The organism is Streptomyces sp. NPDC059909, from assembly GCF_042730885.1.
Lineage (GTDB): Bacteria > Actinomycetota > Actinomycetes > Streptomycetales > Streptomycetaceae > Streptomyces.
In genome coordinates, this window is the sequence record NZ_JBHWKX010000057.1 from 1 (window position 1) to 49,459 (window position 49,459).

General features: G+C 69.0%; 41 protein-coding genes and 1 pseudogene. 21 read left to right on the forward strand and 21 right to left on the reverse strand.

Going from position 1 to position 49,459, the window contains the following annotated elements:
• Positions 1–32: 32 nt before the first annotated feature.
• Complete coding sequence (locus ACFV9O_RS29570; protein ID WP_385423120.1) at positions 33–611, reverse strand: TetR/AcrR family transcriptional regulator; 579 nt, start codon at positions 609–611, stop codon at positions 33–35.
• A gap of 300 nt (positions 612–911) precedes the next feature.
• Here ACFV9O_RS29570 and ACFV9O_RS29575 point away from each other — a divergent pair, with 300 nt between their 5' ends.
• Together ACFV9O_RS29575 and ACFV9O_RS29580 are read left to right on the forward strand one after the other, a co-directional pair.
• Entirely contained in the window at positions 912–2,363 is a 1,452-nt protein-coding gene (locus tag ACFV9O_RS29575) for an MFS transporter (RefSeq protein ID WP_385423122.1), read from the forward strand.
• 893 nt (positions 2,364–3,256) lie between these two features.
• The gene (locus tag ACFV9O_RS29580) at positions 3,257–4,615 is read left to right on the forward strand and encodes a tetratricopeptide repeat protein (RefSeq protein WP_385423124.1); all 1,359 of its coding nucleotides are present in this window, start codon (positions 3,257–3,259) and stop codon (positions 4,613–4,615) included.
• Positions 4,616–5,009: 394 nt separating this feature from the next.
• Here the strand turns inward: ACFV9O_RS29580 and ACFV9O_RS29585 are convergent, their stop codons facing one another.
• Positions 5,010–5,768 (reverse strand): dienelactone hydrolase family protein, encoded by a 759-nt coding sequence (locus tag ACFV9O_RS29585; RefSeq protein ID WP_385423126.1) that lies wholly within the window; start codon positions 5,766–5,768, stop codon positions 5,010–5,012.
• A gap of 208 nt (positions 5,769–5,976) precedes the next feature.
• Positions 5,977–7,737 carry a protein kinase gene (locus ACFV9O_RS29590; RefSeq protein WP_385423128.1) on the reverse strand — a complete coding sequence of 587 codons (1,761 nt, stop codon included), beginning with the start codon at positions 7,735–7,737 and terminating at the stop codon, positions 5,977–5,979.
• A gap of 737 nt (positions 7,738–8,474) precedes the next feature.
• Between ACFV9O_RS29590 and ACFV9O_RS29595 the strand changes: the two genes are divergently transcribed.
• Entirely contained in the window at positions 8,475–9,005 is a 531-nt protein-coding gene (locus tag ACFV9O_RS29595) for a peptidoglycan-binding protein (RefSeq protein ID WP_385423130.1), read from the forward strand.
• A 282-nt stretch (positions 9,006–9,287) separates the two neighbouring features.
• Here ACFV9O_RS29595 and ACFV9O_RS29600 read toward each other — a convergent pair whose 3' ends face one another.
• Complete coding sequence (locus ACFV9O_RS29600) at positions 9,288–10,115, reverse strand: hypothetical protein (RefSeq protein ID WP_385423132.1); 828 nt, start codon at positions 10,113–10,115, stop codon at positions 9,288–9,290.
• 630 nt (positions 10,116–10,745) lie between these two features.
• Here ACFV9O_RS29600 and ACFV9O_RS29605 point away from each other — a divergent pair.
• Genes ACFV9O_RS29605 through ACFV9O_RS29615 form a run of 3 tightly spaced genes read left to right on the forward strand, consistent with a single transcriptional unit; the run spans position 10,746 to position 13,804 of the window.
• On the forward strand, positions 10,746–12,470 hold the full coding sequence (locus ACFV9O_RS29605) for a family 20 glycosylhydrolase (RefSeq protein WP_385423134.1): 1,725 nt from the start codon (positions 10,746–10,748) through the stop codon (positions 12,468–12,470).
• Positions 12,358–13,593, forward strand: coding sequence for an NPCBM/NEW2 domain-containing protein (locus ACFV9O_RS29610; protein ID WP_385423136.1), 1,236 nt, complete (start codon positions 12,358–12,360; stop codon positions 13,591–13,593). The genes ACFV9O_RS29605 and ACFV9O_RS29610 overlap by 113 nt, the downstream gene beginning before the upstream one ends.
• Complete coding sequence (locus ACFV9O_RS29615) at positions 13,559–13,804, forward strand: NPCBM/NEW2 domain-containing protein (protein WP_385423138.1); 246 nt, start codon at positions 13,559–13,561, stop codon at positions 13,802–13,804. Before ACFV9O_RS29610 ends, ACFV9O_RS29615 begins: the two co-directional genes overlap by 35 nt.
• A 164-nt stretch (positions 13,805–13,968) precedes the next feature.
• On the opposite strand, the gene ACFV9O_RS29620 is transcribed toward ACFV9O_RS29615, so the two are convergent.
• Together ACFV9O_RS29620 and ACFV9O_RS29625 are read right to left on the reverse strand one after the other, a co-directional pair.
• Positions 13,969–14,625, reverse strand: coding sequence for a TetR/AcrR family transcriptional regulator (locus ACFV9O_RS29620; protein ID WP_385423140.1), 657 nt, complete (start codon positions 14,623–14,625; stop codon positions 13,969–13,971).
• Positions 14,625–15,068: pseudogene (locus ACFV9O_RS29625) on the reverse strand (ATP-binding protein); the annotation flags it as partial. The gene ACFV9O_RS29620 and the pseudogene ACFV9O_RS29625, both read right to left, overlap by 1 nt.
• A gap of 132 nt (positions 15,069–15,200) precedes the next feature.
• Between ACFV9O_RS29625 and ACFV9O_RS29630 the strand changes: the two are divergent.
• Positions 15,201–15,647 carry a PAS domain S-box protein gene (locus tag ACFV9O_RS29630; RefSeq protein ID WP_385423142.1) on the forward strand — a complete coding sequence of 149 codons (447 nt, stop codon included), beginning with the start codon at positions 15,201–15,203 and terminating at the stop codon, positions 15,645–15,647.
• Between the two features lie 126 nt (positions 15,648–15,773).
• Here the strand turns inward: ACFV9O_RS29630 and frc (ACFV9O_RS29635) are convergent, their stop codons facing one another.
• Entirely contained in the window at positions 15,774–17,030 is a 1,257-nt protein-coding gene (gene frc, locus ACFV9O_RS29635; RefSeq protein ID WP_385423144.1) for a formyl-CoA transferase, read from the reverse strand.
• A 77-nt stretch (positions 17,031–17,107) separates the two neighbouring features.
• Positions 17,108–18,859, reverse strand: coding sequence for an oxalyl-CoA decarboxylase (gene oxc, locus ACFV9O_RS29640; protein WP_385423146.1), 1,752 nt, complete (start codon positions 18,857–18,859; stop codon positions 17,108–17,110).
• Between the two features lie 257 nt (positions 18,860–19,116).
• Here oxc and ACFV9O_RS29645 point away from each other — a divergent pair, with 257 nt between their 5' ends.
• The gene (locus ACFV9O_RS29645) at positions 19,117–20,709 is read left to right on the forward strand and encodes a FadD7 family fatty acid--CoA ligase (RefSeq protein ID WP_385423148.1); all 1,593 of its coding nucleotides are present in this window, start codon (positions 19,117–19,119) and stop codon (positions 20,707–20,709) included.
• Between the two features lie 30 nt (positions 20,710–20,739).
• Here the strand turns inward: ACFV9O_RS29645 and ACFV9O_RS29650 are convergent, their stop codons facing one another.
• Together ACFV9O_RS29650 and ACFV9O_RS29655 are read right to left on the reverse strand one after the other, a co-directional pair.
• Positions 20,740–21,672, reverse strand: a complete 933-nt coding sequence (locus tag ACFV9O_RS29650; protein ID WP_385423150.1) for a LysR family transcriptional regulator — start codon at positions 21,670–21,672, stop codon at positions 20,740–20,742.
• Between the two features lie 374 nt (positions 21,673–22,046).
• Positions 22,047–23,060 carry a 2-dehydropantoate 2-reductase gene (locus ACFV9O_RS29655; protein WP_385423152.1) on the reverse strand — a complete coding sequence of 338 codons (1,014 nt, stop codon included), beginning with the start codon at positions 23,058–23,060 and terminating at the stop codon, positions 22,047–22,049.
• Between the two features lie 164 nt (positions 23,061–23,224).
• Between ACFV9O_RS29655 and ACFV9O_RS29660 the strand changes: the two genes are divergently transcribed.
• From ACFV9O_RS29660 to ACFV9O_RS29675, 4 genes are all read left to right on the forward strand, one after another.
• Complete coding sequence (locus ACFV9O_RS29660) at positions 23,225–24,766, forward strand: Re/Si-specific NAD(P)(+) transhydrogenase subunit alpha (protein WP_385423154.1); 1,542 nt, start codon at positions 23,225–23,227, stop codon at positions 24,764–24,766.
• A gap of 6 nt (positions 24,767–24,772) precedes the next feature.
• Entirely contained in the window at positions 24,773–26,248 is a 1,476-nt protein-coding gene (gene pntB / locus ACFV9O_RS29665) for a Re/Si-specific NAD(P)(+) transhydrogenase subunit beta (RefSeq protein WP_385423156.1), read from the forward strand.
• A 120-nt stretch (positions 26,249–26,368) separates the two neighbouring features.
• On the forward strand, positions 26,369–27,358 hold the full coding sequence (gene moaA, locus ACFV9O_RS29670; protein ID WP_385423158.1) for a GTP 3',8-cyclase MoaA: 990 nt from the start codon (positions 26,369–26,371) through the stop codon (positions 27,356–27,358).
• 103 nt (positions 27,359–27,461) lie between these two features.
• Positions 27,462–28,157: a GntR family transcriptional regulator gene (locus ACFV9O_RS29675; protein WP_385423161.1), complete on the forward strand. Its 696-nt coding sequence runs from the start codon at positions 27,462–27,464 to the stop codon at positions 28,155–28,157.
• A 217-nt stretch (positions 28,158–28,374) separates the two neighbouring features.
• Here ACFV9O_RS29675 and ACFV9O_RS29680 read toward each other — a convergent pair whose 3' ends face one another.
• From ACFV9O_RS29680 to ACFV9O_RS29730, 11 genes are all read right to left on the reverse strand, one after another.
• Complete coding sequence (locus ACFV9O_RS29680; protein WP_385423163.1) at positions 28,375–29,676, reverse strand: OFA family MFS transporter; 1,302 nt, start codon at positions 29,674–29,676, stop codon at positions 28,375–28,377.
• Positions 29,677–30,540: 864 nt separating this feature from the next.
• Positions 30,541–30,753 carry a formate dehydrogenase subunit delta gene (locus tag ACFV9O_RS29685; RefSeq protein WP_385423165.1) on the reverse strand — a complete coding sequence of 71 codons (213 nt, stop codon included), beginning with the start codon at positions 30,751–30,753 and terminating at the stop codon, positions 30,541–30,543.
• Position 30,754: 1 nt separating this feature from the next.
• Positions 30,755–33,571, reverse strand: a complete 2,817-nt coding sequence (gene fdhF, locus ACFV9O_RS29690) for a formate dehydrogenase subunit alpha (RefSeq protein ID WP_385423167.1) — start codon at positions 33,569–33,571, stop codon at positions 30,755–30,757.
• A complete protein-coding gene (locus ACFV9O_RS29695) occupies positions 33,568–35,181 on the reverse strand; it encodes a formate dehydrogenase beta subunit (RefSeq protein WP_385423169.1) in 1,614 nt (537 codons plus the stop codon). The genes fdhF and ACFV9O_RS29695 overlap by 4 nt, the downstream gene beginning before the upstream one ends.
• Positions 35,178–35,657, reverse strand: a complete 480-nt coding sequence (locus ACFV9O_RS29700) for a formate dehydrogenase subunit gamma (RefSeq protein WP_385423171.1) — start codon at positions 35,655–35,657, stop codon at positions 35,178–35,180. The genes ACFV9O_RS29695 and ACFV9O_RS29700 overlap by 4 nt, the downstream gene beginning before the upstream one ends.
• A 267-nt stretch (positions 35,658–35,924) precedes the next feature.
• Positions 35,925–36,731: an acyl-CoA dehydrogenase family protein gene (locus ACFV9O_RS29705; protein ID WP_385423173.1), complete on the reverse strand. Its 807-nt coding sequence runs from the start codon at positions 36,729–36,731 to the stop codon at positions 35,925–35,927.
• 279 nt (positions 36,732–37,010) lie between these two features.
• Positions 37,011–37,562 carry a beta-class carbonic anhydrase gene (locus ACFV9O_RS29710; RefSeq protein ID WP_385423175.1) on the reverse strand — a complete coding sequence of 184 codons (552 nt, stop codon included), beginning with the start codon at positions 37,560–37,562 and terminating at the stop codon, positions 37,011–37,013.
• A gap of 188 nt (positions 37,563–37,750) precedes the next feature.
• A complete protein-coding gene (locus tag ACFV9O_RS29715) occupies positions 37,751–39,136 on the reverse strand; it encodes an OFA family MFS transporter (RefSeq protein WP_385423177.1) in 1,386 nt (461 codons plus the stop codon).
• A 283-nt stretch (positions 39,137–39,419) separates the two neighbouring features.
• Positions 39,420–41,714, reverse strand: coding sequence for an FdhF/YdeP family oxidoreductase (locus ACFV9O_RS29720; RefSeq protein WP_385423179.1), 2,295 nt, complete (start codon positions 41,712–41,714; stop codon positions 39,420–39,422).
• A gap of 384 nt (positions 41,715–42,098) precedes the next feature.
• Entirely contained in the window at positions 42,099–43,328 is a 1,230-nt protein-coding gene (gene frc / locus ACFV9O_RS29725) for a formyl-CoA transferase (RefSeq protein WP_385423181.1), read from the reverse strand.
• A 381-nt stretch (positions 43,329–43,709) separates the two neighbouring features.
• Entirely contained in the window at positions 43,710–43,934 is a 225-nt protein-coding gene (locus ACFV9O_RS29730) for a hypothetical protein (protein ID WP_385423183.1), read from the reverse strand.
• A 555-nt stretch (positions 43,935–44,489) separates the two neighbouring features.
• On the opposite strand from ACFV9O_RS29730, the gene ACFV9O_RS29735 reads away from it, so the two are divergent.
• The 9 genes from ACFV9O_RS29735 to ACFV9O_RS29775 all read left to right on the forward strand — a co-directional run bounded on the left by ACFV9O_RS29735 (position 44,490) and on the right by ACFV9O_RS29775 (position 49,389).
• A complete protein-coding gene (locus tag ACFV9O_RS29735) occupies positions 44,490–44,765 on the forward strand; it encodes a hypothetical protein (protein ID WP_385423185.1) in 276 nt (91 codons plus the stop codon).
• A gap of 74 nt (positions 44,766–44,839) precedes the next feature.
• Positions 44,840–45,070, forward strand: a complete 231-nt coding sequence (locus ACFV9O_RS29740; protein WP_385423187.1) for a hypothetical protein — start codon at positions 44,840–44,842, stop codon at positions 45,068–45,070.
• A 116-nt stretch (positions 45,071–45,186) separates the two neighbouring features.
• The gene (locus ACFV9O_RS29745; RefSeq protein ID WP_385423189.1) at positions 45,187–45,423 is read left to right on the forward strand and encodes a hypothetical protein; all 237 of its coding nucleotides are present in this window, start codon (positions 45,187–45,189) and stop codon (positions 45,421–45,423) included.
• Between the two features lie 5 nt (positions 45,424–45,428).
• Positions 45,429–45,710: a DUF6879 family protein gene (locus tag ACFV9O_RS29750; protein ID WP_385423191.1), complete on the forward strand. Its 282-nt coding sequence runs from the start codon at positions 45,429–45,431 to the stop codon at positions 45,708–45,710.
• Between the two features lie 340 nt (positions 45,711–46,050).
• A complete protein-coding gene (locus ACFV9O_RS29755) occupies positions 46,051–47,208 on the forward strand; it encodes a radical SAM protein (protein WP_385423193.1) in 1,158 nt (385 codons plus the stop codon).
• Complete coding sequence (locus ACFV9O_RS29760; RefSeq protein ID WP_385423195.1) at positions 47,201–47,776, forward strand: exonuclease domain-containing protein; 576 nt, start codon at positions 47,201–47,203, stop codon at positions 47,774–47,776. Before ACFV9O_RS29755 ends, ACFV9O_RS29760 begins: the two co-directional genes overlap by 8 nt.
• Entirely contained in the window at positions 47,763–48,626 is an 864-nt protein-coding gene (locus tag ACFV9O_RS29765; protein WP_385423197.1) for an aldo/keto reductase, read from the forward strand. Before ACFV9O_RS29760 ends, ACFV9O_RS29765 begins: the two co-directional genes overlap by 14 nt.
• The gene (tmk, locus tag ACFV9O_RS29770) at positions 48,604–49,245 is read left to right on the forward strand and encodes a dTMP kinase (protein ID WP_161559587.1); all 642 of its coding nucleotides are present in this window, start codon (positions 48,604–48,606) and stop codon (positions 49,243–49,245) included. Before ACFV9O_RS29765 ends, tmk begins: the two co-directional genes overlap by 23 nt.
• A gap of 6 nt (positions 49,246–49,251) precedes the next feature.
• The gene (locus ACFV9O_RS29775) at positions 49,252–49,389 is read left to right on the forward strand and encodes a hypothetical protein (RefSeq protein WP_385423200.1); all 138 of its coding nucleotides are present in this window, start codon (positions 49,252–49,254) and stop codon (positions 49,387–49,389) included.
• Positions 49,390–49,459 lie beyond the last annotated feature (70 nt).

Below are 49,459 nucleotides of genomic sequence, written 5' to 3' on the forward strand. Positions count from 1 at the left end.
CAGCGACCTGCCCGACAAGCCGCATGCGCACGTCAGCGCCCCGCGCGCACCCCGTCCAGAGCAATCGCCAGGACGCGGTCGCGCTGTGCGTCGTCGGGGAAGTTCGTCGCCGTGATCCCGGCAACCATCCGCAGCAGGTCGTCGAAGCCCATGTCCGCGCGCGCCTCACCGGCCTGCTGAGCGCGGGCGAAGAGCGGGCCCCCCGCCTGGTACATCGATTCACGGCAGGCCAGGAAGATCTCCGACTCGTCGTTGAGCGCCTCGCGGATGGCGCGCTTGGTCACGGTGTAGTCCACGAACCGGCGCAGCCAGGAGGTCAGCGCCTCCCACGGCTCCAGCTCCGCGACGTCCTGCGCCACCTGGCACAGGGCGTTCACCTCGTCCGCGTAGACGCTCTCGAAGAGGTGCCGGCGGGTGGGGAAATTCCGGTAGAGCGTGCCGATGCCGACGCCCGCACGACGGGCGATGTCCTCCAGTGACGCCTCCGCGCCGCTCTCCGCGAAGGCCTCGCGCGCGGCGGCGAGCAGGGCGTCGTAGTTGCGTGCGGCGTCCCTGCGGTGCGGGCGCCGGGACGCGGCGATCTCGCTGACGGGGAGCGGCTGGGCCGTCACTGGTGCCTCCCTGGCCGGACGAAGTTGAAACGGAGGTATGCCTCCGCTACAGTGGAGGCATACCTCCACTTTACCGGTGGGGTGCACTCCCGTCGATCGGCGTCCACGCACGCACTGTCACGGAGCGCGCCCCGACCTGGCCGAACAGTGGCCGTGCGCTGTCCCGCACCGCCGCTCCACCTGCTTCCCCGGCGACCGCTCCGCGCGACCGCCGGCATCCCCGGCGCTGCCCCGCAGCCCGCCCAGACCGTACGACCACGGCCGGACGACATCGGCTGTGTCCTGTTCGGAAGGCTTTTCATGCCCAGGAACTCCCCCCGCCTCACCTTCGTCGTGCTCGCCACCGGTGCCGGCGTGTTCTCCATGCTCCAGTCGCTGATCGCGCCGGCCCTGCCGACCGTCCAGCATGCCCTGCACACCTCGCAGTCCACCGCGACCTGGGTGATGACGGCGTACCTCCTGTCCGCCTCGATCTTCACGCCGATCCTCGGCCGGGTCGGCGACGTGATCGGCAAGAAGCGCACCCTCGTCGCCGTGCTGGTGGCCCTGACGATCGGCTGCCTGCTCGCCGCGCTCGCGCCGACCATCGGCGTCCTGATCGTCGCCCGGGTCGTCCAGGGCATCGGAGGGGCGCTCTTCCCCCTGTCCTTCGGCATCATCCGGGACGAGTTCGCCCCCGCCGAGGTGAGCTCCAGCATCAGCAACCTCTCCGCCGTCATCGCCGCCGGAGGCGGCGTCGGCATCGTGGCGGCCGGTCCCATCGTGTCCGCGCTCGATTACCGGTGGCTGTTCTGGCTCCCGGTCGGCGTCGTCGCGGTCACCGCGCTGATCGCCCTCCGCTTCATCCCCGAGTCGCCCCGCCGGGCCGAGGGACGCGTCAACTGGCTCGGTGCCGTACTGCTGTCGGGATGGCTGGTGGCCCTGCTGCTGCCGCTCAGCCAGGCAACCGGCTGGGGCTGGACGTCGACCCGGGTGATCGGCCTGTTCGCCACCGCCGTGGTGCTCTTCGCCCTGTGGCTGCTCGCCGAGTCGCGCTCCCGCAGCCCGCTGATCGACATGCGCATCATGCGGCTGCCCGCGGTGTGGACCACCAATGCCGCAGCGTTGCTGTTCGGCGCCGGCATGTACGGGATCTGGTCCTTCCTCCCCGGCTTCGTGCAGACCCCTCGCTCCGCTGGTTACGGATTCGGCGCGAGCGTCACCACGGCCGGGCTGCTGATGCTGCCGATGCTGGTCGCGATGTTCGGCTCGGGTGTGCTGAGCGGCCGCCTGGAGCCCGTGCTGGGAGCCAAGAAGCTGCTCACGGCCGGTGCCGCGCTCGGGGCGGTGGCCTGCGGATTCCTGACGGTCTGGCACGACAGACCGTGGCAGGTCGCCTTCGCAGCGGGCATCTTCGGCCTCGGCATCGGACTGGCCTTCGCCTCCATGGCCAACCTGATCGTGGGCAGCGTCCCGGCCGAACAGACCGGGGCCGCGACCGGCATGAACGCCAACATCCGAACCATCGGCGGGTCCATAGGCGCCGCGCTCACCAGCGTCCTGGTAACCAGCCGCCTGCAGCCCTCGGGCCTTCCCTACGCCTCTGGCTACACCCACGGGTTCAGTCTGCTGGCCCTGCTCCTCCTCGGCGCGGCGCTGGCCGCCCTCCTGGTGCCGGTCACGCGCGCCGTGCGAACACCCGGCATGGCCATCACCTTCGACGAGGCGTCGCGTGTGGAGCGTCGGGCCGTCACGCCGAGCGCCCGTAGCTGACGACTGTCCGCGCTTGGGCCGGCGCGCTGCGCTCGGGCGGTTCCAGCCGGGCGCGCGAACTGCTGTCGGGTACCGATCTGGGAACGCCACCGCGGCCCGGACGGTCGGTACGGCGGAGGACCCGGCCTGCTTCAGGCCGGGTCCTCCGCCACCGCATCGGTACTCCCCCGCGCCGGTCCGGAACCGGCAAGCCCAAATCAGTAGGCCCTCGCCTGCGTTGCCACGCTACCGTGCGCCACCGACCTGCGAGACGGGAGCTGTTCCGAGCTGCTGACCGAGCCCTGTACCGCCAGGGGAACGACCCGCGGAGTTGCCTGTGGGAGAACGAACTGGCGGACGAGCTGTCTGGGCTCGAGGCGCGATGCTCGCCGAGGAGGTGGGAGAGCCGGTCGACGACTTTTCGCCCATCAGCCGCCCATTCGGCTCCGGATCGCGGGGTGCAAGTGCCGGGCGCGGTGGCGGCCTTCTGGTCGGCGACTCGTCCGCGTGGCATGCCCGGTGCGCCCGCCGGTCACCACAGCCGCAGGTTGGAGCGCCGCAGCCGAGACAGGGCGCGCGCGTCACCGGGGGCGGCGCTGCCGATGAGATCCTGTCGCGGGCGGGGCAGACGGGGCTGTCCTGCTGCAGTCGGCGGCGTGATGCAGCCTCAAGTCGGTCGCGCTGCGCGCGCAGCTTCTCTTCTTCTCCAGCGAAGACGGGGAATCCAGGCAGGTGGTGAGCGGTTCCTCGCCGATCTGGGTTGTTCCGCAGACTCGTTGCTGAACCTGAGCGGCATCACCGCCACGCGACCAGGAGGTCGAGGCCCCGCTCTTCGCAGGGATGACGCGGCGGGTCATCCGAGTCGTAACACCCTCGGCCTGCGGGGCGGGCGTCGCGGTCTAGGGTGCGTCCTTGTGGACGCTGCCGAACTCGACCGCCGGGCCCTTACCTACGACGGCTGGATTCCTCCCGATCTGGTCTCCTGGCTACTCGAACACGGCCATCACGATGAGGTACAGCTCCAGGCGCGTGGCGGCGACTGGTCCTGCGCTCAGGCGTGGGCACCGTTTCTCGCCGAGCAGGACCGGCGGAACGAGGCCCTGGAGGTTCTCTCCCCCTACGCGGAAACGGGCTGGTGGAAGGCGGCCCGCAGTGTTGCCGAGCTGCTCGAAACATGGGGGCGGACGGACGAGGCGATCGGGCTGGTCCGCCCGTACGCGGAGCGCGAGGAGCGGCCGGCACTGAAGTACTGCGCGCTACTGCTGGCCCGGCACGGCCGGGCCGACGAGGCATACAGCCTGCTGCGACCGCACATCGAGGACTGGCTGCTCGCCGACGCGCTGGTCGAGGTGACCGCCGGTTCGGGCCGGGACGAGGAGGTCGCCACGCTGCTGGCCGTCCGCATCGAGGCAGGGCGCCCATGCGGCGGGCCACCGTGCGGCAGCCGGACTCCCGAACCCTGGAACGCCGTCGGCCTGCTGGCGACCATACGCGAGCGGCAGGGGCGGATCGACGAGGCGATCGCCCTGCTGCGCACGCGTGATGTCACGTCGGTCAACGGCCGTGACCAGCTGGCCGAGCTGCTGGCCCGGCACGACCGGATCGGGGAGCTGCGGGAGTACGCGGCGATCGAGGTCCTCGGGGACGCTGCCCGTTGTCTCGCCGAGTCCCTGGAGGAACGCGGAGACCTGGCGGGTGCGATCGAGGTATACCGGCCGCGTGTGGCGGACGGATCGCCGCACGCGGCGGTGGAGCTCGCGCAGCTGCTGGCCCGGCACGGTAGGGGGCGTGAAGCGATCGAGGTACTGTCTTCCCTGCCCTGCTCGAGCGGCGGTTGGGAAGACTGGGTCGTCGACGCCTTGTGCACGCTGTACATCGACCGGGACCGCGCCGAGGACGGCCTGGCGTACCTCGACCACCTCAGCGCCCAGTCAAGCCCGGTGGAGTTGGAGTTCGTGCTCCGGCTGCGGACCCGACTTCTGGTCTCCTGCGGCCGCACAGAGCAGGCGATCGAGGAGGCCCGAACCCACCTCGATGCGCATACCTGGCCCGCGGCGCAAAACCTCGCGAGGCTGCTTGCCGACGCCGGACGGCCGGAGGAGGCCGTCGCAGTTCTGGACCCGGCCATCGCAGCCAACCGCAGAGTCCTCGCCGCGCAGCTCATGGAGCTCGGGCGCGTCAAGGACGCCGTGGCCGTACTCCACCGGCCGAAGCGTGTTGAGGCTCTCCCCTGGAGCAACCCTCCTTGGAGCAGCGCCTGTCCCCCCTTTTAGCCGACAGACCCCGACGCCAGCTGTGCCCCCAGCAACTGCCAGTAGGCGTTCTCCCCTCCGGCCAGACGGTGTGAGGTGCCTGCGAGCAGTCGGAGCAGGGTTCGGCCATCACTGCCCGTCACCGCTGGAAGACGCCGTATGCGGATGACCGCTGACCTGCGGAGGGGCTGACCTGCGGGGGCGGTGTTGCGTCGCCCTGGTTCCCCGCGGTTCCCCGCTCGTCTCCGACCGGTCGGGCACCCAAACGGCACGCCTGGAAGGGTGCCGGGATGGCTACTGCCATCAGTCGTGATCAATGCAGGCGTCCCCGCCGAAGTGGGCGAAGCGGAGGCGGCGGGCCATCGCGTTGACGGCGCGCTGTGACAGCGTCGCTTCTGGGGGGTCGTTGGTGCCGTCACAGGTTGCGGCCGAACAGGTCCAGCAATGCGCTCCAGTGGCGTTCGGCGGCCTGCTGGTCGTACGCCTCGGTGTCGGCCATGGTGAAGCCGTGGCCGGCGCCGGTGTACACCTCGGCGTGGTGGCGGACTCCGGCCCGGGTGAGGGCCTGGTCGAGGCGGGCCTGCTGTTCGGGCGGGTTGCCGGCGTCCTGGTCGGCGTGACCGAAGTACAACTCTGCGGTGATCTTGTCGGCGAGCAGGTGCGGGCTGTCGGGGGCGTCGGTGGCCAGGCCGGCGCCATGGAAGCCGGCCGCGGCGGTGACCTGGTCAGGGTGGCTGCCCGCGGTGAGCAGGGCAAGGCGGGCGCCCATGCAGTAACCGGTCACGCCGACCGGGTCGCCGTCGGTCTCAGGCCGCGATCGCAGCCAGGTCAGATACGCGTCCGCGTCGGAGGCCACCACATCGGGGGTCAGCTCGCCCATCATCGGGAAGATCTGCTCGAACAAGCCCGCACGGTTGTCGCTGCCGATGAAGTCTGGCAGCGGCACCACCGGGGCCCGGCCATGGCGGTAGAAGACGTTGGGCACGAGCACCGTGTAGCCGGCCGCGGCGAGGCGGTCGGCCATCGCACGCAGCCGGGGACGCGGCCCGAACGCGTCCATGTACAACAGGACGGCGGGGCGGGCGGCGGCAGGGTCGCCGGGGTGGACGAAGTAGGCGTCGGCGGTGCCGTCCGCAGTGGGGATGTCGACGGTCGATCCCTGTACATCGGTCATGGTGTTGTTCCTCTTTCACGTCGGCCCCGGCAGGGCCTTGTTCCTCTTGCCGGGATGGCAGGCAGGCCAGTGGGAGACGGTGGGTCACCGCTGTTCGCAGCAGGACGAGGCTAGGGGCTGCGGGCCCGCTTCGTATCAGCAGCTCACCATGGCCCCGGGGCCTGGGCGGCGTTCGTCGACCACCCGCCGGGCCCAGCCGACAGGCCGCTCAGTCCTGGGCCGGCATGACCCGGGTCACCTTGCCCTTCAGGTCGGCATCCAGATAGCCGGTGACGTGGTCGTCGGCGAGATAGACGGCCAGTCCCAGCGGGGTGTCGAACGTGTCGTCGGCAGGGCGGATCAGGACGTAGCGCATGGTCGGTCGCTTCACGTTCAGGTCCTTCTCCGCCCGCTTCAGCAGGGCGGGAAGGACGTCCCAGTCGAAGTCGTCCAGGCTGAACGGACCTTCGCCGCCGATCAGGGCGCTGCTGATGATGCCCTTCTGGACGCCCTGCCCCGGTCGGTAGGTGTAGCTGTCGTACTTGGTGTCGCTGCCCTTGACCATGATTTCCGCGGACACGTAGTCCGGATAGACGGTGAAGTCGCACGCGCGGTCCGTGCCGGTCGCGGCCTTGATCTCCTTCACCGCCGTCCGGATGCCGTCCGGGGTGAGCAGATCGGTCTTCGCGTCGGCCTGGGGCGCCGACGCCGAACGGGACGCTGTGGGCGGTGCGGGAGTCGGGGCCTTCGTCCTGGTCGAGGACGAGGCGGGTGAAGTGGCCGTCGTCTCGCGGTCCTTGTCGTCTCCGTCCGGCAGCAGGGTCCACACCAGGACTCCTGCCAGCACGGTCCCGACGACGGACGAGGCGATCGCGACCCGGCTCTTCGCACGGCCGCCGGGTCGCGGCAGTGTCGGCCGTGTGGGGCCCACCGGGTAGGGGGTCGGCGGCCCGACCGGACCGGGTACGGCGTCGTGCGGAGCCGACGGTCCGAAGCCGATCGGCGGCCCGAAGCCCGCAGGCGGTCCGAACCCGGGCGGTGCGACCGGCGCGGAGGGTGCGTTCGTCGGCCCCGGCGGAGGTGCCGGCCGGTACGAGGTGGCCCCGTGGGCCCCGTCCGGAGCACTCGGAGCACTCGGAGCCGTGTCCCGGCCCTCGGCCGCTTCCGCGAGCATCCGGTCCGCGGTCTCCGCGTCCGCCCGGCCGGCCGGGTCCTTGACGAGCACGGCGTTCAGGAAGCCGGTCAGCGGTCCGGCCTGGAGGGGCGGCGGAAGCTCCTCGCTCAGGAGGGCCGCCAGCGTCGCGAGGGTGGTGCCCCTGCGCAGCGGGTGATGCCCCTCGACGGCGACGTACAGCATCATCGCCAGCGACCACAGGTCGGAGCCCGGGCCGCCGTCGTCGCCGGAGATGCGCTCGGGCGCCATGTAGTCGGGCGTGCCGATGACGGACCCGGTCGCGGTCAGGGCGGTCGACTCCCTGATGGCCGCGATGCCGAAGTCGGTGAGGACGGGACGTCCGTCGGGCCTCATCAGGACGTTGGCGGGCTTCACGTCCCGGTGCTGGATGCCGACGTCGTGCGCGGCGCGCAGCGCGGCCAGCACCTCGCGGCCGAGCCGGGCGGCCTCGACGGGCGCCAGCGGCCCCTTCCCAAGCCGGTCCTGGAGCGATCCGCCGGTCACCAACTCCATGACGAGCCACGGGTAGGTGTGCTCCCCGCCGTCCACCACATGGTGGATGGTCACCACATTGGGGTGGTCGACACGGGCGAGCGCCCGTGCCTCGCGCAGCACCCGGGCCCGGAGCATCGACGCGCCCTGCGGGTCGTATTCGGCAAGCCCCGGATCGGGCGGCCGTACCTCCTTGAGCGCCACGGCCCGGTCCAGGACCAGATCGCGCGCCCGCCACACCATGCCCATGCCGCCGCCACCGAGCCGCGCCTCCAGCTCGAAGCGCCCGTCTATGACCCGTCTGCCGGATTCCCCGTCGCTCATGGCCGGGAGCCTACGAGATGCCGGTGACACGGCCCCGCGCAGGTGGCTCCAACGCCTCCGGGCCGGGGCGTCGTTCCCTGCTCGGCCTTCGCGCCGGACCAGTCTGAGCCGGCTGGCCGGTGTGGTACTGCAACCGATACCGGGTGGCCGCACGTACGTCCAACTCCCCCGACGCCACCAGCGGGAACGTCGGATTCCGGGTCGTGCACGGGGCCTCGGCCCCGCACCGAGCACCAAGAAGTGGGTCGTGACCTCGGAGTCCCCACCCGCTCGACCGTGCGTCTACGAAGAGTGCCCCGAGGGGCGATTCGGCGACCGCCCATACGGCGTGATCACGCCAGGGCTGTCTGCCTCCTATGGCGGCGACGCCAATCGGCGGATGGGGCGCGGGGCAACCTGCCGCTCTCCAGCCACCGGCCGCTCCGGGCTCCCCCTAGGCGTTCTCCCCCTTGCGGCGTTCTCAACCAACTTGCAGGACCGCAGGTCAGGCAACTTCCGCTCCCCCGCAAGACGCCTCAGATCCGCATCAACACATCTGCAGGACTGCAGGCCAGAGACATGCGCCTACCTCAACATCGGTGAAACCTCACAACCCCGTGATCTCGCTCTATCGACGCAGCGGAATCTGGCGTGAACATGACCCGTCTATGGCGTGAACTTGCCGTCTCGATTCGGCCTCGGAGGCTGTCTAATGGCGCGAACCGGCTCCAAGGGGGGGCCTGAATCCGGGAGTCTTCATGAACTGGCACAGAAAGCGAATCAAGCTGGGCGCGTGCACGGTGGGGGCGCTGACCGCCGCCCTCCTCGCCGTGAGCACCACTCCCGCCGCGGCGAGCGGAACCTACAGCGGCCGCGCCTACGTGTACGGGGCCGGCGTGTTCGAGGGCGACTGGGACGACGAAGGCGTCGTGTCGAGGAGCACACACACGTCGTCCAACGCCACGTGCTTGTGGCAGAAGATCCTGTGGGCAGACGGCTTCCTGGATTCCACCTCGGACATCGACGGGGTCTTCGGCACCGACACCTACAACGCGACCAGGGCCTGGCAGGAATACGAGAACCAGTACGGGGCCGGTCTGGTCGTCGACGGGTCGGCCGGCAAGGCGACCTTCGGCCGGGCGCACGAATACTTCGACACGGCGAACGGGAAATTCCTCGGCCTGCTCCGCAACTTCGACATGAAGCGCGACGCGGACGGCAACTACCAGTTCGTCGACGGTGACGGCGCCTGGCGGAAGGCCGGTTACGACTACCGGTCCTGCAGCTGACACCTGCCGGATCAGGGGCAACGAGGGCCGGCCACCCGGAGGGGAGGCCGACCCTCGGCGCGCCGAAGCCCCCGCCTGGGGCCTCCGGCGTGTCCGGTGGGTGACGGGCTGAGGCGGGGAAGCACGTGCGGCGGCCGGCCGAGGCGCAGGGGTCTGCGGCCCGTGCTGAGCCGGCGGTCGCAGCCGACGCCGAGGCGGCGGCGCAGGGGTGGTCATTGCGGTGCCGGTCCACGCCGGGTGGGGCAATTGACCGCCGGCGCCGCGTGACAGCTCGCCACGCGGTCAGTTGGTGCGTACCGCCGTGATGGTGAAGCGTTCGACCTCGGCGACGTGCCCGCCGGTGGATGCGACGATCGTGAGCACCGGATCACTGGCGCCGGAGAAGGACACCGTGACGTTCCAGGGCTGGTCGTTGCCGCCCGCAGGAGTGCAGCAGGGGGAGGTGCCCAACGGCGCCTTTGACGACGGCTGGTGTACCTGGACGCGGATGCTCTCATCCACTCCGGAGATCCGACCGCCGGTGACCAGCGGGGAACGTACGAGCGACCCGTAGGCGGGCTTGGTCAGGGAGAACGTCGTGTCGTCGGTACCCACGACCTCCCACGGAGCATCCGGGCCTGTGCCGAACCGCACGAGGTGGATCACTGCTGCGGTGCCGCTCTCGGGCCCGGTCGGTGCGACGCCGACGCGGGCGTGCCGACCGCTGACCGTGCGCGAGGAGACCCGGTCGATCTCCTTGAAGCCCAGGTAGTCACGGGTGAAGGACAGCGCGGTCCGATCGGGGTCGAGGTGCCAGGGCTGGTGGCCACCGGCGCGGTAGGCGCGCTCCCACGCCTGCGCCTGGGCGAGCGTGGCGAACGGCCACACCGGCTGGAGGCTCCAGGACCCGAGCGGTGGTGCGCCCTCGGGCGTGGGCGTGGGCGTAGCCGTGGCTTTGGTGGCTGCCGGGGAGGCCGTCGGCGGCGCCGTACGCGACGGCGCGGGCGTCCCCGGTGCGCCGGGCGTCGATCCCGAGGCGCTCGGGGACCCGCCGGAGCCGGCGCACGCAGTGAGCATCAGGCCGGCCACGGTCGCTGCGGCGAAGAGTCGGAACGGGAGCCAGAGGTTCATGGGTGCCCCAGGAGAGGTGGAACCGGCCGCCGATCGGCCTGTCCGGCTATCGTGCCACCAGCCCCGTCCTCGTCACAGGGGATGCGTACGCAGAGAAGCCCCATGTCGTCACCCGGTCTGGTCCTCGTCCAGCCACTGTCAGGCACGGGCCGCAGGGCGTGACCCGTCATTCGTCCAGTCTCCGTCGAAAAGAGCGGCCACCGGACGCTCCTGATCGGTGTCGAACTGCCAGGTCCGGTGCCTGGTGCGGGTCTTGGCGAGCCATGGGCCGATCCGGACGTTCCCGCGAACGCGCCGCCCGCGAGCACGGCTTCGCTACCTGAAGAACAGGCGGATCCTCACCAGGATGCGGCTGCACCCCCGCCACGCGGCCCCGCTGCTGCGGGCCCTGCTCGTCCTGACCAACAGCGAAGTCTCCCGGCGGCAGACGATCACGGCGAAGCAATCAAGGACCTGACCGGCAGCAGACGCTCCCCCCGGGCCAGCCCCCGTCTGCACCCTGTGCGCGAATCAGCTTGAAACTCGCCTGTTTCAAGCCATTGCAAGCAACGAAGTGCGCTCATACGCTCATCGGCCATCACCATGCCGCCGGTTTCGAACTCTGGAGCCTCACCTGGAATAGGGAGCCTGATGCCCCGTTCGTCCACCTGGGGGGCGCGGTCCGGTACCGCGCTGCTCGCGGCCTTGGCCGTCCTGTTGAGTACGGCGCCGACAGTCTCGGCGACCGGGGAGTCGGGGAATCCGGCCCCGGATGTTGTTCCGAGTCTTCGTGAGTGGTCTGGCGGAGAGGGGGCGATGAAGCTCGGCCAGGGCTCACGAATTGTCATCGACAGCCACGACGAGAAAGCGCTGACGAGTGAGGCGCAGACCCTGAGTGGTGATGTCGCCGAGGTCACGGGTCTGACGATGCCGGTCGCGGTGGCGCCTCGTCCGAAGGACGGGGATGTGTTCCTCTCGCTGCAGGACGCGGATCCTGCGCTGGGGTCGCAGGGGTACGCCCTGAAGGTCGGGGACGCGGCGGCGATCCGCGGTAACGGCGACATCGGTGTGTTCCATGGCACCCAGACCCTGCTGCAGATCCTGAAGACCACGTCGGGGCACCGTTCGCTGCCGCGGGGTGAGGCGCGTGACTGGCCGCAGCAGCAGGAGCGCGGGTACCTGCTGGATGCGGGGCGCAGGTACTACTCGCCCGACTTCATCGTGCAGACGATCCGGGAGATGTCGTATCTGCGACTGAACACGCTGCAGTTGCATCTGAGTGATCACAACGCGTTCCGTCTGGTCAGTGAGCGTCATCCTTGGCTGGCCGCGCCGCAGGCGTACACGAGGGCGGACATCCGGCGGTTCGAGGCGGCGGCGCGCAAGTACCACGTGACGATCATTCCCGAGATCGAGATGCCCTCGCATGCGTCGGCAATCCTCAAGGGCCGGCCCGATCTCGCGTTCAAGTGCCCCGAACTGGGTGGCACGGTGGACGTGACCAACCCGGAGGCGCGGAAGTTCACCGCGAGCTTGATCGAGGAGTTCGCCCCGCTGTTCTCAGGACCCGAGTTCCACATCGCCACAGACGAATACGCGCGCCAGGCCGAGCAAGAACGCTGCCCTGAGCTCGTTCGGTACGCGAAGGAGCACGGATTCGCTTCCACCCCGGATGTGTTCGTCGACTACATCAATGAGATGAACAAGCTCGTGCGTGCGCAGGGCAAGCACACGGTGATCTGGAACTGGTGGGACGTCGACCAGAACCCGACGATCCACCCGGACAAGAACATCAAGGTCGAGGCATGGACCACCGCTGCCGAGTCGGGTGCGGACCACAGCGCGCAGAAGTACCTCGATATGGGCTACGAGGTCGTCGCCTCGCCGAGCGACCTGCTCTACGTCACCCCGGGATTCCCTCTGCTGCCCGACGCCAAGTCGTTGTACGAGGAGTGGGAGCCGATGGAGCACCCACGTCTGGCCGGATATCAGATCTCGGTGTGGTCGGACAACGCGATCTCGCGTCCCGACAGCTACTTCGACGCCCATCTGCGCCGGCCGCGGGAGGTCCTGGCCGACCGGACCTGGGGCCGGCCCCCGACGCGGCACGGTGGAGGACTTCTTCGCCCGCGCCGACGCCATCGGCACGCCACCCGGCATCCCCGACTACACGCTGCCCGGCCGGCTGTCGGGCAGGACGTATGGCACCAGCCCGGCTTGGGACAACTCGTCCAGCACCTTCGACAAGGCCTTCGACGGCGATGTGGACACCAACTTCCTGTACGCGGAACCGAACGGCGGCTACACCGGCATCGACCTCGGTGCCGAGCACGCCTCCACCATTTCGATGGTCCGGTTCTTCCCCGGAGCCAATGACAAGGAGCTCGACCGGATGCAGGGTGGCCGGTTCGAGGGCTGCACCGACGGTCCGACCAGCGGCTGCCGGACGATCGCCACGGTCGAGGACAAGCCGGAGTTCGGCTGGAACCAGATCGCGGTCGACGACGCTTCCCGATTCCGGTGGCTGCGCTATGTCAGCCCGGATGACGGCTACACCAGCGTTGCCGAGATCGAGTTCCTCGCGCCGCCCAAGGGCAGCCGGCAGGTCACCGTTGACGGTCCGAAGGGGCTGCGGCACCTGGGCGACAACCAGGTCGTGACCAGTTACCGCAACACCAGCGACCAGCCGGTGTACGACGTCCGCCTCGGCCTCAGCCCGCAGTCGACTCAGGATCTGGCCACACGGCAGGTGCGGGCCCTGGATGACAGCACGTTCGGCACGGTCAAGCCGGGCCAGACCGTCTCCACCCGCTGGCAGGTCGACGTTCCGCTGAGCGCGGCGAGTGGCACGTACCACCTGGTCGGCAACGCCGCCTACCAGCAGCAGCCCGGCCAGGGAGAACCCTTGCAGCACAGCTCCGGATTCACCAGCACGACGCTGGGCCAGTCGCTCACCACACGCCTCGCCCCCAGTGTCGTCGCTCTCGACCCAGGTGATTCCGCCGGCACGCAGCTGCAGATCACCAACCACGCGGCGCGTGCTGTGGAGGTCACCTGGGACGAGGTGCGATCCCCGACGGCCAACCCGGGTTACACGATCCGGCCGGCCACGGGCACGGTCAAGATCCCCGCAGGTGAGACGCGGTCCACCGGCCTCACCGCGTCGGCGTCCGCCGGCGCCGGTGAGACCACACCGCCGCTGCGGCTGAATCTCACGGCCGGCGCCGCAGGTCGGCCCGAGATGCGGGCAGGCTCGGAAGAGCTGCGCGTACGCAGCCGTCTCCACCCCTACCTGTCCGATCTCGAATGGACCGAGGCAACGAGCGAGTGGGACGTCGTGACGCGGGACACCTACGTCGGCAGCAGTGAACCGATGACACTGAACGGCGTGCGATACCAGAAGGGTCTTGGTGCGGCGGGCAATTCGAGGAGACTCGTTCGATCTGGCGAAGCAATGCTCGCGGATGACGGCGACGATCGGGATCGACGACGCCGCTGACAGCACCACGGAGGGTGGGACGTCGCACTTCTTCGTCTACGCGGACGGCAAGAAGGTCTACGAGAGTGGCCTCGTCACTCGCGAGACCGTGGACCGGGTGGATGTCGACATCTCCGGGGTCGACACTCTCAGCCTGGTGACCGACAACGCCGGGGATGGTTTCTATCACGACGCCGTCGACTGGGCGGATGCCCGCGTGGACTGCGCCTGACCGCCGCACCCTGGCGGCGTGCCGGCGACGGACTGACCGTCGACTCGGATCGCCTCGACATCGAAGCGGTCCGAGTCGACGGATACCTCCACCAGCAGCGCGACGTCCCTCTGCGACTCCGCGCATGCCGTGGCCGCGCTCGGGCACGTGCAGGGGATGCCATGTCAGTCCGGCGGGGCGGTGACGCCCGCCGCGCCGCTCCCCGAGCCCGCGCCGTGGAGCACAAGATCGGCCGTCTTCTCGAGGAAGTCGTCGCCGAGCGGGCGGCCGAGCATGAGCCAGCGGAAGTACAGCGGGCCGGAGAGCGCTTCCAGCAGGAAGTCCGGATCGGCATCGGCCGGCAGGTCGCCCCGCTCCATGGCGCGGACGAAGATCGTGCGGGAGAGCCGGAAGCGCTCCGGCCAGATCTTGTCGAGCACCTCGCGGACGTCGTTCTTCTCCGAGGTGCGCGGCCCGACCTCCCGGACGAGCGCGGTGATCCACGGAGTGTAGAGCACCTCGCGGATCTCCCCGAGGTGCAACAGGAGGTCCTCGCGCAGGTCTCCGGCGTCCGGCGGCGGCGCGATCTCACTCTGCCGCTCGATGAACGCCGTGGCCACCAGGCCGGCCTTGTCGCCCCATCGCCGGTAGATCGTCGTCTTGTTCACGCCTGCGCGCTCGGCCACCGAGTCGATCCGCAGCGCCGCATAGCCGACCTCACCCAGTTCGGCGATGGTCGCATCCATGACCGCCTGGCCCACACGCGCCGTCCGGCCGCCGGGCCGGGCCGTCGCGGCATCGGCATGCAGATGCCTGACCTGCCGCTGCACAGAGTTCGTCATCACTCTCCGACGATACGCGACGAGACATCCTTGATGCCACACCTAGGTGCATTTACCGGCCGTGGATCTCCGGCCTTCCCGGCCGTGTGCGGCATGGCGCCCCACTGCCTGGCCAGCTGGTCCACCAGCAGTACCCCGGGTCCGCCCTCATCGGTGTCCCGTGCGCGCACGTGTTGCGGCAGCCGCGGGGAGCTGTCGCCGACTTCGCAACGCAGAGAGTCGGGGGTGTGCAGCAGGCGCAGGGTCACCGGCCCGTTCGCGTACCGCACGGCGTTGGTGACCATCTCGCTGACCAGCAGTTCCACCGAGTCGGTGTGGTCCTCCAGGCCCCATTGCGCCAGTGTCCGCCGGGTGGTGCGGCGGGCGCGGCCGGCGGCTTGGGCTTCCGGCTCCAGCAGCCAGCAGGCCATGCGGGTCGGCGCTGCGGTGCCGGATCGGGCGGCCGGTTCTGTGCGGTGAGGGTGCCCCTGGCATCTCACATCGTGCCGGCTCGACCCCCTAGCGAAACTGTATTCTGTATACTATCGTGTCGCGCTCACCAATGGATTGCCCTGTTGCCCCAACTCGGAGGAGACATGGAAGATCTGGATCCCACGGTGGTTCTGGGCATGACGGCCCAGGCACCCGACGGCGTAGTGATCATCGACCGGGAAGGACTCATCCGTTACTGGAACCACGGTGCGGAGCGGATCTTCGGGTTCTCGGCGGCCGAGGTCGCCGGCCGCAGCCTGGACGTGATCATCCCCGAACGGCACCAGCAGCGTCACTGGGACGGTTTCGAGAAGTCCATGGCCAGCGGGACCACCAAGTACGGGGACGACGATCTGCTGAACGTGCCCGCAGTGGGCGCCGGCGGCAGGAAACTGTCGATCGAGTTCAGCGTGGTTCTGCTCAACGACGCGGACAGCCGTCCGGGTTACGTCGGGGCGGTCATCCGGGACGTGACCGCGCGGCGTGCCCGGGAGCGCGAGTTGTACCAGAAGGTGGCGGCCGCCAAGGCGGAGCAGGCGGCGACGGCCTGACCTCCGCAGCCCAAGGCGATGAAGCCCCCGTGCCGGTCTCCGGCACGGGGGCTTCGCCCTACGGGGTCCCGCACCCCCGCGTGCCCCGCGCACGAGGATCGCGCGCGGGGCACCCGTAGGGCCGTCTCAGACGATGATCTGACTGTCGCGCAGCTTGGCGATCGCGTCTGCGTCGTACCCCAGGTCGGAGAGGACCTCGTCACCGTGCTCGCCGAGCAGCGGCGCACCCTTGATCTCGGGCTTGAAGTCCGAGAACTTGATGGGGCTGCCCACGGTCAGGTAGGTGCCGCGGCCCTTCTGCTCGACCTCGACGATGGTGCCGCTCTTGCGCATGTCGGGGTCCTCGGCGAGCTCCTTCATGCTGAGCACGGGCGCGCAGGGCACCTCCCACTTGCGCAGGATGTCGACCGCCTCGTACTTGGTCTTGTCCGCCAGCCACTTCTCGATCTCCTCGAAGATCTCGAAGATGTGCGACTGACGCGCCTTGGCGGTCGTGTACTCCGGGTCGTCGACCCACTCGGGCCGGCCGATGGCCTCGGCGGTGCGCTTCCAGTTCTGCTCCTGGATCGTGAAGTAGATGTAGGCGTTCGGGTCGGTCTCCCAGCCCTTGCACTTCAGGATCCAGCCCGGCTGGCCACCGCCGCCGGCGTTGCCGCCGCGGGGCACCGCGTCGCCGAACTCGCCGTTCGGGTACTGCGGGTACTCCTCCAGGTAGCCGACCTTCTCCAGGCGCTGCTGGTCGCGGAGCTTGACACGGGTCAGGTTGAGGACGGCGTCCTGCATGGACACCGACACCTTCTGACCCACGCCGGTCTCGTTCCGGTGGATGATCGCGGTCAGCAGGCCGATCATCAGGTGCATGCCGGTGTTGCTGTCGCCGAGGGCCGAGCCGCTGATGGTCGGCGGGCCGTCCCAGAAGCCCGTGGTGGACGCGGCACCGCCGGCGGCCTGGGCCACGTTCTCGTAGACCTTGAGGTCGTTCCAGGACGAGTCGTCGTTGAAGCCCTTGACCGAGCCGAAGATCAGGCGCGGGTTCAGTTCGTGGATGTGGTCCCAGCCGAGGCCCATGCGGTCCATGGCACCCGGCGCGAAGTTCTCGACCAGGATGTCCGCCTCGCGGATCAGCTTCTCCATGACCTCCTTGCCCTCGGGGGTCTTGGTGTTGATGGCCAGCGAGCGCTTGTTGCTGTTCAGCATGGTGAAGTACAGCGCGTCGAGGTCGGGGATGTCCCGGAGCTGGCTGCGGGTCACGTCGCCGCCCTGGGGACGCTCGACCTTGATCACGTCGGCGCCGAACCAGGCGAGCATCTGGGTGCACGCGGGACCGGCCTGGACCCCGGTGAAGTCGATCACCTTGATTCCGGCGAGCGGCTTGTCACTCATGGTGGCTTCCTTCTTGTGAATGTTCGCGGTGCGCGGGTGGGCAGTGCTGGGGAACGGGACTTCGGGGGTACGGGCTGTCACCTCTGCGTCGGCACGATGTTGCCGACGGTGATGCCCTTGGGGTTGAGGTGCGAGATGTGACCGCTCTCGGTGCCGGCCGAAGGGTCGATCGCACAGTCGATGAGCGCCGGTCCGCCCGATGCCAGCGCCTCGGTGAGAGCGGCGGTGACCTCGGCGGGCGTGGTCGCGCGGTAGCCCTTGCCGCCGAACGCCTCGATCATCCGGTCGTGCCGTGCCGTGAGCATCAGCGTCGTCGGGGACGGGGCGTCGTCGAGCGGGTTGACGTCGTCGCCGCGGTAGACGCCGCCGTTGTTCATGATGACGGTGACGACGGGCAGCTCGTAGCGGCAGATCGTCTCCAACTCCATGCCGCTGAAGCCGAAGGCACTGTCGCCCTCGACGGCCACGACGGGCTGGCCGGTCTCGACGGCGGCGGCGATCGCGTAGCCCATGCCGATGCCCATGACGCCCCAGGTACCGCTGTCGAGACGGTGGCGCGGCACGTGCATGTCGATCACGTTGCGGGCGATGTCCAGTGCGTTGGCACCCTCGTTGACGAGGTACGTCTCGGGGCGCTCGTGCATGACGTCACGTACCGCCTTCAGGGCACCCATGAACTGCATCGGGTGCGGGTCGGCCTTGAGGCGCTCCGCCATCTTGGCGACGTTCTGCGCGGAGCGTGCCGCCAGCTCCTCCCGCCAGGCGGTGGGGGTCGCGATCCGGCCGGGCTTGGTCCGCTCGGCGAGCGCTTCGAGCACCGACTCGATGTCCCCGACGAGCGGTGCGGCGATGGGCTGGTTGCTGTCCATCTCCCTGGGCTCGATGTCCACCTGGATGAACTTCGCGTCCGGGTTCCACTGCGGTGCCTCGCCGTGGTTGAGGAGCCAGTTCAGGCGGGCGCCGATGAGCATCACGACATCGGCCTTGCGCAGCGCCAGGGAACGGGCGGTGGCCGCCGACTGCGGGTGGTCGTCCGGCAGCAGGCCCTTCGCCATCGACATCGGCACATAGGGAATGCCGGTGGACTCGACGAACTCCCTGATCCGGTCGTCGGCCTGCGCGTACGCGGCGCCCTTCCCGAGCACCACCAGCGGCCGCTGAGCACCCGCCAGGAGCTCGATCGCGCGGTCCACCGCCTCGGGTGCGGGCAGCTGGCGCGGCGCCGGGTCGACGAGACGGCTCAGCGTCCTGTCGCCTTCCTCCTTGGGGAGGATGGAGCCGAGCACCGCGGCCGGGATGTCGAGGTACACACCGCCGGGCCGGCCGGAGATCGCCGTGCGCAGGGCCCGTGCGATGCCGCGGCCGATGTCCTCCACCCGGCTCACGCGGTACGCAGCCTTGCAGAACGGCTGCGCGGCGGCGAGCTGGTCCATCTCCTCGTAGTCGCCCTGCTTGAGGTCGACGAGGTGACGCTCGCTGGATCCGGATATCTGCACCATCGGGAAGCAGTTCGTGGTGGCGTTCGCCAGGGCGACCAGCCCGTTGAGGAAGCCCGGAGCGGACACCGTCAGGCAGATGCCCGGCTTCTTGGTGAGGTAGCCGGCAGCCGCCGCCGCGTGGCCCGCGTTGCTCTCGTGACGGAAGCCGATGTAGCGGATGCCCTGCGCCTGCGCGAGGCGGGCCAGGTCGGTGATCGGGATGCCGACCACCCCGTAGATGGTGTCGACATCGTTCATCTTCAGAGCGTCGACGACCAGGTGGTACCCGTCGGTGAGCTCGGCCGGAACGTCGGCGGTTGCCGCGGTCTCCAGTGGTGAGGGGGCGGTCATGGTCCGAGGTCCTCCTTGGGCAAGTCATGCCGGAGCGGCTACTCATCTCACCTTCGGCAGCGCGGATCCCCGCGTCCAAGACCTATCGGCGACCAGCCGATAAGCAGCATCTATCGAGGCATGCCACGCCGCCCCGCAGCTCGCTTGATAGCCGCCTGCTATCGAGCGTTCGCCGGTGCGTATTGGACGCGCGTCCGGCAGCCCGCGCAGGCTCGCAGTCGACCGCTTCATCACACCTGGCGCGAGGAGGTGCGGTCATGGCCGTCCCGGCCGCAGCATCCGTGCGCGATCCGAACCGATACCGGCCGCCGGCGATCACGGGCCTCACCGATCTCCTCGACCGGCATGTGCGTGAACGTCCCTGCGCCCGGGCGCTGGTCGTCAACGGGGACCGGGGGGAGCTGTCCTACGGCGCCCTCGCCGCGCTGGCCGACGACGTGGCCGGCCGGCTGGGCGGCGCGGGGCTGCGCCGCGGCGACGCGGTCGGCCTCGTCTGCGCCAACACCGCCGAGTTCGTCGTCGCTCTCCTGGGCGGGGCACGAGCGGGGCTGGTGATCGCGCCGATGGACCCGGCACTGCCCGTGTCACAGATGTCCGCCCGGCTCGAGGCGCTGGGGGCGCAGGCGATCCTCGTCGGTCCACCGGGGGCCGGCGCCCCGCCGGTCGCCCAGTTCCCCGTCCCGACATGGACCCTCCGCGTGGACGTCCCCCGTGGCGGGACGGCGACGGCCGCGCTCGAAACCGGCGCGCCTGCGGTACGACGCGTCCGGGGAGCGGCCGATGAGCTCTCGAGCGATGACGCCCTCGTCCTGTTCACCGCGGGAACCACCGACCAGGCCAAGATGGTCCCGCTGACGCACGCCAACGTGGCCGCCTCCGTGCGGGGCATCTGCGCCACCTACGAGTTGGGCCCCGGCGATGCGACGGTCGCCGTGATGCCGTTCTTCCACGGTCACGGGCTGTTCGCGGCGCTCCTGTCCTCCCTGGCCAGCGGGGGATGTGTACTGCTTCCCGAGCGGGGGAGGTTCTCGGCGCACACGTTCTGGGACGACATGCGAGCCGCGGCCGCCACGTGGTTCACCGCGGTCCCGACGATCCACGAGATCCTGCTGGACCGGTCGGCGGCCGATCACCCAGGCCCGCAGGTCCCGCCCCTGAAGTTCGTGCGCAGCTGCAGTGCCCCCCTCAACACGGCCACGCAGCGGGCGCTGGAGCGCACACTCGGTGCGCCGCTGCTGTCCGCCTACGGGATGACCGAGTCCACGCATCAGGCGAGCAGCGAGCCGCTGCCGCAGCAGGGACCCCTGAAGCACGGGTCGGTCGGCCGGTCGACCGGAGTGGACCTTCGTGTAGTCGACCGGAACGGGCACACGTGCCCGGCCGGCACGGAGGGCGAGGTGTGGGTGCACGGTCCCACCGTCGCCCGCGGCTACCTCGGCAACCCGGCCGAGACGGCGCGCAGTTTCGTCGACGGGTGGTTCCGCACCGGCGACCTGGGCTCACTGGACGACGACGGGAACCTGTTCCTCACCGGGCGCATCAAGAACCTCATCAACCGCGGAGGCGAGAAGATCTCGCCGGAGCACGTCGAGGACATCCTCGCCGGGTGTCCCGGTGTCGCCGAGGCGGCCGTGTTCGCCGTACCCGACCCGACGTACGGGCAACGAGTCGGCGCCGCTGTGGTCGTACACGAAGGCGAGAGCATCGGGCCCGAGGAGATCCTGCGGTACTGCCGCAGCCGACTGGCCGACTTCGAGATACCCGACCGGCTCGAAGTCGTCGTCGCTCTGCCTCACACCGCCAAGGGAGGGCTCGACCGGCGTGCTGTGGAGGCCCGGTACGCGCACTGACACACACGCTGACGCCGCGGGGGGCCAGTCTCACCTGACGAGGTGATCGGACGGCAGCGGCTGATCGAAGAACTCGTCCAGCGACAGGCCCGCTGCCGCGGTCATGAACGCCCGGGCCGCGACCGAACCGGGGGTCGCGGCGTGGATCGCAACCGACACCTGCGCCCTGGCCTCCGGCTCCACCAGACGGACCGCTCTCATCCTGGCCGTCACCGGCATGGCCCGCAGCCATGTGTGCGGCACGATGCTCGCACACGCACCGATGCCCACGTTGGCGTAGAGGGTGGCGACCGAGTCCGTCTCCACCTGCGGGGTCACCACGACCCCGCTGTCCGCGAACGCGCTGTCGATGACCTGGCGGATCCTCATGTCGGGCGTCAGCAACGCAAGCGGCAATTGCGCCGCCTCAGCCCACGTCATGGTGTCGGTCCCGGACAGTAGCTGGTCACTGGACGCGAGCAGCATGTATCTCTCCTCGTACAGCGGCACCACCTGCAAGCTCTCCCGGTCGTCGGGGGCGAAGTGGGCAATCGCGGCGTCCAGTTCGAACGCGCGCAGCTGCCGGGTCAGCTCGGTCGTCGACAGACGGGAGCGGACCTGCACCTTGGCCAGCGGGTGTGCGGCGCAGAACGCGGCCACAGGAAGGACCACGGTCGTCGATGCCGTCGGTTCCGCGCCCAGCCGCAGCGTCCCGGTGATGCCCGACTGGACGGCGGCCACCTCGGCCTTGAACGCCTCCTGCTCGGCGAGGATCCGCTTGGCCCACACGACGAGCCGCTCGCCCTCCGGGGTCAGGCCCTGGTACTTGTGCCCACGGTTGATCAATGTGACGTTCAGCTCCCGCTCAAGCTTGGCGATGGCCGCCGAGAGCGCGGGCTGGGACACGAAGCAGGCTTCCGCCGCGCGGGCGAAGTGCCTCTCCCTGGCCACCGCCACGAAGTACTCCAGCTGACGGAACAGCATGAACGGCTCCTTTCCGCCTCGGGCCGCGGCTGCGCGGGCACTTCCTGGTGGAGTCAAGACCGCCCGTTCCCGCTGGTCAACTCCCCGGACGTGGAGAACGTCCCCGGACGTGGAGAACGTCCCCGGCGGCCGGAGAACGGACGAACGGGATGCGGTGTGGCGGCCGCTTCGTTCCGGGCGGTCTGCGAGGTGCCCGTGCCGGCGTTGTCGTACCAGGTACACCGCCGGCCCGCTACCTTGGCGGTGCCGGCCCCGGCCCGGACGCAGCCGGGACGGGGCCGGATGCCGCGACGTCGTAAGGGGTGGTCAGTGGTCGTCCGGACGGCGAGCCGGTGATCTTTCGGTGGTCCGTTCCGTGTACCGGAGGTCCCGCGCTAGGCGGGAACCGGCTCCGGGGTCCTGCCGCCGTTCTCCAGACCTGCGGTGGAGCGTTGCGCCAGGAGGTCGGTGGCGGCGTGGACCGCACGCAACGTGGGCGCGTCGGCGCCCGTGATGTCGGCCATCTCCACCACCGCTGTCACGATGGCGTCGAGTTCCATCTGCTTGCCGGCCTCGAGGTCCTGCAGCATGGAGGTCTTGTGGTGTCCCACTCCTTCCGCACCTCGCAGCCGCTTCTCGATCGAGATGTCCGGAGTGCTGCCGACCCTGGCCGCGATGTCGAGGGTCTCCTCCATGAGCTGGGTGACCAGCCGGCGCGTGGGGAGGTGCCGGCAGATCTCGACCATCGTCGCCCTGGTGAGCGCACTGATCGGGTTGAAGGCGACGTTGCCCATCAGCTTGATCCAGATGTCGTCGCGCAGCTTCGGCTCCACCGGGCACTTCAGCCCGCCCGCGACCATGGCCTCGCTCAACGCCGTGCACCGGTCGGAGATTTCGCCTCCCGGCTCGCCGATGGAGAAGCGGGTGCCTTCCAGATGCCGGATGACACCGGGAGCCTCGATGACCGTGGCGGGGTAGACCACACAGCCGATCGCCCGTTCCGGTGGCAGCACCTTGCTGGTGGCGCCGCCCGGGTCGACCGCCTCGATCCGCCGTCCCTCGTAGGGACCGGCCAGCTTGTGGAAGTACCACCAGGGAATTCCGTTCTGACCGGCCACCACTGCGGTCCGTTCCCCCAGCAACGGGGCGACCAGCGATCCGGAGGACGGATAGGCGTGCGCCTTCAGTCCCAGGAACACGTAGTCGACGGGACCGATCTCGGCCGGGTCGTCCGTGGCGTGGGGACGCGCCCAGAAATCACCGCGTGGGCTGTTCACCCGGACCCCGTGGGCGCGTATCGCCCGCAGATGATCGCCTCGGGCGATCAGATGGACGTCCGCGCCACCACGGTGCAGTGCCGCTCCGACGTAGGCGCCGATTGCGCCGGCTCCGAGGACTGCGATTTTCACGGCGGCTCCTCTCGATTTAAAGGGGGAGGAGTGGATACTGTATGCAGTGTTCTCGCCGGAAGTACAGTCGCACCACAAAAAACGCTCGCTTCGGGTGGTCGGCCCAGTCATAGTCCCTGCCACTGCCGAGCCAGGCCGGTTGAGAAAGACGGAAAAGGAGAGCGATGTCGGATTCACCGCCACAGCAGATCGGTGTCGTCGCCGAGTCCACCGCCGGGGAGACCCGGGTGGCCGCGACACCAGCCAGTGTCCGCCGGCTCCTCGGACTCGGCTTCGAGGTCGTCGTCGAATCGGAGGCAGGAGAGGCCTCGGGATTCTCCGACGAGGCCTACGTCGAGGCGGGCGCGCGGATCGGCGACGCCTGGCAGGCGGATGTCGTCCTGAAGGTCAACGCGCCCTCGCACGAGGAGATCGAGAAGCTGCGGGACGGGGCGATGCTGGTCGGGCTGATCGCCCCCGCGCTGAACCCCGGCCTCCTGGACGACCTCGCACGGCGGCCGATCACGGTCCTGTCGATGGACGCTGTACCGCGTATATCCCGGGCCCAGTCGCTGGACGTGCTCAGCTCGATGGCCAACATCGCCGGGTATCGCGCCGTGATCGAGGCGGCGCACGCCTTCGGACGGTTCTTCACCGGCCAGGTCACCGCGGCAGGCAAGGTGCCGCCCGCGAAGGTCCTGGTGGCCGGCGCGGGTGTGGCCGGTCTCGCGGCGATCGGCGCGGCCGGCAGCCTGGGCGCGGTGGTACGGGCCACCGATCCCCGGGCGGAGGTCGCCGACCAGGTCCGCTCGCTGGGCGGTGATTTCCTCGCCGTCGAGGTGGAGCAGGAGTCCGGCGCGGACGGGTACGCCAAGGCCACGTCCGAGGCGTACGACCGGCGCGCCGCGGAGATCTACGGCGAACAGGCCCGGGATGTCGACATCATCATCACCACCGCGCTGATCCCCGGCCGCCCGGCACCCCGCCTGATCACGGCGGAGCACGTGGCGTCCATGAAGCCCGGCAGTGTCATCGTGGACATGGCCGCGGCGCAGGGCGGCAACGTCGCGGGCACGGTCAGCGGCAGGGCGATCGTCAGCGACAACGGCGTGACGATCATCGGCTACACCGACCTGGCCGGCCGGCTGCCCGCGCAGGCGTCGCAGTTGTACGGCAGCAATCTCGTCAACCTGCTGAAACTGCTCACACCCGGCAAGGACGGGCAGGTGACGCTGGACTTCGACGACGTCGTGCAGCGGTCCGTGACCGTGGTGCGCGACGGTGAGAAGACCTGGCCGCCGCCGCCCGTGCAGGTGTCGGCCACGCCCGCGAAGCCGACGGCAGCGCCGGCCGAGGCCCCGAAGGCGAAGGAATCCCGCCTCTCGCCGGCGGTGCGCTACGGTCTGACCGGCCTCGGCATGATCGCGATGTTCCTCCTCATCGCCTTCTCCCCCACCCAACTCGCCGCGAACTTCACCGTGTTCGCCCTGGCCGTGGTCATCGGCTACTACGTGATCGGCAAGGTCCACCACGCCCTGCACACCCCGCTGATGTCGGTCACCAACGCGATCTCCGGGATCGTGGTGGTCGGTGCGCTGCTGCAGATCGGACACGGGAACGCGGCCGTCACCGTGCTGTCGTTCGTGGCGATCCTGCTGACCACCGTGAACATCTTCGGAGGATTCGCCGTCACCCGCCGCATGCTCGGCATGTTCTCGAAAGGCTGAGGATCGATGAACGCAACCACGGCGGCACAAGCCGCCGACATCGTCGCCGCGCTGTTGTTCATCTTCAGCCTGGCCGGGCTCTCCCAGCACCGCACCGCCCGCGCCGGGGTGGCATACGGCATCGGCGGGATGGCGCTGGCGCTTGTCGCCACGGTCGTCGTCGCCGGGCGTGGCATCTCGGCCGGCGCCGTCACGCTGATCGTCATCGCCACGCTGATCGGCGGCGCCGTGGGCCAGTGGCGGGCCCGCAAGGTGGAGATGACCCAGATGCCGGAGCTCATCGCCGTCCTGCACAGCCTCGTCGGCCTGGCCGCGGTGCTGGTCGGCTGGAACAGCTACTTCGGGGTGGAGGCGCACGGCGCCGCGCAGACGGAGGTCGCCCACGACCTGCTGCGCATCCACCACGCCGAGGTGTTCATCGGCATCTTCATCGGCGCGGTCACCTTCACCGGCTCCATCATCGCCTTCCTGAAGCTGTCGGCGCGGATCAAGTCCAGGCCGCTGACACTGCCGGGCAAGAACATCCTCAACCTGGGTGCGCTGGCCGCCTTCGTGGCGCTGACGATCTGGTTCACGCTGAGCCCGGGGCTCGGCCTGATGATCGCCGTCACCGTCCTGGCGCTCGCGCTGGGGTGGCACCTGGTCGCCTCCATCGGCGGCGGCGACATGCCCGTCGTGGTCTCGATGCTCAACAGCTACTCGGGGTGGGCGGCAGCCGCGGCGGGCTTCCTGCTCAACAACAACCTGCTCATCGTCACCGGAGCACTGGTCGGCTCCTCCGGCGCGTACCTGTCGTTCATCATGTGCAAGGCGATGAACCGGTCCTTCTTCTCGGTGATCGCCGGCGGATTCGGCGTCGAGGCGGTGGCAGGCGGCGACACCGAGCAGGGCGAGCACCACGAGATCAGCGCCGAGGACAGCGCGGAGCTGCTGGCGAGCGCCACGTCCGTGATCATCACCCCGGGATACGGCATGGCGGTGGCACAGGCCCAGCACCCGGTGGCCGAGCTGACCCGGGTCCTGCGCGAGCGCGGTGTCGACGTGCGCTTCGGCGTGCACCCGGTGGCCGGACGGCTTCCCGGGCACATGAACGTGCTGCTGGCCGAGGCCAGGGTGCCCTACGACGTCGTGCTGGAGATGGACGAGATCAACGACGACTTCGGCGACACCACGGTCGTGCTGGTCATCGGTGCCAACGACACCGTCAACCCGGCGGCGACCGATGACCCGTCCAGCCCCATCGCCGGCATGCCGGTGCTGCGGGTCTGGGAGGCCGAGAACGTCATCGTGTTCAAGCGGTCCATGGCCTCGGGCTACGCGGGCGTGCAGAACCCGCTGTTCTTCCGCGAGAACACCAGCATGCTCTTCGGTGACGCCAAGCAGAGCGTGGAGGGCATCCTGCGCGCGCTGGGCCCGGCGGACTCCGGGTCCGCGGCGCCGCGTTCGGGCTCCCGTCCGGCCGAACAGCCGGCGCACGCCTGACATCGCTCGCACAAGCGCCGGCACACCTCGCCGGCGCTTCCTGCTCACGTTGTGGTGGGGCCGGGCAACCGCTGCTTCCCCGCCCCACCGCAACGCCGCCCCGTGGGAAAGGTGGAGTCCATGCTGCTCGATACCTACGGTCGGGTCGCCACCGATCTACGGGTTTCGCTGACCGACCGGTGCAATCTGCGGTGCACGTACTGCATGCCGGAAGAGGGCTTGCAGTGGCTGTCCAAGCCCGAACTGCTCACCGACGAGGAGATCGTGCGGCTGGTCTCGATCGCGGTGACGGATCTGGGTGTCACCGAGGTGCGCTTCACCGGCGGTGAGCCGCTGCTCCGCCCGGGCCTGGTCGGCATCGTCGAGCGCTGCGCCGCCCTCGACCCGCGCCCCCAACTCTCCCTGACCACCAACGGTGTCGGCCTGGCCCGCACCGCCGAGGCGCTGCGCACCGCCGGGCTCGACCGGGTCAACGTCTCCCTCGACACCCTGCGTCCCGAGGTCTTCCGCACCCTCACCCGCCGCGACCGGCTCCACGACGTCGTCGACGGCCTCAGCGCGGCCCACGCGGCCGGCCTCACGCCGGTGAAGGTCAACGCGGTCCTCATGCGCGGCGTCAACGACGACGAGGCCGCCGACCTGCTCGGCTGGGCCCTCGAGCACGACTACGAGCTGCGCTTCATCGAGCAGATGCCGCTGGACGCCCAGCACGGCTGGCAGCGCAGCGACATGGTCACCGCCGCGGAGATCCTCGAGAGACTCTCCGCACGCTTCACCCTCACGTCTGAGGTGTCCTCCGTGCGCGGCTCCGCGCCCGCCGAGCGCTGGCTGGTCGACGGCGGGCCCTGCCGGGTCGGCGTGATCGCCTCCGTCACCCGGCCGTTCTGCCGCGCCTGCGACCGCACCCGGCTCACCGCCGACGGCCAGGTCCGCAACTGCCTGTTCGCCCGCGAGGAGTCCGACCTGCGCACAGCCCTTCGTTCCGGCGCTCCGGACCAGGACATCGCCGAACGGTGGCGCGCCGCGATGTGGGGCAAGAACGCCGGCTCCGGGCTCGACGCCCCGTCCTTCCTCCAGCCCCGGCGCCCGATGTCCGCCATCGGAGGCTGACCCCTGCCGGCCAAGGCGCACCGTGCACGCGAATGTAGATTCCATACAAAAATCTGTATCCTGTCCTTGTCGTCTCTCTACCGCAGTCCCATGAGGGGGGCCCATGCGCGACATTCGCTCCGCGGCAGCCGGTGTGCGGGTCACCCGACCGGTCCCGCTTCGCCAGGCCGTCTATGACACCTTGATCGAACTGATCGTCAACGGCTCCCTGGAACCCGGCCAGCATCTGGTCGAGTCCGAGCTCGCCGAGCACCTGGGAGTGAGCCGCCAGCCGGTACGCGAAGCCCTGCAGCGGCTGCAGACCGACGGCTGGGTCGATCTGCGTCCGGCCCAGGGCGCCTTCGTCCACGCCCCCACCCCGGAGGAGGCCTCTCAACTCCTCAGCGTCCGTGCCGTACTGGAAACCCACTCCGCACATGGCGCCGCGCTCTACGCCACCGAACAGGACGTGGCCCGGCTGTGGGAACTGCAGGAGGCCGGGATCGCGGCCCTGACGGCCGACGACGCACGCGGCATCGTCGAAGCCAACGCCGCCCTGCACGGCTTCATCACCCAGCTGTCCCGCAACGAGGTCCTCGCCGAGTTCATCCGTCAGGTGGACCGGCGGGTGCGCTGGTATTACATGCCCATCGCCCGGCCCCGCGGCAAGGACGCCTGGAACGAGCACGCCACCCTCATCAACGCCATCGCCGAAGGGGACGCCGAGCGTTCCGAGAAGTTGATGCGCCGTCACACCCAGAACACCACCGACTTCTACTGCCGGCAGATCGCCGCCGCCGTCGACGCCAGGCGGGTATGAGGCCCGCCGCCACGACGCCGGACGGTCCGGGTGCAAGCGCACCCGGACCGTCGTCGGGGGTCGGGCGGGGCCGGGCGGAGCAGGGAGCGCACCCCACCGGCCGGCCCCGCTTCCGTGACGCGGGCACCCGGTGCGGAACTGCCGCCGTCCCGGGCCGGGCTCCTTCGCCCGCGCACGATCGATGGGGCCTGTCCCAGGGCCCCGGTTTCCGGACCGCTCAGCCGGTAGCCTCGGCCGGGGACGCGGCGTGGCCGGCCGGCTCCGGCACAGCGGTCCCTTCTCCGCTCCGGCGGGGTGCACCGGGCTGCCGCAGGAACACCGTGATCACCGCGGAGAGAAAGGCGATGCCGCCGGCCAGGCTGTAGGCGCCGGTGTAGCCCCAGGCGGCGACCACCGCGGCGGCCACACCGCCGCCGCCGACACCGCCGACCAGCTTGGCGCTGTAGACCAGACCGTAGTTCTGGGCGTTGTTGTTCTCTCCGAAGTAGTCCGGCGTGAGCGAGGCGAACAGCGGGTAGAAAGCACCGCCGCCGAAGCCGTTGAGGAACGCGAAGAACAGGAAGAGGGGTTGGTTGTGCGCCTGGCCCGACCACAGCACACCGAACTGCGCCAGTCCCGCCACCACCAGGACCAGCCCGAGCGTCTGACGGCGGCCCAGGTAGTCCGACAGCCAGCCCACGGCCGCCCGGCCGACGCCGTTGACCACGGCGAGCACACCCGCCGAGGAGGCGGCCACCAGCGGGCCGAAGCCCAGGCTCTTGGCGAACGGGACCTGGAAGTTGATGCCGAAGAGCGACACACCGACGATGCACACGAGCGCGAACCACATCAGCGGCAGCTGCCCGGTCCGGATCGCCTCCATCGGGGTGAACTGGCCCTTGGCCGGCGGGTTCTTGGCCAGACGCTTGGCGACCCGCTTGGCGTCCTCGGACACACCCCGGTTCAGCGGGTCCACGTCGTGCGGCCACCAGCTCTTCGGCGGGTCGCGGAAGAACATGCCGCAGACGGCCACGATGAGCACCATGCCCAGCGCGATCAGGTCGAGGACCAGGTGGTAGTTGGCGGGGTGGAACCAGTAATTGAAGACAAAGATGAGCGGAAGGGTTCCGTAGGCGAAGCCGCCGTTCACGAACCCGGTGCGGGCACCTTTGTTGTCGGGGTACCACTTGCCGACCATGTTGATGCAGGTCGCGTACACGAGACCGGCGCCCGTGCCGCCCAGCACCGAGTAGCCGAGTATCACCAGGTAGGGGTTCCCGAAGTGCGAGAGTGACAGGAAGCCCAGGCCGGCGAAGACCGCACCGGCGAGCATGGCCGTTTTGGCCGACAGGACTCCCGTCTCCCGCAGGCGCCCCGCGGGAAAGGCCACGCCCGCCTGGAAGACCGCCCAGATACTGGCGATCCAGAACGTCTCCGTGAGCGTCCACCCGTGGGCGTGCTCAAGCACCGCCTCCGCGGAGCTGTAGCCGTACTCGTAGACACTGACACCCATCATCGCGATCCACGGGAGCCAGACCATCCAGGCCCGGGGCCTCCCGAGGATGGACCGGTCGGTCTCCCCGACCCGGTATACGCGGCCGTTCGCGTCGGTGATTCCTGGTACTGGGCGGGAGCCACGTGCAGTGTTGCTGACATCTGCGCCTTCCCTTGCGTGAAAAGAACCTGGCGTGCGCTCCCTGGGCCTTTCTCTTCATGCGGAGGGGTGGAACGGACCATCCCTGCGGCTCGGCCCGGCATGGCCGGGCCTGGTGGTACGACGTCCGGGCAACTGAGGTCCGGGGCGGCATCCCGAACCGTGACAGCGCAGGCGGTAACGCGTTGGTACGACCCCCGGGCACGGCAACTCCCACCGTGCGCAGGGCTGATGAAGTAGGTAATCGACTGGTCACCGCTGGCCTCCATACTGGAGATTGCATACGGTATGGACCGACGTACGGATCCGCGAAACCGCATGTCCAGAGGATGTCGGGAAGATTGACCAGTGCTTACTCACGGACACCGTCCGAGCCGCGTCCACCGGGCCGGCGGGCGGAGTCGGTCCGCTCACGCGGCCTGGGCGGGTCCGAACTGCGCTTGACCTCGTACGGGCCTCACCCGACTACGGCGGAGGCCGCACAGGCGCCCTGGCGTGCCCGGTGGCCAGGACGGCAGCAGGGCGCGGCGGGCCGCGGCAAGGGCCGGCAGGGGCGGCGAACGCCCCGGACCGGCGCCGGGCGGCAGAAGCGCCGAGCATGCCAGGCTGCCCGGGACACGGGCCGGGGCACGCAGAAAGTGTCTCCCCGCCCGGAACACGGCGACTTGCGAAAAGAATTCCGGCCGAGAAGACACCTCTGCGTATCCGCCGACGGCCCGGACCACCCGCGTCCGGGCCGTACCGCGCGGGTCAGCGCAGGAGCTTCACCGCCTCGACCACCAAGGGGTTCAGCCCGTCCGCACCAGCGTCGACGAAGTCGAACAGCCGGGTACGCATGCGCGGGTCCCAGAACCTCCCGATGTGCCCCGCGACGGCCTCGGCCGCCCGGTCGCCCGGCAGGTGCCCGAGGTTCGCGGCGATGTCGTTGGCCATCCGGCGTTCCGGCGGCACTGCGTCCGCCATCTCAGTCCACCACCGTGAGCAGTTCGTCCTCGGCCTGTTCCGCGCCGCTGCGCTGCAGCGGGTGGGCGAGCCCCACCTGCACGGCGGTCACCTTGTACTCCGGACAATTGGTCGCCCAGTCCGAGTTCTCGGTGGTGACCACGTTGGCGCCGGTCACCGGGTGGTGGAACGTGGTGTACACGACCCCGGCCGGCATCCGGTCGGAGATCTCCGCGCGGAGCGTCGTCTGCCCGACACGGCTGGCCAGCGTCACCATGTCGCCGTCGGTGATGCCGCGGACCTCGGCGTCGTGGGGGTGCAGCTCCAGCACGTCCTCGGGATGCCAGGCGACATTGCCGGTACGGCGCGTCTGCGCACCGACGTTGTACTGGCTGAGGATCCGCCCCGTGGTCAGGACCAGGGGGAAGCGCCGGGTGCTGCGCTCGTTCGTCGGCACGTAGGACGTGACGACGAACTTGCCCTTGCCCCGGACGAATTCGTCCACATGCATGATCGGCGTGCCTTCCGGAGCCGACTCGTTGCACGGCCACTGAACGCTGCCGAGCTTGTCCAGCACCTCGAAGGACACGCCGGTGAAGGTGGGCGTGACCGTGGCGATCTCGTCCATGATCTGGCTCGGGTGGTCGTAGGCCATGGGGTAGCCCATGGCGGTGGCGATCTCGCTGACGATCTGCCACTCGTGCTTGCCCGTCTTCGGCTTCATCACCGCGCGCACCCGGTTGATCCGGCGTTCTGCGTTGGTGAAGGTGCCGTCCTTCTCCAGGAAGGACGCACCGGGCAGGAAGACGTGCGCGAACTTGGCCGTCTCGTTGAGGAACAGGTCCTGCACGACGACCAGTTCCATGGCCTCCAGCGCGGCGGTGACGTGCTTGAGGTTGGGGTCGGACTGGGCGATGTCCTCCCCGTGGACGAACAGGCCGCGGAAGGTCCCGTCGATCGCCGCGTCGAACATGTTCGGGATGCGCAGTCCGGGCTCGGCGAGAATGGTGCCGCCCCACAGGTTCTCGAACACGTTGCGCACGGCGTCGTCGGAGACGTGCCGGTAGCCGGGCAGCTCGTGCGGGAACGAGCCCATGTCGCAGGAGCCCTGCACGTTGTTCTGGCCGCGCAGCGGGTTCACGCCGACGCCGTCACGGCCGATGTTGCCGCACGCCATCGCGAGGTTGGCCATTCCCATGACCATGGTGGAGCCCTGGCTGTGCTCGGTGACCCCGAGGCCGTAGTAGATGGCCCCGTTGGGCGCCTGCGCGTACAGTCGTGCGGCCGCCCGCAGTTCCTCGGCGGGCACGCCGCTGATCAGCTCGGCCGCCTCCGGGCTGTTCTCCGGGCGGGCGATGAATTCCGCCCACTCGTCGAAGTCCTCGCACCGCTGGTCCACGAAGGACCTGTCGACCAGGCCCTCGGTGACCACGACGTACGCCATGGCGTTGACGACGGCGACGTTGGTGCTGGGCTTGAGCTGGAGGTGGTGCTGGGCCTCGATGTGCGGGGAGCGCACCAGGTCGATGCGGCGCGGGTCGATGACGATGAGTTCGGCGCCCTCGCGCAGCCGGCGCTTCATCCGCGAGGCGAACACCGGGTGCCCGTCCGTCGGGTTCGCGCCGATCACCATGATCACGTCGGCCTGCGCCACCGACCGGAAGTCCTGGGTGCCCGCCGACTCGCCGAAGGTCTGCTTGAGCCCGTATCCCGTCGGGGAGTGGCAGACCCGGGCGCAGGTGTCCACGTTGTTGTTGCCGAAGGCCGCGCGCACCATCTTCTGGACGACGTAGACCTCTTCGTTGGTGCACCTCGACGAGGTGATGGCGCCGATCGAACTCGATCCGTGGCGCTCCTGGAGCTCGCGCATCCTGCGGGCGACCGTGCCGATGGCCTCGTCCCACTCGACCTCGCGCCAGGGGTCCGTGATCTTGTCGCGGACCATGGGCTTGAGCACCCGGTCGGGGTGCGTCGCGTAGCCGAAGGCGAACCTGCCCTTGACGCAGGAGTGGCCCTCGTTCGCTCCGCCGTCCTTGTACGGCACCATTCGCACCAGCTCGTCGCCGCGCAGCTCGGCCTTGAAGGAGCAGCCGACACCGCAGTACGCGCAGGTGGTGACCACCGACCGGGTCGGCATGCCGAGCTCGACCACCGACTTCTCCTGCAGCGTCGACGTCGGGCAGGCCTGGACGCAGGCCCCGCAGGAGACGCACTCGGAGTCCATGAACGTCTCGCCGGCGCCCGCCGAGACCTTGGAGTCGAAGCCGCGCCCCTCGATGGTCAGCGCGAACGTGCCCTGCACCTCGCCGCAGGCCCGGACGCAGCGGGAGCAGGCGATGCACTTGGACGGGTCGAAGTCGAAGTACGGGTTGGACGTGTCCTTCTCGGCGTCGAGGTGGTTCTCGCCCTCGTAGCCGTACCGGACCTGCCGCAGCCCGACCACGCCGGCCATGTCCTGCAGTTCGCAGTCACCGTTGGCCGGGCAGGTGAGGCAGTCCAGCGGGTGGTCGGAGATGTAGAGCTCCATGACACCTTGGCGGAGCTTCTCCACCTTCGGCGTCTGGGTGCTCACCCGCATCCCGTCCGCCACCGGCGTGGTGCAGGACGCCGGGGTGCCCCGCCGGCCGTCGATCTCCACCACGCACAGCCGGCAGGAGCCGAACGGCTCGAGGCTGTCGGTGGCGCACAGCTTGGGTATGTCGACCCCGGCCTGCGCGGCGGCACGCATCACCGACGTGCCCTCCGGGACGGTCACCGGCAGCCCGTCCACCTCCACGGAGACCGTCGCCGCGCCGGGCCGCTCCGGGGTGCCGTAGTCGTGTTCCTTGAGAAGTGTCATGCCGTGCCCTCCGTCCTCGCGCCGCTTGCCTGCTTGGGCCGGATCTCCTGGCCCGCGTCACGAGCGAGGAAATCGTCAGGGAAATGCGTGATGGCGCTGCGTACGGGCATCGGCGTCAGACCGCCCATCGCGCACAGCGAACCATCGGTCATCAGGTCGCACAGATCCTCGAGCAGGGCCAGATTCTCGTCCCGGTGCTGACCGGCCACGATCCGGTCGATCACCTCGACGCCACGGACGGAACCGACCCGGCACGGTGTGCACTTGCCGCAGGACTCCTCGGCGCAGAACTCCATCGCGAAGCGCGCCTGGGCGGCCATGTCGACGGTGTCGTCGAACACGACGATGCCACCGTGGCCGACCATCGCGCCGGCCGCGGCGAAGGCTTCGTAGTCCATCGGCAGGTCGAACATCGACGTCGGCAGGTAGGCGCCGAGCGGACCGCCGACCTGCACCGTACGCACCGGGCGCCCGGAGTGCGTCCCGCCGCCGTAGTCCTCGACGAGTTCGCGCAGCGTGACGCCGAACGCCGTCTCCACGATGCCGCCGCGCGCGATGTTGCCGCCGAGCTGGAACACCTGGGTGCCGCGCGACCGCTCGACGCCGAGCTCCTGGTACGCCTTCGCCCCGTCCGCCATGACGACGGGCACGGTGGCCAGGGTGAGGACGTTGTTCACCACGGTCGGTTTGCCGAACAGGCCCTCGATCGCCGGGATCGGCGGCTTGGCGCGGACCGTGCCCCGCTTGCCCTCCAGGCTCTCCAGCATGGAGGTCTCCTCACCGCAGATGTACGCGCCGGCGCCGACGCGGACGTGCAGGTCGAAGGTGAGCTCCGAGCCGAGGATGCCGGTCCCGAGCCATCCCTGCTCGCGCGCGATCCCGATCGCCGCACGCATGGTGGCGACCGCGTCGGGGTACTCCGAGCGGATGTAGATGTAGCCCTCGGTCGCGCCGACCGCGTGGGCGGCGATCGTCATGCCCTCGATGAGCATGAAGGGGTCGCCCTCCATGACCATGCGGTCGGCGAAGGTCCCGCTGTCACCCTCGTCGGCGTTGCAGCAGACGAACTTGAGCTCGTCGGTGCACTCGAGCACGGTCTTCCACTTGACGCCTGCCGGGAAGCCCGCGCCGCCACGGCCACGCAGGCCGGAGTCGGTGACCTCGGTGACCACGTCCGCGGGCGGGAGCTGCAGCGCGGTGCGCAGCCCGGCCAGGCCGCCGTGCCGCACATAGTCCTCCGGCGACAGCGGGTCGGTCACGCCGATCCTGGCGAAGGTGACCCGTGTCTGGCGTGCCAGCCAGGGCAGTTCGTCCATGGCACCGACCCGCAGCGGATGGTCCGCTCCGTCTAGCATGCCGGCGGCCAGGAGGTCCGGCACGTCCGCGGGGGCCACCGGGCCGTAGCCGACGCGGCCGTTCGGCGTCACCACCTCGACCAGCGGCTCCAGCCACAGCATGCCGCGTGATCCGTTGCGGATCACGTCGATGGCGAAGTCCCCACCGGCCGCAGCACGTTGCAGGGCGTCCGCGACCTCGTCCGCGCCGACGGACCTGGCCGCCGAGTCGCGGGGGACGTAGACCGTCACCGCGGAGTCCGAAGAGACCTTCATCGCGACACCGTCCCCTCGAGGATCGAGCCCAACCGGGCCACGTCCACTCGTCCGTACAGTCGGCCGTTCACCTCTACCGCCGGTCCGAGAGCGCAGTTGCCGAGGCAGAAGACCTGCTCAACGGTGACCGAACCGTCCGCGGTCGTCTCGCCCAGGGAGAGCCCTGCCTCGCGGGCGTAGCCCACCAGGCTGTTGGCACCCAGGGCCTGGCATGCCTCGGCGCGGCATATCCGGACCGTCGTGCGCCCCGCCGGTTCATGGCGGAAGTCGTGGTAGAAGGTCACCACTCCGTGGACGTCCGCCCGGGAGAGGTTGAGTTCGTCGGCGAGCACCGGAATCGCCTCTTGCGGCACATGGCCCAACTCGGCCTGGACGGCGTGCAGTATCGGCATCAGCGAGCCGCGCTGACCCCGGTGAGCCGCCACCACCGTCCTCACCACGTCGTCGACCGTCATGTCACTCCCGCTGGTCGTCATGATCGCTCCGCCCTCCGTCATGCGCGGGAGTACGAGCGCGGGATTTCCACAACGGTCCGACACGATCGATTCACGCACATATAGGCCCCTTCACCTCTCCTGCGGATGTGCGGGGTTCGTGACCGACGAACAGAGCCGCTCCGCTTCCCATCGGTGCTGGAATACAGGGCGACGATACCGCATACAAGCTTCTGTATACAGAATCCCGCCAGGACTTTTACGAGACCTGGGCTCGGCACGGCCGTGCCCACGCCCGCCTTGCCGGATTCACGACATCGCAAGGGAGTCGGCAGGGCGGCGAGGAGGCCCGACGGAAGCGGCAGCCACCGAGGGATGGATGGCGGCGGCACCGACGACGGCCTCCAGTTCGAGCACCCACGGCAGGACGGCACTCAGCACGATGTCGAGCCCTCCGCCGTCCGGTCCGAGCATCGCGTCGGCGGGCACGAGGACCGGGTCGGCGAGGACGGTCGACGTCGCACTGCCGCACGGCCCTCCCCCGTCCGGTCTGGCCGGGACGAACAGGTCGGAGGCGTGTGCCGGGACCACCCAGAGAGTCAGCCCGTCCTGCTCGGCGAGCGGCCGGGAGGACCAGACGTAGCTGTCGGCCTCTCCGGCCGCGACCACCTCGCGCTTGCGCGCGCGCAGGGCGACCACGCCACCGGAGCGGTTGGCGGTGGAGCGGGGCTCCCCGGCCGCCTGGGTCCGCACGCCCTGCTCGCCGGGGACGGCCTCAGCGGCCAGAGCGAGGCTGCTGAGGTGGCGGCCGGCGGCGATCTCGCCGCGGAGCCAGCGGTTGCCGTACGCCTCGACGACGGCGACCGCCGCGTAGTGGGACTGGAGCACGGCCGCCGTCGCCGGACAGGCGCGGGCCACCTGCGCCACCACCTCGGCGGCGTCCGGCAGACCCAGCCCGCCGCCGCCGAGCTCTGGGGAGACGGTGAGTCCGAGCAGTCCGGCTTCGCCGAGGGCCGTCACCGAGCAGCGCGGAAACCTCCCTTCCCTGCCGGTCCTTTCCGCGGACGGCGCGATGACGTGGCTCAGAACGTCGGAGAAAGCGGTGCGGTACGACACGGGTGACCCCCTCACGTGCGGTTTCCGGTCTGCTGTCAGGCGGCGGGCGGGCAGGGAAGGCAGCCGGGGAAGGTGCCGTTCAGGCGCCCACCGGGAGAGCCCTGGGTGACTGCTCGGACCAGCGCTGTACCGGCGACGAGGGCGCCGCACCGTGAGGCGCCCTCGGCCTTCGAACGGCCCTTCCCGGTCGCCGCATGAGCGCGCGCCGCGTGATTGCATACAGTATGCCACTGGGTCTCGCGCCTGCGCCAGAATGGAGCCGCATTCGGTCCAGGCAGCTCAGAACTGCGGGTCGATCTCCCGGAGCAGCCCCGTCGACACGTCGAAGACGAAGCCCCGGACGTCATCGGTGTGGGGCAGGAACGGCGAGGTGCGCACCCGCTGCATCGACTGGCGGACGTCCTGGTCGACGTCACGGAAGGCCTCCACCGCCCACGCCGGCCGCTGTCCGACCTCCATCTCCAGTTCGTGCCGGAAGTCCTCGGTCAGCTTCTCGAGACCGCAGCCGGTGTGGTGGATGAGGATGACGCTGCAGGTGCCCAGGGCTCGTTGACTGATCGTCAGGGAGCGGATCGTGTCGTCGGTGACCACACCGCCGGCGTTGCGGACGGTGTGACAGTCGCCCAGCTCCAGGCCGAGCGCGGCGTGCAGGTCGAGGCGGGCGTCCATGCAGGCCACGACGGCCACCTGCAGGACCGGCCGGGCACCCATGCCCGGGTCGGTGAATCCGGCGGCGTAGTGCCGGTTGGCCTCCACGAGGCGGTCGATGACCGTCTCACCGGCCAGGGCACTGCCGGTGGGCGGCGCAGAACGGCGCGTTGACGTCGACATGTGGGGCTACCTCACTCCGGTCTGGTTCGAAAGGACCACTGATGGCGTCGGGTTGACTGGGAAAGTGAGCGGGCGTCGCATCGCGGCACCACCTCGAGCTCGGAGCCGCTACGGCACACGCCGTCCGCGACGCCCACCGTGTGGTGGGCGTCGCGGACGGCGACGTCGCCTACGAGCGCTTCATCGGCTCACGTGGCATCCCCGACCACCGGCTGCATGGCTGCGGAGCGCCCGGCCGGCGGCCGCCCCGGAGCCCGGAGGAACAGGGCGAGTACGGCGGATGCGAGTCCGATGGAGCCGGCCAGGACGAACGCTCCTTCGTAGTCCCAGACGGAGACGACGACCGCGCCCATGCCGGAGCCGAGCAGACCGGAGATCAGCTTCGAGCTGTAGACCATGCCGTAGTTGCTGGCGTTGTTGTTCTCACCGAAGTAGTCCGCGGTCATGGCGGCGAACAGGGGGAAGATCGCGCCGCCGCCGAAACCCGAGACCATCGAGCAGAACAGGAAGAACGGCATGCTCCCCATGGAGCCCGAGATCAGCACGCCGAACTGGGCGGAACCCAGCACGATGCACACGATGATGAGCGTGTTGCGCCGGCCGTAGCGATCGGAGATCCAGCCGATCACGCCTCGCCCGGTCCCGTTGACGATGGCCTTCAGCGACATCGCGGTGGCCACGATCCCGCCCGCGAATCCCATGTCCTTGCCGAAGGGGACCTGGAAGGCGATGCCGAAGATGTTGATGCCCGCCGTGCACAGCAGGCAGAACCACATCATCCACAGCACCGGCGTACGGGCCGCCTCCCGCGGGGTGTACTGCTTCACCGCCGGCGGGTTCTTCTCCAGCGCCCGCACGATGCGCGGGTCGTCGGAGACCTTGAGCGGGTCCACGTGGGAGGGCCACCAGTTCTTGGGCGGGTCCTTGAAGAACCAGCCCGCGACGGCGACCACCGCGCAGCAGATCAGGCCGACCGCGACGAGAACGCCCTGGTAGTTGCTCAGGTCCATGTAGGACGTGAAGAGGAACACGAAGGGCACGGAGCCATAGGCAAAACCGCCGTTGACCAGGCCGGTCTTGCCGCCCTTGCGCTCCGGGTACCACTTGCCGACCATGTTCACGCAGGTCGCGTAGACCAGACCGGCACCGATGCCGCTGAACATGCCGAAGCCGATGTAGGCGACGATCACGTGCGGTGCGTACGCGAGCGAGACGTAGCCCAGGATCGTGCCGAGGGCGCCCAGCATCATCGCGTTGCGCGCGGGCAGCTTCCCGCTCTCCCGCAGCTGCCCGGCCGGGAAGGCGACGGCGGCCTGGAAGAACACCCAGACGCCCATCAGCCAGAAGATGTGCCCACTGCTCCACAGGTGGGCCTCGTGCAGCGTGTCCTCGGCTGAGGTGAACGCGTACTCCGAGGAGCTGATGCCCAGCATTCCCATCCATGGGAAGAGCACCATGGTCCATCGCGGACGGCCCATGATGTCCCGGTCGGACTCACCGATCCGGTAGCTCCGGCCGTTTCCGTCCGTCACCTCCTTGTAGCGGACTGGTGGCTGGATATCGATCGTTGTCATGTCGAATCCCCTGCGTCGAAGAAACCTGGCCAGCGCCCCCTGTCCGGTTCTCTTCGTGTCAGGGCCCCTTGGCGGTGACGCCGCGGACCCTGCGCGCCCCATCACGTCATCAGCGGATCTCCTCTACGGGAACGGGGTTCGACGGCTCGGTCCTGCAGCCACCCCGATGTGTATACGATATGGAGTAGCCAGTATTCGCTGGCAGTCCGAATTCTGGATACTGGCGCGTCTCGCTGTCTAGAGGTGTGCACGAGGGTTTCCGTGAGCCGGAGAAAACCTGTGCTCAGATGCGGACGCCGACGGGCTCCAGCCGGATCACGACGGCCTTGGAGGTAGGCGTGTTGCTGAGATCGGCCACACTGTCCAGCGGCACCAGGACGTTGGTCTCCGGGTAGTACGCGGCAGCGGAGCCCGGTGTCGTCGGATAGGCGACCACTCGGAAGTCCCGTGCGCGGCGTTCCACCCCGTCCCGCCACACACTCACCAGATCGACGTGGTCGCGGTCGGCGAGTCCGAGCGCATCGAGGTCGACCGGGTTCACGAGCACGACCCGGCGGGCGTTGTGGATGCCCCGGTAGCGGTCGTTCATCGCGTACGGAACGGTGTTCCACTGGTCGTGGGACCGCAGGCTCTGCAGCACGAGATGCCCCTCGGGCGGACGCAGCATCTCGAACGTGTTGCAGGTGAAGACCGCCTTGCCGCTCGCGGTGGGGAACGTTCGGTGATTGACCGGGTTCGGCAGACGGAAGCCGCCCGGCTCGGCCACTCGCTCGTTGAAGTCCTCGAAACCCGGCACGACCCGGGAGATCCGGTCCCGGATCGTGCCGTAGTCCGCCTCGAACTCCTCCCAGGGAATGGGCGGTGTGCTGCCGAGGGTCCGGCGGGCCAGTCGGGAGATGATCGCCACCTCGCTGAGCAGCGTGCCGGAGGCCGGCTCGAGACGCCCGCGGGACGCGTGAACCTCGCTCATGGAGTCCTCGACGGTGACGAACTGCTCGCCGCCGGCCTGGATGTCCTTGTCGCTTCGGCCCAGCGTGGGCAGGATCAGCGCCGTCTCACCGCAGACCGTGTGGGAGCGGTTCAGCTTGGTCGAGATGTGAGCGGTCAGTCTGCACCGGCGCATCGCCTCCTCGGTGGCCTCGCTGTCGGGGGCGGCCCGCACGAAATTGCCGGCGACGCCGAGGAAGAACCTCGCCCGTCCGTCGCGCATGGCCCTGATGGAGTCCACCGAGTCCCAGCCGTGCCGGGTGGGCGGGGTGAAGGCGAACTCGCGCCCCAGCGCATCCAGGAAAACCTGCGGCATCTGCTCCCAGATGCCCATGGTTCGGTCGCCCTGGACGTTGCTGTGGCCGCGCACCGGGCAGACGCCCGCTCCTGGTTTCCCGATGTTGCCCCGCAGCATGAGGAAGTTGACGACCTCACGTATGGTCGGGACGCCGTGCTTGTGCTGGGTCAGGCCCATCGCCCAGCAGACGATGACGCTCTTGCTCCGCACCACCCGCTCGTGGACCTGCTCGATCTCTTCGCGGGTCAGCCCGGTGGCGGTGAGAACGTCCTCCCAGGCGACCTTTCGGGCGTGCTCGGCGAATTCGGCGAACCCCGTCGTCGACGTATCGATGAAACCGTGGTCCAGCACGGTCCTGGGCCTGGCGTCCTCGGCCTCCAGCAGCAGCAGGTTCAACGCCTGGAAGAGTGCGAGATCGCCACCCGGGCGGATCTGCAGGAACTGATCGGCGATGGGGGTGCCCGGGCCGACCACACCGCGGAGCTTCTGCGGGTGCTTGAACCGGATCAGCCCGGCCTCGGGCAGCGGGTTGACGGCGACGACTTGGCCGCCGTTGCGTTTGGTCTCCTCCAGGGCGGAGAGCATCCGCGGATGGTTGGTGCCGGGGTTCTGGCCCACGACGAAGACCAGGTCTGCGTGGTGGATGTCGTCCAGGCTGACACTGCCCTTGCCGATGCCGAGAGTCTCCTGCAGCGCGACGCCGCTGGACTCATGGCACATGTTGCTGCAGTCGGGCAGGTTGTTGGTGCCGTAGGCGCGGGCGAACAGCTGGAGGAGGAACGCCGCCTCGTTGGCCAGCCGGCCCGAGGTGTAGAAGAGCGCTTCGTCCGGGCAGTCCAGCCGGCGGAGCTCCTCGGCGAGCAGGTCGAGCGCGTCGTCCCAGCCGATCGGTTCGTAGTGGTCCGAACCGGGCCGCTTGACCATGGGTTCGGTGAGCCGGCCCTGCTGATTGAGCCAGTAGTCGGACTTCTCAGCCAGCTCCGGGATCGAGTGCCTGCGGAAGAAGTCGGCGCTCACCCGGCGCGAGGTCGCCTCGTCGGCAATGTGCTTCGCGCCGTTCTCGCAGTACTCGTTCATGTGCCGCTGACCGGGTGCGGGTTCCGGCCAGGCGCAGCCAGGGCAGTCGAATCCCTTGGTCTGGTTGATGTTCAGCAGGGTCAGCGCGGTCCGCCGGACCGAGGTCTGGCCCAGGGAGTACTGGATCGCGTGCGTCACCGCAGGCAGTCCGGTCGCCCAGGTCTTGGGCGGGGTGACCTCCAGACGATCGTCTGTCGGGTCTTCGATCGTGCCCATGGTCTTGCCTGTGCCTTTCTGCAGTTCTCGGTGCACACGACGGCTTCGGTGCCATGGCGGAGGCCGGAACATCCGGCGCCGCAAGAACACTTGCGGGGCGGGAAGGCTCCCGCCCCGCAGTGTGAAGAACGCTGTCGAAAGCCGGCTGTCCGTGGGACAGGAGGCAGGCGGGCCGGACGGTGCCAGGGGGCGCCTCGAATCACCGTCCGGCCACGCACCCGTGACGCGGACGACGGATCCGGGGTCCGCCGTCCAGCGCACGATCTCGGGTGTGCGGGCGTGCGCCATGGGTCACCGGGGCGGGGCGCGGACGTCAAGTCCGCTGCGCCGCCTCGGCGCGGGTCAGCGCAAGGCCCGCTACGAGGAAGGGACCGCGGTCATCCGTCAGATCACTCCCTGCGTCTTGAGCAGCGGCAGTTCCTCGTCGTTGAGTCCCAGTTCGCCGATGTAGACCTCTGCGTTGTGTTCGCCGAGGAGGGGTGGGGTGGTGATGTCGACGGGTGAGTCGGAGAGTTTGAGGGGCGAGCCGACGGTGGTGAAGGTGCCGCGTTCGGGGTGGTCGACCTGGACGACCATGTCGTTCGCCGCGAGCGAGGGGTCCTCGATGATCTCCTTGGTGGAAAGGATCGGTCCGCAGGGGATGTTGTGGGCGTTGAGCCGCTCCAGCACCTCCCACTTGGGCAGTGTGGAGGACCACTCCTCGATGAGCTGGAACATCTTCCCCAGCTTCGGCAGCCGTGCATTTGGTGTCGCCCACTCCGGATCAGTCGCCAGCTCCGGCCGGCCGATCAGCTCCGAGAGCGGCTCCCAGCCCACCGGCTGGACGATCACATACACGTAGTCGTTGGGACCGCCCGGCGCGCACCTGACCGCCCAGCCCGGCTGGCCGCCGCCCGACGCGTTGCCCGAGCGGGGGACGTCGTCGCCGAAGTCCTCGTTCGGGTACTCGGCCAGCGGGCCGTGCGCGAGCCGCTGCTGATCGCGCAGCTTCACCCGGCACAGGTTGAGCACGGCATGCTGCATGGCCACGTTGACCCGCTGCCCCCTCCCGGTGCTCTCCCGCTGGAACAGCGCGGCGAGGATGCCCGCCACCGCGTGCACGCCCGTGCCCGAGTCACCGATCTGGGCACCCGTCGCCAGCGGCGGACCGTCCGCGAACCCGGTCGTGGACATCGACCCGCCCATGGCCTGAGCCACCACCTCGTACGCCTTGAAGTTGGTGTACGGGCCCTCACCGAACCCCTTGATCGAGGCGTACACGATCCGCGGATTGATCTCCTGGATGCGCTCCCAGGTGAAACCCATCCGGTCCACCGCACCCGGCCCGAAGTTCTCCACCATCACATCCGAGCGCCGGATCAACTCGGTCAGCAGCTCCTTGCCGCGCTCGGTCTTGGTGTTCAACGTGATGCTCCGCTTGTTGCAGTTGAGCATCGTGAAATAGAGCGAGTCGACACCCGGCACATCCCGCAACTGCCCGCGGGTGATGTCCCCGCCCGGCGCCTCCAGCTTCACCACGTCCGCACCCAGCCACCCCAGCAGCTGAGTCGCGGAAGGGCCCGACTGCACATGCGTCATGTCAAGGACACGAATGCCCTCAAGAGCCTTGCTCATGACCGGCGCTCCTCACGTCAACACCATCAGATTCACGAACCCGGGAACCACAACTCCATACTGTAGATTGCATACCGTATGGAGTTCGCCTTCATGGTTACGGCAGACGCCGTGGATGTCCAGGGGATGGGGGCAAGTTTTTCTCGCACGTCGACGACGTCACCCTCGGCCACCGCGCCTGCTGTGCAAGCCTGGCGATGGTCCATGACCCGTCGGCCCAGCTCATGGAACATGCGGACCGCTCGGGCCGCGGCCGGGGTATCGGCTCCGTCATTGCCTCCGACCGACCGCCAGTCGCCGCTCGCCGCTCGCCGGTAGTTCTGGCAGGACAGCGGCGTCGCGAAGCGTCCCAACCGCTGCGGTTACCAGCTACGCCAACGGTCAGTGCTCGTGCCTGGCGGCTTCCTCGGGACTGATGTGTGCGTTGTCGGCGGTCCAGCTGGCGAGCATGCGCAGGGCGTTTTCGGACGGTGATCCGGGTTCGACCGTGTACAGGCCGAGCGTCTGATCGGGGTCGCCCGTGGGCGTGAAGGCCTCGAAGCCGAGGGTGAGTTCCCCGACCAGCGGATGGCGGTAGCGCTTGGAGCCGTACTCGGGCTGGTACACGTCGTGGTCCGCCCACCATCGGCGGAAGGGCGGTGCCCAAGGATCAGGGCCGGGATGTCGGCGACATTCTCCAGCGCTCGCAGCAGCCCGGGCGTGCTGCGCCACTGTCGCGCGCGGACGGCGCCGGGTGGGCTTGGCCTGGTTACGTTCGGTGTCGTTCAGTTGCAGTGCGCGAGCGACGGCGTCCAGGACGGAAACGAGACACTCGCGCTGCGCGCCCGTTCCAGCCGCACGTAGTAGTCGACGCTGACTCCGGCCGGCTGGGCGACTTCCTCGCGCCTGAGACCGGGAACTCGGCGCACACCCGGGTGCGGGGGAAGGCCTGCCTGCTCCGGCGTGATGCGGGCCCGGCGTCGCTGGCCGCTTGCCGCGGACCGACGGCCCTCTTCCTCATGCTCCGCCCGGCCGCCGCGCCGACTGAGGTCCCAAAGGGGTACTACCGGACCCCCGGCTGAACCATGCCCCTCACATCGCTTTGACCAGTGGCTTGAGGTGGTTACCTGGAATGAGAGGAATGACCCCCTCTCGGGTCATCAGCACAGAAGGGATGATCCTGTGACCGGGGACAAACGCACCACGACACCGTTCCTGCGCGACCGTGTCGGCTGGCTCGTAGGTTTCCGCTATCGGTGTGACAGCCGCACCGTGCGCTGCTTCTATCTCGTCTGCGACGCCGTGACCGGTCGGCAGGCTCAGCAACTGGCCGCTGCCCGCGCCTGCTCCACAGCCGAGATGCAAAGACGCGGCCACCGTCCGCTGGACGCAGAATGGGTGCAAATTCAGCGCCTTCGACGCGATGGCATCGGCGCCTGGCACCTCGCCGGCGTGTAGCCGACGACCGCCACACCGCAGCACGTCGCTTGCCTCGGGCAGCTGGGCCGTGACGCCTCCGCCGAGGCTCTTGGGTGGAACGGATCGACGAATTCCACTGTGATGAACAGCGCCTCAACGCCCGTATCGAGGAGCACATCCGCCCGCGGCCGGTCGGGTTCGGGCAGGCCGTCGACGCGCACCGCCAGCGGCGTGACCCGGATCGACCAGCCGCGGCCTTGATGCCCTATGAAGAACCGCCTGTATGGGGCTCGATAACCATGTCGTGCTTCCCAATCCATGTATCGCGGGTGCTCAAAAGCTGAGGGTAGGCACCGGTACGTACGGCTTCCCGGTTGCGCCCGCATCGTTGACCGGAGGCCGCGACCTGCGGAACCATGGCCGAGAACGGTTCTCCAGGTTTCTCGCAAGGGAGGTCACCATGCGCGCCCGCTTCCTAGGCAAGGACCCCAACTCGCAGGAGGGGCAGTCGCCCACCCTGTTCGCCACCGACCGCACCGACCGCGTGACCTACGTCGCGCAGGGCTGGAAGGTCACCGACCCCCAGGCGCTTGCCGACATCGGTGACGTGCCCGACCACGAGACTTTGATCGAGATCCCGGAAGACGTGCTCAAGATGTACGCACTCCGCCACCTGGAGCAGGAGGGTCAGAGCTGAGCCGCATGATCGAACCTGGTCCGGAGTTCGGCCAGCTCTTCCGCATGTTCGAGCACACCGCCTTCCGGCTGGAGACGCGCGACCAGTACAAGTCCGCGAACGAGGCCGAGGCGCTGCGCCAGTTCACGGCGGGTGAGCCGGTGGACATGAGCTGGTTCCAGAACTGGTTGACCATGATCGGGCAGGCCACCGCGGCGGGCCGGCGGTTCGCGCGGGTTCGAGTCGTGAGCCTCCCGCTCACCAATTACAGCCGCTTCGGCGCTCTCACCAAATCTCAGCAGCTATGACGTCCGGCCTCAAGTCCCCTTGATGCTCGTTAAGCTCTCGACCTCAGTCTTTCTGGATAACATTGAGCGCCTGGCTCCTGATGAGGCCACAGCTAGGTTCCTCGAACCGTTGCTTGGAGACCTAGTTAGGCGCGCTGGCGAGGTGGACGCCCTTCACGAAGGGTTCCTCAACTCGTAAGCGAATCGCGCACCTCGTTCTGGTGGTTTCGCGGGCGCTCACCCGTTCGTGGCATTTCGAGAAATACCAAGAAACTTTCTGTTCACCGCTGCCTTTCCTCCCTACTCTCCCGTTGGGGACGCCGAACCGCGTCCGTTCTCAAGGGACTTGGGAGGTAGCCAGGTGGCCACCGGCGTTGCCCTGCTGAGCAGGGATCAAGTCGAACGATTGCCGGAGCGTGCCCGCGAAGTCGTGGAGTACCGCAAGAGCGGGCTGAGCCTGAATCACATCCAGGGTTGCCCGCTCGACTGCGCGTACTGCATCCGGCACACCTACGGCCTGTGGGATCAGCGGGTGCCACGGGCGCTCATGTCCGACGCCCAGGCCGTCGAAGAGCTGGTGCGGCATCGGTACTTCCAGCCGCACGTGACCCCGGTGCAGGTGTTCAACCGGGCGACCGACCCGTTCCTCCCGGTCGTCCGGCCGCACACCCTCGCCGTGCTGGAGGACCTGGACGAGCGCGAGCTGACCAACCAGGTCATCGTCATCACGCGCCATCAGATGAAGCCCGAGGACATCGAGCGGCTAAACCAGCTCAAGCACATCAAGCTGACGCTGCTGTTCACGTACAGCGGCATCGACAACAAGGAGATCGAGCCCTACCCGTCTTCGGTGGCGGCTGATTCCCTGAAGCTCATGAGCAGGCCGGCGCGGCGCCGGTATCGCACAGTTCTCTACTGGCGAACGCTGGTGCCGGGTCTCAACGACTCGCCGGAACACCTGGAGGCGGCCTACCGGCTCGCCCAGCACGCCGACGCTACGGTGTTCACCGGCCTGTTCTACCGCGACGAGATCGCGGACTACTACAAGGCCAACGGCCTGCCCGAGCCGTACGAGGACACCGCCCGGCGCAAGATCGTGCCCGAGACGCTGGAACAGCGGGTGCTGGCCACGTTCGACGCCGCCACGCCGCTCTTCCGCAAGACGAGCTGCGCGGTCGCCTACGCGCACGGCCTGCCGGACTACAACGGCCACATCGGCATCCCGGAGCTGTGCGACATCTGCCCGCTGAGTCAGCTCGAACTCTGCCGGAACGCACACACGCAACCGTCACCCGAGCGGTTGCGGGAGGTCGCGGAGCGCCTGCCCGAGGCCCGTGGTCTTGTGGTCGTGGACATCACCGAGCGGGCGGCCGTGGTGTCCGGCCTGGAGACCGAGCAGCCGCGCTACTACCTGCAACATGCCCTCGGATTCCAGGTTCACGACGTGCGCCACCCGCACCGTGAGCGTCGGCATGGTCGTGCCGACATCGGATGGAAGGGCGAGAAGCAAGATGACTGACTGGACAAGCCTCAGCTTCGTGGTCGTGGACGTTGAGGGCAACGGCCACCAGCAGCCCGACCTGGTGGAGCTGGCCGCCGTGCCGATCGTCGGTGGTGTCATCGGGGAGCCGGTGAGCTGGTTGGTCAAGCCGGACGCTCCGATCAAGTACTTCGCCACCCGCATTCACGGGTTGTCCAACAAGGACGTGGCCGACTGCCCCTCGTTCGAGGCGGTCAAGGTCGATGTCCTCATCGCCCTGAGCCATCCGGCGATCGTCGCGCACAACGCGCACGTTGACCTTGGCGTGCTTCAGCGCAAGCTCACGGGCTGGGAGCCGCCGGAGGTGTTCGACACGCTCAAGCTCGCGCGGCGGTTGGTGCCGGGCCTGGACAGCTACCGGCTTGGCAACTTGGTCGAGACGTTCAGTCTGGCCGAGGGCCTGCCCGAAGACCTCAGTCCCCACAGGGCGACGTATGACGCGCTGGTCGCCGCACGGCTGTTTGTGCTGCTCGCCACCAAGGCCGCGAGCCTGGAGGAACTGCGTGGCCGACCTCCCAAGGAGGTTGACGAAGATGCTCTCTTCTAGCGGCAGGCGCATCGGCTTCGGCTCCATGCAGCTCACCGGCCCTGGCCACTGGGCTGCGCCGGACGACCCGGAACAGGCCATGCAGGTACTCCGCGATGCTGTCGACGCGGGCGTGACGCACATTGACACCGCCGACGCCTACGGCCCCTTCACTGCGGAGAAGTACATCCGAAAGGCGTTGCATCCCTACCCCGACGGCTTGGTCATCGCCACCAAGGGTGGTCTCACTCGCCAAGGTCCCGACCGGTGGGCACCGTGTGGGCGGCCGGAGTACCTGCGCCAGTGCGTCGAGATGAGTCTCCGGCGGCTCCAGGTCGAACGGATCGACCTGTACTACCTTCACCGCATCGACCCCGCCGTTCCCCTGGAAGACCAACTCGGCGTGCTGCGGGACATACAGGCTGAAGGGAAGATCGGCAATATCGGGCTGTCCAAGGTGACCCTGGAACAACTCCGCATGGCCGGCACGTTCACGGCCGTCGCAGCAGTGAGCAACAAGTACAACATCGCTGACCGGGCATCAGAAGACGTGCTCCGGCACTGCGAGATGACTGGCATCTCCTTCGTGCCGTACGCGCCTCTTGCGGCCGGAGCGCTGACCACGCCCGATGCTCTGGGCCAGATCGCTCAGGACTACGACGTGACACCCGCCCAGCTCGCGCTCGCCTGGCTCCTGCATCGGTCCTCGGCCATCACGCCAATCCCCGGAACCAGTAGCAGCGCTCGTCTTCACGAGAACCTGGCAGCTCATCAGATCAGCCTCACCCCTGAAGCTATGACCGCTATCGAGCTGGTGGCCACCGGCCAGAAGCCGGGAGGGGGCGAGGATGAGCCTCAGGCCCTTCTCTGACCACCAGCGCGGCCTGTTCGTCAGCGTTGACGGACCGAGCGGCGCCGGGAAGTCCACGATCGTCCAGCACCTTGCCCAACTGCTCGTCGCTGCTGGCGAAGAGGTGCATGTCACCGCCGAACCGAGCACCGGCCCCATCGGGGCGCTGTGCCGGGAGCTTACCGAGACGACTACCGGGCACGCGCTGGCGTGCTTGTACGCGGCCGACCGCTACCACCATCTTGAGGCGGAAGTCCGGCCCAACACCGAGGCCGGCCGCGCCGTGCTCAGCGACAGGTACATCCCGTCAGGTCTCGTCATGCAGCGGTTCGACGGGGTTGATCCAACCTTCCTCTGGCAGCTCAATGCCGAGGCAGATCGGCCCGACCTCGCCGTGATCCTGGAAGCCGACCCCGAGGTCATCTCGGAACGACTCAGCGAGCGCGGGCCGCATAACCGCTTCCAGCTCTCGCCGGGCAGCAGTCATGCCGAGGTGCACTTCTATCGGCAGGCCACCGAGCGGCTGATTCAGGCGGGCTTCGACGTGCTGAGGGTAGATGTGAACCGCCAGCCTCCCGAGCAGTCCGCGGCGCTCATCCGTGACCGGCTACTTGCCTTCTTCGCTCCAGCGGCGGGGTGAGCGGACATGACGCAGACGATCACGCAGACCGAGGCGAGTAGCGAGATTGACGCGCTTCACCAACTCGCCACCGTCGTCCTGAACGAGCACACCAACGACCACGGCCTGTGCGCCGTGTGGGTCATGTCCCCTGTAGTGGTGTAGCCGGACCGATCTGATCTTTGTCCTGGGGGTAGATCGTGTCCATGCTTCCCTCGGGGAGATAGCGGCGGGG

Bases quoted from the DNA above. Each gene is read 5' to 3' on its own strand.
- moaA (WP_385423158.1), top strand. From the start codon at position 26,369: ATGCTGCTCGATACCTACGGTCGGGTCGCCACCGATCTACGGGTTTCG.
- ACFV9O_RS29680 (WP_385423163.1), bottom strand. From the start codon at position 29,676: ATGGTCTGGCTCCCGTGGATCGCGATGATGGGTGTCAGTGTCTACGAG.
- ACFV9O_RS29660 (WP_385423154.1), top strand. From the start codon at position 23,225: ATGTCGGATTCACCGCCACAGCAGATCGGTGTCGTCGCCGAGTCCACC.
- ACFV9O_RS29630 (WP_385423142.1), top strand. From the start codon at position 15,201: ATGGAAGATCTGGATCCCACGGTGGTTCTGGGCATGACGGCCCAGGCA.
- ACFV9O_RS29715 (WP_385423177.1), bottom strand. From the start codon at position 39,136: ATGACAACGATCGATATCCAGCCACCAGTCCGCTACAAGGAGGTGACG.
- oxc (WP_385423146.1), bottom strand. From the start codon at position 18,859: ATGACCGCCCCCTCACCACTGGAGACCGCGGCAACCGCCGACGTTCCG.
- ACFV9O_RS29775 (WP_385423200.1), top strand. From the start codon at position 49,252: ATGACGCAGACGATCACGCAGACCGAGGCGAGTAGCGAGATTGACGCG.
- ACFV9O_RS29605 (WP_385423134.1), top strand. From the start codon at position 10,746: ATGCCCCGTTCGTCCACCTGGGGGGCGCGGTCCGGTACCGCGCTGCTC.
- ACFV9O_RS29750 (WP_385423191.1), top strand. From the start codon at position 45,429: ATGATCGAACCTGGTCCGGAGTTCGGCCAGCTCTTCCGCATGTTCGAG.
- pntB (WP_385423156.1), top strand. From the start codon at position 24,773: ATGAACGCAACCACGGCGGCACAAGCCGCCGACATCGTCGCCGCGCTG.
- frc (WP_385423181.1), bottom strand. From the start codon at position 43,328: ATGAGCAAGGCTCTTGAGGGCATTCGTGTCCTTGACATGACGCATGTG.
- frc (WP_385423144.1), bottom strand. From the start codon at position 17,030: ATGAGTGACAAGCCGCTCGCCGGAATCAAGGTGATCGACTTCACCGGG.
- ACFV9O_RS29620 (WP_385423140.1), bottom strand. From the start codon at position 14,625: ATGACGAACTCTGTGCAGCGGCAGGTCAGGCATCTGCATGCCGATGCC.
- ACFV9O_RS29590 (WP_385423128.1), bottom strand. From the start codon at position 7,737: ATGAGCGACGGGGAATCCGGCAGACGGGTCATAGACGGGCGCTTCGAG.
- fdhF (WP_385423167.1), bottom strand. From the start codon at position 33,571: ATGACACTTCTCAAGGAACACGACTACGGCACCCCGGAGCGGCCCGGC.
- ACFV9O_RS29720 (WP_385423179.1), bottom strand. From the start codon at position 41,714: ATGGGCACGATCGAAGACCCGACAGACGATCGTCTGGAGGTCACCCCG.
- ACFV9O_RS29600 (WP_385423132.1), bottom strand. From the start codon at position 10,115: ATGAACCTCTGGCTCCCGTTCCGACTCTTCGCCGCAGCGACCGTGGCC.
- ACFV9O_RS29645 (WP_385423148.1), top strand. From the start codon at position 19,117: ATGGCCGTCCCGGCCGCAGCATCCGTGCGCGATCCGAACCGATACCGG.
- ACFV9O_RS29650 (WP_385423150.1), bottom strand. From the start codon at position 21,672: ATGCTGTTCCGTCAGCTGGAGTACTTCGTGGCGGTGGCCAGGGAGAGG.
- ACFV9O_RS29710 (WP_385423175.1), bottom strand. From the start codon at position 37,562: ATGTCGACGTCAACGCGCCGTTCTGCGCCGCCCACCGGCAGTGCCCTG.
- ACFV9O_RS29575 (WP_385423122.1), top strand. From the start codon at position 912: ATGCCCAGGAACTCCCCCCGCCTCACCTTCGTCGTGCTCGCCACCGGT.
- ACFV9O_RS29595 (WP_385423130.1), top strand. From the start codon at position 8,475: ATGAACTGGCACAGAAAGCGAATCAAGCTGGGCGCGTGCACGGTGGGG.
- ACFV9O_RS29585 (WP_385423126.1), bottom strand. From the start codon at position 5,768: ATGACCGATGTACAGGGATCGACCGTCGACATCCCCACTGCGGACGGC.
- tmk (WP_161559587.1), top strand. From the start codon at position 48,604: ATGAGCCTCAGGCCCTTCTCTGACCACCAGCGCGGCCTGTTCGTCAGC.
- ACFV9O_RS29765 (WP_385423197.1), top strand. From the start codon at position 47,763: ATGCTCTCTTCTAGCGGCAGGCGCATCGGCTTCGGCTCCATGCAGCTC.
- ACFV9O_RS29745 (WP_385423189.1), top strand. From the start codon at position 45,187: ATGCGCGCCCGCTTCCTAGGCAAGGACCCCAACTCGCAGGAGGGGCAG.
- ACFV9O_RS29685 (WP_385423165.1), bottom strand. From the start codon at position 30,753: ATGGCGGACGCAGTGCCGCCGGAACGCCGGATGGCCAACGACATCGCC.
- ACFV9O_RS29760 (WP_385423195.1), top strand. From the start codon at position 47,201: ATGACTGACTGGACAAGCCTCAGCTTCGTGGTCGTGGACGTTGAGGGC.
- ACFV9O_RS29695 (WP_385423169.1), bottom strand. From the start codon at position 35,181: ATGAAGGTCTCTTCGGACTCCGCGGTGACGGTCTACGTCCCCCGCGAC.
- ACFV9O_RS29700 (WP_385423171.1), bottom strand. From the start codon at position 35,657: ATGACGACCAGCGGGAGTGACATGACGGTCGACGACGTGGTGAGGACG.
- ACFV9O_RS29615 (WP_385423138.1), top strand. From the start codon at position 13,559: ATGACGGCGACGATCGGGATCGACGACGCCGCTGACAGCACCACGGAG.
- ACFV9O_RS29675 (WP_385423161.1), top strand. From the start codon at position 27,462: ATGCGCGACATTCGCTCCGCGGCAGCCGGTGTGCGGGTCACCCGACCG.